We start from the raw sequence: 55,957 nt of genomic DNA on the forward strand, positions 1-55,957 counted from the left end.
TAAATAAATTTGTGGACACAATCAATTTGCATCCCAAATTCAATCATGGCGACGCGCTGCACTCAATGGAAGACGGCGCTGGCGAGACGCTTACCTTTCGCGGTGGTGCGCAGGCGTTTCGGATATGTTTAGCAACAAGCTTTGGCACTTCCTGCCAGGGATCGTCCAGGCTTTGGGCGAGTGCAAATTTGGCGCTGTCTTCGTCTCCAATACCGCGCAAGGCAAGCAGGGCAAGTGAGCGTTGATGGTCGTCCCGGGCGCCTGAATACAGGGAGCGGAGAAACGCTCGCAATTCCGCTGCTTGCGAGGCATCGGCGTCCGCGCTTGGCTTAAAACTGAGCATCAGATTGAGTGTCGCCGCAAGGCGCGCGGACATTTCGCAATCCCGGCATGGCTCGCTGATGTAACTCCCGAAGGCCGTCATCAGTGCGTCTAGCGCTTCCTTCGTTCTCAGCTCTTCGAACAAGGCGAGAACAAAGGTTGGCAGTTCGGGTTCCGCGCAGAGCCGAATTAGGCCGTCAAACCCTTCGCGGCAATAGGTGGAAACTACCTTGGCCCATGTTGCCAGGGGAACGTATAAAGGCTCATTTTTCTGAGCGTCGAACGTATGCCATTGTAGCTCCGTACTCAATTCCTCAAGCGCCGCTGCCAGTGTCTCATCGGGATAGTTTGCTTCTTTCAGCAGGTGTTCGACTTCCAGCGTCCCGGCCCTGGCCCGTTTTTTGATCGAAGTGATACTCATACTTGATAACAATGGGGTGATGAATTCGTGGCTGAATGCTGGAGCAGACGCCAGGAGGCGCCTGCTCCAGTCAAATCAACAACCGATCAATTGGCGAACACGTTGGCCGCTGGCGTGATCTTCACCGCCTCCGGCTTGATGTTCAGCTTCAGATTGCCGATGACCTGGTCTTCGTCCAGCAGTTCCTTCGGCTTGTTGCCGTCGTACTTGATGGGCGAGAAGGTGTCGCTGAGCAGCTTGTCCTTCAGGCCGGCCGCGTCCTTGGCGATCATCACCACCGACAGGTTTTTCGCCGACAGATGCTTGCGGATCGCGGCGTTCACATCATCCACGGTCAGCTTGCTCAGGCCGTCGCGCATCAGCTTGGTGAACTCGGGTGTGCCGTACCACTGCGAATCGAGGGCGTAGCCGAGCTGCTGGTCCTGGGTCGAGGTCATGACGAAGACGTTCTTCATCAGGTAGCCGCGCGTGATCTCGAACTGTTCCTTGGTCAGGCCTTTGGCCACCAGCTTGTCCAGCTCCGTCAGCGCGATGCGCAGCGCCATGTGGGCGTTTTCCGGCGCGACTGGGCGCACCCAGATTTCGAACAGCTGCGCCTTGCGACCCAGGTTCGCGCTCGGGAAGAACTGGAACATCCCGCGTGGGAAGGCTTCGATGTAGGCATAGTCGCCGTAGTTCATGCCGCGGATTTCACGGATGCGCTGATACAGCAGGGAGCTGGAGGCGCGGTGTTCGCCGAGCCAGGTCTTGGCCAGCCACAGGGCAGGGAAGTCGGCATGCGAGCGCGTCACCGTCAGCGGCAGACCGAAGGAGATGGCCGTGGCGCGGGTGTTCTTCTCGATGATTTCCACTTCCAGACCGTTCGGCATTTTGCCGACCGGGATCGGCGTGGCGGCGAGGCCGGCGCCGGCCGGCAGGCGCGAGAGAGATTTCAGCAGCGAGGCCGACATGGCGTCCGACACATCACCGGCCAGGCCGACGCGCAGCGCGCCTTGGGTGTAGGCCTTCTTGTAGAAGTCCTTCACATCGTCCAGCGTGATCGAGTCCAGGCCCGCCACCGTGCCCAGGACCGGATGGCCGTAGCCGCTGCCGGCGAAGACATTGGTCTGCAGGCGTTCCTTGCCCAGTTCTTCCTCGTTATTGTCCTTCAGGTCGAGCAGCAGGGCGTTCTTCTGCGCGTCCTTCAGGCGGCGGAAGTCGTCCTCGCGGAAGCCCGGTGCGAGCAGTTGCGGCATCACGATGTCCTGGAACTGGCTCCAGTTATCCTTGTGGATGGTGCCGGTGAAGGTGGACATTTCCTTGTCGGTCTGTTCGCTGAAGCTGCCGGCCAGCGGGAACAACGCCTTGCTGATCTCGTCGATCTTGCGCTCGCTGGAACCGGCCGATGCGACCATGGCGGCGGTCAGCGCGGCCAGGCCTTCCTTGCCTTGCGGGTCGTGCGCCGAACCGGCGCCGAATACCAGCTTGTAGCGGATTTGTGGCAGCGCCGATTTCTGCACCAGCAGGTCGATCTTGGCCGTGTTCAGCTTCGGTTCCAGCGCCGCCAGCTTGGGCAGTTCGCCGATATCGGCCGGCAGCGCGCCGTTCGACAGCGTGGTGACGATCAGGCCTTCGTCGGTCAGGTATTTGCGCGCGGCCGCTTGCAGGTCGGCCGGGGTCAGGCTGTCGAGCACGCGGTAGTAGTTATTTAGCGTACCGTAGGAGCGGTTGAAGTGGACGTAGGAGGCCAGCATGCCGGCGATCTGCTCGGTGTTGTCCAGCGAACGGATCACGCCATACTTCAACGCCGACTTGGCGTCGGCCAGGGATTTTTCGCCAACCGGCTCGGAACGCAGCTTGGCGACGGTTTCCATGATGGCGTTGCGCACATAGACCGTATCCTCGGCCTTCTTGACGCGGGCGCCGATCACGGCCAGCGTCGGGTCGACGCGGTTCGGCGTGCTGTCGAACAGCTGGTCGATCTTCTGCTCGTCCTGTACCAGGCGCTTGTACAGCGCGGAGGTGCGGCCGAAGGACAGGGACAGCAGCACGCTCAGCGCGGCCTGGTCCTTCTGCTTTTCGGAGAAGGCTGGCGCGCGGAAGGCGACCGAGACCCAAGGCAGGGTCGGCGTGGCCCAGGTGACGTGCTTGTACAGCGCCGCTTTCGGCGCCGGTTCGACCGGCACATCGACCTTGTAAGTGCCGCGCTGCCATTTGCTCCAGTATTTTTCGACCAGGGCGACGGCTTTCTGCGGCTCGACATCGCCGGCCACGATGATGGTGGTGCGTTCGGGGCGATACCAGCGGTCGAAGAAGACTTTGGAATAGGCGTACTGATTGGGCATGTCCTCGATGTCCTTCAGGAAGCCCATCGTGGTGTGCTTATAGGTGTGCTTTTCGTAGGCCGTGTCGCGCATGGCCTCGAACAGCTTGGAAACCGGGTTGGCGCTGTTCTTGTTGTACTCGCCCAGCACGGCGCGCGATTCGGTCTTGAACACGTCTTCGCCGTAGGACAGATGCTGGAAGCGGTCGGCTTCGACCTTCAGCACCGTTTCCAGGTCTTCCTTGGCGAAGGTGGTGTGGTAGTTGGTCAGGTCGTCGCTGGTGTAGGCGTTCTGGCGCGCGCCGGCGCGGGTGATGATGTCCTGGTATTTTTCGGGCGGATATTCCTTGGTCCCACGGAACATCATATGCTCGAAGAAGTGGGCGAAGCCGGATTTGCCCGGTTCCACTTCGTTGCGCGAACCGGTCTGTACCGGGATCTGCAGCGAAACGATATTCGGGAAGCCGGTCGGCACCACGATGATCTTCAAGCCATTCGGCAGCACTTTTTCGGTGGCCTTGAAGGGCAGCAGATCGGGCGCGGCCGGCGCGGCAAACACTGGCGCCGACAGGGCCAGGGTCAGCAGGGGAATCACTCTTGACACGTTCTCTCCTTGGGTTCTAGCTGGTCTTTTTCATAGTGTTGTTCATCTTTCTACGTAACAACGCCGCCAGAATAAAATATTTCACTAGGACATGTATAGCGAAATTCGCGTGTTACCATCTGCGCGTGTCCGATTCCTCATCTACTCACGCCCATGTTCTTCACCACCGGGATTAATTCGATTGACGCTCTGGTTTATGGCAGCTGGAACAGCTTGCCCAAGACCGCGATCAACCTGACCTACAGTTTCCTGAGCACCCCGCCGCGGGACGCTTCCAGCGAAGACTCGAACGGCTTTGCCGCGATGAACAGCCTGCAGCGCGATGCCGCGCGCGCGGCGCTGGCGAAGTGGGCGTCGGTGGCCAATATCGCTTTCAGCGAAGTGCTGGGCGGCGGCCAGATCCAGTTTGGCACGAATGACCAGGGATCGCGCAGCAGCGCGTATGCCTACCTGCCCGAACCCGGCCTGCCGACGACCTATCTTTATCTAAATAACAAGTCCAGTTCCAGCAGTAATTTCGCCGACGGCTCGTATGGCGCGACTGTGATGCTGCATGAGCTGGGCCATACCCTGGGCTTGAAACACCCCGGCAACTATGATTCCGGCGGCAGCACCATCGGCGGCCCTTACCTGCCGGCCAGCACCGATACGGTGGATTACACGCAGATGTCGTACAACCCTGGCGTGGCCTCGTCCAAAACCGGCAAGTACGCCACCACGCCTATGCTCTACGATATCCAGGCCATGCAGTATTTGTATGGCGCGAATATGAGCTACCACAGTGGCGACGATGTGTATTCCTTCAGCGCCGCTCAGCCCGCCATGTGCATATGGGATGCGGGCGGCGCCGATACGCTCGACTTCTCGGCCTGCACGGGACGGGTGGTCATCAATCTGAATGCCGGCCAGTTCAGCGAAACGGCGCCGGGCTTGAACAATGTCTCAATCGCCTATGGCGTGACGGTGGAGAGTGTCATTGCCGGCTCCGGCGGCTCCACCATCTACGGCAACGCCGCAGGGAACTACATCACCGGCGGCGGCGGCGCCGATGTGGTGTACCAGGGAGCGGGCAATGACCGTATCATCGGTGGCGAGGGCACCGATACGGTGGTGTACAACGGCGCTTTCTCGCAATACAAGATCGTTCGCCAACCAGGCAGCGTGACGGTGCAGGGCGAAGGTAACGATACGCTAAGTTCCGTGGAGTTGCTGCGCTTTAGTGACCGCACGATGGCCGTGGCCGACTTGCCCATCCTGGTGACTTCGCATTTGGGCACTGCCGGACCGGACCGCTTTGCGGCCAGCGGCGGCGGCGAGAGCTTCGACGGCGGCGCGGGTCTGGATACGGTGTCCTATGGCGGCGCGCGAGCCGCTTACACGGTAGTACGTGATGGCGCCACCTTCCAGGTGCGCGGCCAGGCCGGCACCGATGTCTTGACCGGGATTGAGCGCCTTCAGTTTGGCGATGGCGCCCTGGCGCTGGACAGCGACGCAACGGCCGGCCAGCTCTATCGTCTCTATCTGTCTACCTATGCCCGCACGCCTGATGAGGGAGGCATGGGCTTCTGGCTGGAGATGATAAATCGGGGCGTCAATATGGAAACCGTTGCCAATGCCTTTATCACCAGCGCGGAGTTTTACAGCATCTACGGCCGGAATCTGGATGATGACCGCTATGTCAACCAGCTTTACTTCAATATCCTGCATCGCGACCCCGATCCGGGCGGCAAAGCCTTCTACGTGAATGCACTGCATAACGGCATTTCGCGCGAGGTCGTTTTGTTGAGCATTTCCGATTCGCCGGAACTAAAAGCCTCCCTGGTCGGCATCATGCCGGACGCCATCGCCTACCAGGCCTTTGGCTAAAAGCCTTCCCGCCCGCCCTCATTGGGCGGTGGCATCCAGTTCGCGTCCTGCTGTTCCCCGCGCCGGCTCCTGAAGGGGCAGGCTGATGCGGTTGCGGCCCAGGCGCTTGGCGCGGTAGAGCGCGGCGTCGGCCGTGGCCACCAGCTGCTGCGGTTCTTCGCCCGCCGCCGCCAGCGCGGTCGCCGCGCCGATGCTGACGGTGACATAGGGCTGGGCCGAGCCGACGTTCGGCAATTGCAGGCGCTCGATGCGGCTGCGCACCCGTTCCGCCACGATGGCCGCGCCTTTCAGCGCCTGGTTCGGCAGGATCACGGCAAACTCTTCGCCGCCGTAGCGCGCCACCAGATCGTTGGCGCGCATTTCGCTCGCCAGGGCTGCGGCCACCTTCTGCAGGCATTGATCGCCGCCCAGATGGCCGTGGGTGTCGTTGTACTGCTTGAAATTGTCCACGTCGACCATGAGCAGCGACAGCGGCTGCTGCTGGCGCAGGGCGCGCTGCCATTCGGCGCGCAAGGTGTCGTCGAAGCAGCGGCGGTTGGCGAGACCGGTCAGGCCGTCGCGCGTGGCCAACTGCTCCAGGGCGATCTGGGCTTTCTTCTCGTTCGTCATATCGCGCATGGTTTCCACTACGGCGACGATGCGGCCTTCCTTATCGTAGATCGGGCTGGCGTCGGCCGCCAGGTAGCAGCGCCGGCCTACGCGCGGCATATCGCACCAGTTTTCGGCGCATAAGCCTTCACGCTGCTGGGGACGCGGGCGGGCGCTGTCGTAGAGTTGGCGGATTTCCTCGGTGCGGCCTTGCAGCACCAGGTCGGCCAGGGTGGCGCGCGGCCGGTTGTAAAAACAGCGCCAGTGATCGCTGGTGCCGATCACTTCGCTGGCGGCCACGCCGGTCAGCCGTTCGCAGGCGCGGTTCCAGATCAGCACGCGGCGTTGCTGGTCCAGCACGAAGACCGGAATGACCAGCAACTCCATGAGATCCAGGTCAAAGCCTGGCGGCGGAACGGGCTGGGGCGGTGCGGGCGGGGAAACATCCGTCGTCCGTGGAAGCGTTTGCGCAGTAGTCATTGGGCCGTCCTTTTATGGGCTGGCAGTGGTGGGGCGACGATTTCGCCTTCCGCTTCACTCATTCTGCTATTCCCAAGCGTGGCGCCTTTGATTAATCGCAAATCTCGCTCTGATCCGGCGCAATATCTTTTCTTTGAGAAACTATCGGAATAGCAGCCAGCAAGGTGGTGCCCTGGCCGGGTTTGCTCTCCAGCGTGAGCTGGCCGCCCGCCGCCTGCAGGCGTTCGGCCAGGCCTGGCAAGCCGTAGCCGCGCCGCCGGCTCTGGTGTGGCAAGCCGACGCCGTTATCGCGCACGCTCAGGCTGAGCAGAGTGGGGCTGCTGGCCAGCGCGATGCACACTTCGCTGGCGCAGGCGTGGCGTGCCACATTCGACAGCGCTTCCTGCAACATGCGGTACAGCGCCGCCTCGGCCTCGGCGCGGCCAGGATCGCCGCTGCCGGCTTCGGCGCGCGCATCTTCGAACGCTTCCAGCTTGCAGGGAATGCCGCAGGTACGGGTGAATTCGCGCGCCTGCTGTTGTATGGCGCGGCGCAGGCCATGTTGCAGTGCGGTAGGCCGTAAATTGTTCAAAATTGCCCGCAGGGAACGCAACGCCAGGCCCAAGTGCTCTTCCAGCATCAGTAAGCCTTGCGCCATCCAGTCGGGCAGCTGCGGATTTCGGCGCAACACGCAGATTTCCAGTTGCAAGGCCAGCATGTACTGGCCCAGGTCGTCGTGGATGTCGCGCGCGATGCGCAAGCGTTCACCATGGCAGACATGGTCCTGCTTGGCAGCCAGGGCGCACAACTGCTGGTGCGCTTCCAGCAGGCGCCGTTCGGATTCGTCCTGGTGCTTGTGGCTGGCCGTGAGCTGGGCCTGCAAGCCGTGCAGCGTGTGCTGCTGGCGGCGCAAGCGCCACAGCAGCGTCAGGACCAGCAGGGACAGCAGCATGGCGCAAAGGGCCAGTACTTCGATCTGCATGGCCGGCGGCCAGAACAGGGGCAGATTGATGGCGGCGTTGGGCGAAGGCGGGAGCAGGGCGGGCATGATGGGCTCCGGAATGGGCACGCCTCACAGTAGCGCGCCCATTCAGGTGCAATATTGCTGAATGTCAAAATTGCCCGCTGGATAGGCCAATTCGGCTGCCTTGGGCCGGCGTTTCGTCGGCGGACTGGGCGGAAAAGCCACATCCGGCATATAATAGAGGGTTGCCCCTCCGGACTTCGTGTCCGTTTCCAGGAAATATTGTGACTTACAGCATCAAAGAGATCTTCTACACCTTGCAGGGCGAAGGCGCCCACGCGGGCCGTCCTGCCGTGTTCTGCCGCTTCTCGGGCTGCAATCTGTGGACTGGGCGCGAAAGCGACCGCGCCAGCGCCGTCTGCCAGTTCTGCGACACCGATTTCGTCGGCACGGACGGCGAGGGCGGCGGCAAGTTTGCCACCGCCGAAGCGCTGGCCGCCAAGATCAATGGCCTGTGGCCGGACACCCATACCGCCAGCAAATACGTGGTCTTCACCGGCGGCGAGCCGCTGCTGCAGCTCGACGCGCCCTTGATTGCCGCCATGCACGCGGCCGGCTTCACCATCGCCATCGAAACCAATGGCACGATGGTGGTGCCGCCCGGCGTCGACTGGGTCTGCGTCAGCCCCAAGATGGGCTCCCAGCTGGTGGTCCATAAAGGCAATGAAATCAAGGTGGTGATTCCACAGGCCGGGCAAGACCTGGCCGCCTACGAGGGCCTGGATTTCGAGAATTTCTTCGTGCAGCCGATGGATGGCCCCCTGGCCGAATTCAACACCCGTCTGGCGATCGAAACCTGCAAGCGCAATCCGAAATGGAAGCTGAGCTTGCAAACCCATAAACTGTTGCAAATACCTTAAACACAATGCTGACCATTACCCGCAAGCTCGAATTCGATGCCGGCCACCGGATTCCCGACCACAAAAGCCAGTGCCGCAACCTGCACGGCCACCGCTACACCCTGGAAATCACCCTGACCGGCCAGGTGATCAGCGCCGAAGGCAATTCCGACAACGGCATGATCATGGATTTCTCCGATGTGAAAGCCATCGCCAAGGAACACTTGGTGGACGTCTGGGACCACGCCTTCCTGGTCTATGAGAAGGATGCCGCCGTCAAGGAGTTCCTGGCCTCGCTGCCGGGCCACAAGACCGTGGTGATCGACCGCATCCCGACCGTGGAGAACCTGGCGCAAGTCGCCTTCGAGATCCTGAAAGCGGCCTACAAGGACCGCTACGGCACCGGCCTGCACCTGCACAAGCTGGTGCTGCATGAAACCCCGAACTGCTGGGCCGAGATTACCGATGCCTGAAGCAGTGCCGCCGCTGCCGCCCGTACCGCTGGACGCGGCTGACGCCCCGTCTACCGCGCCTGTGCCGGCCTATGCCGCCACCGAAGCGGAACAGGGCTTCATGCGCGCCGCGCTGGTGGAGGCGCAAAAGGCCTGGGACTTGGGCGAAGTGCCGGTCGGCGCCGTGGTGGTCAAGGATGGCGCGATCATCGGCCGCGGCTATAACCAGCCCATCGGCCGCCACGATCCGACCGCCCATGCCGAGGTGATGGCCTTGCGCGCCGCCGCCGAGGTGCTGGGCAATTACCGTCTGCCCGGCTGCGAGCTGTACGTGACGCTGGAACCCTGTGTCATGTGCTCCGGCGCGATGATGCATGCGCGCCTGGCGCGCGTGGTGTTCGGCGCCAGCGATCCCAAGACCGGCGTCTGCGGTTCGGTGCTCAATCTGTTCGAGCAGGAACAGCTCAACCATCATACCCAGACTATCGGCGGCGTGCTGGCTGAAGATTGCGGCAATCTGCTGCGCAGCTTTTTCGCCGCCCGTCGCCGCGCTGCAGCAGAAGCCAGGCGCAATACTTAGCGCCATCGCGCCTGCCGTCGTGCTATCCTCGAAAGCTAGAGGAGGGTAAGGCGGTGGCGAACGTGCAGGCGAACGGCATTACGATTACATACGAGGCGAGCGGCCATCCCTCGCATCCCGTCATCCTGCTCAATATGGGCTTGGGTCTGCAGCTGATCTCCTGGCCGCGCGATTTTGTCGACGGCCTGGTCGATCTGGGCTACCGCGTGATCCGCTACGATAACCGCGACGCCGGCCTGTCCACCAAATTCGACCATGCGGGCTCGCCCAATCTGCTGGTGGCTTATCTCAAGAACCTGTTCGGCTTCCGCCTGCGCTCGGCCTATACGCTGGACGATATGGCCAGCGACGCGCGCGGGCTGCTCGACGTGCTGGGCATCGCCAAGGCGCATATCATCGGCGCCTCGATGGGCGGCATGATCGCGCAGATTTTCGCCGCGCGCTATCCGCAGCGTACGCTGAGCCTGACCTCCATCATGTCCAGCAGCGGCCGTCCCGGACTGCCGGGTCCAACAGCCGCCGCGCGCAAGGTGCTGCTGCAAAAACCGCCATCGCGCCGCACCCGTGAGGATCTGGTGGCCCATATGTACACCACCTTCCGCACCATCGGCAGTCCCGCCTATCCCATGCCCGAGCGCCAGCTGCGCGGCATGATCGAATGCGCGATCCGCCGCAATGTGAACCCGGACGGCATGGCGCGCCAGCTGGTGGCGATCGCCGCTTCGGGCGACCGCAGCGCGCTGCTGCAGACCATCGCCTGCCCGGCGCTGGTGATTCATGGCGCCGCCGACCCCCTGGTGCCCGCCGCCTGCGGCATCGACACGGCGCGCCAGATACCGGGCGCGGCGCTGCATGTGATCGAGGGCATGGGCCACGACCTGCCGCCGCAGCTGACCGAACGCCTGCTTGGCTTGATCGATATCCACCTCCAGAGTAAGATGGCTGCGCCTCAGCCAACCCGTAACGAACTATCTTGACTACCAACCGCATTGGCATCGCCATCGCCGCACCGAGCGGCGCCGCCCAGGATGAAGCGGCACTGCAGCGCGGCATCGCCCGCCTTGAAGCCCAAGGTCACACCGTTCACAACTACTACAGCGACGCGCGCCGCTTCCAGCGTTTTGCCGACAGCGACGCCGGCCGCCTGGCGCAGTTGAATGCCGCCGCCGCCGATCCCGATGTGCAGGTGGTGATCGCGTTGCGCGGACAGTACGGCATCAGCCGCATCCTGCCGCAGATCGATTTCCGCGCCATGGCCGATAGCGGCAAGCTGTTTGTCGGCTATAGCGATTTCACGGCTTTCCATATGGGCTTGTACGCTGCGACCGGACGCGCCAGCTTTGCCGGTCCGATGATGTGCGACGGTTTTTGCCGTGACGAGCCGGTGGAATACACGCAGAAGAATTTCTGGGACTGCCTGCGCGGACCGCAGCATTTCGTGCGCGGCACGGCGGAGGGCAATCCGCAGGTCGATGTCAGCGGCCGGCTGTGGGGCGGCAATCTGGCGCTGGTAAATCATTTGATCGGCACGCCGTATTGGCCGCGCATCGAAGGCGGCATTCTGTTCCTGGAAGACATCGCCGAACATCCTTACCGCGTCGAGCGCATGCTGCTGCAACTGCTGCATGCGGGCGCGTTGGATGGGCAGAAGGCTGTGGTCCTGGGCGATTTCTCCGGCTATCGCCTGGCGCCGCACGACAATGGCTATGACTTCGAGGCGATGTTGGCCTATATCCGCGGCGTGCTACCGCTGCCGGTGCTGACCGGTCTGCCCTTTGGCCACATCAAGGAACTCTGCACGCTGCCGTTCGGCGGCATGGCGCGGCTGCGCTCCGATGCCGGCGGTTTCGATCTCACGCTGATGGACTACCCGACGCTCTGACCTTGCTTCGCGCGGCGGCGCCACAGCCGCCGCAAAGGCCAGAGCAGGGCTTCCGCAAAATGGTTTGGCGTCTCGTCCGGTCCCAGGCCGGTTGGCGGATACTCGTCCGGCTGCGGAATGCGGTGGGTGCCGAAGATGCGGTCCCAGAATGGGAAGAGGGCGGCGTAATTGCAGTTGTAATGCTCCGGCCGCGCCGAATGGTGGATGCGGTGGTATTGCGGAGAATTCAGCAGAAACCAGCAGCGCCCAAAGCCCAGGCGCAGATTCATATGCGGCACGATATTGTAGAAGCCAAGCAGCGCGTACATGCCAAGTATCACGGGCGGCGTTTTGAACAGCAGTCCCGCCAGCAGATAGATCGTTACCAGCTTCAATCCCGGCTCCAGCCAGAAATGGCGCTCGGTGGTCGAGGCGTTCATGGCCGGATCGCTGTGATGCAGCGAGTGCATGGCCCACAGCCACGCATAGCGGTGCTGCGCGCGGTGGAATAGATACTCCAGCAAATCCAGCGTCAGCAGGTAGAGAAGGAAAGAGGGCGGCAGCAACCAGCCCCGCTCGGCCAGCGGTATCAGCCCGCCACCCGCCGCATTCACCGCGCTGACGGTTAGCGCCGCCGTCGCCAATTGCAAGGCCGCGAAGCCGATAGCATAAATGAAGGTGTACACCATATTGAACGCGGCCGAGGAGGGCCATTGCCGCTCGGCGGGCCGCAGACGTTCCAGCGCCAGAGCAAGCAGGATCACGCCCAGTACCGGCAGCGATTTATACGCTACGTCTTCCGCGAAATTCGATAAATCCATGCCAACTCCGCCGCACGTTGCATCTGCCTCGCTATTCTAGCGCGGGACAGAGAGGGTGCTGAGCTTGTCTTGCGTCAAAAACAACATGCAGCATAGGGTGCAGTGTGGAGCTTTGCGCTTGCAGGAGGACGATCATGCCCACACCTCAGGATCCGGTTCAGCTTGACATGCTGTTTCGTCACGCCGAATATCAAAGCATGCTAAATCGAATTGTCAAATTGGAGCAAGACGTGACTGAGCTGAAGAAGGATATGGAGGAGCTCAAGAGCGCCGTAAATGAGATTCGCTCGAACTACGCGACCAAGGCCGATCTCGAAGAATTACGCGCGGAACTGTACAAGACCTTGATGATGCTGACCTGGCGTTTTATCGGTTTCAACAGTTTGCTGGTCGCGGTGGTCTACTACGTCGCGCGCAATGTGCATTAGACTCCGGCGCGGGCATATCGTCGGCCCGCGCCGGAACGGCTATCAGGCCGCGTGGTTCTGGTTCAGCAGACGCGCGATGACGTCGTGGTTCAGCCAGATCACCGGCGCTGCCGGTTTCGACATTTCATTGAACATCAAGGGGCCGGTGCCTTCCAGCACCAGGGCGCTCAGCAGGTCGGTGATCAGTTCCTTGCGCTCCTTATGCAGCTTGGTGATGTCTTCCGAAGTACCGATCATGACTTCGGCCAGCGCCGGCGTGTTATCCATCGGCCAGGCTTCGAAGTTGCGGAAGCTCGCGCTGGTGGCGTCGCCGTTGTAGGCGGCGATGCGGGCCAGCAGGTCGTCCAGCTGGATGCCGTCTTCCAGCAAGGCCTGGCACGCGTCCCACTGCTGCTGCGCCCATGCCGTGCCGCCTTCTTTTTTCAGCGCTTCCAGCAGCGGGAACAGCGACAGTTCCACGCCGACGAAGATGTCGGACGAGTTGGTGCGGATTTCCGGGCAGTTGAACACGGTCGCCTGCACGCCTTTTTCCCAGGCCGCCGAAGCGACGGATTCCAGGCGCATCTTGGCGTAGCCCTGGGTGTAGTTGCTGTAGGTCTGCCACAGGTATTCGCCGCCGATCAGGATCTCGGTGCCATGGTAGCCGTAGGCGCTGTAGCGCGCCTGGCCGCCGGTTTTTTCCAGACGGGCGCGGATGCCGGCGCTGGCGTCGATCAGGTGCATGAAGGTGTTGGCCGTCACCTCGTCGAAATTCATCAGGATCAGCTTGCCCAGATCGCTGTCCAGCAGCTCGCGCGAGGACATGAAGCGCTCGCCGCGGCCCTTGTACACGCGGTTGGCGATGGCCAGGAAGACCTTCACTTTCGGGATGCCGCCCGCCATGGTGTGGGCGAAGTAGACATTCGTGCCGTCGGCGATCATGCCGTCCAGCTGGGCCATGGCTTGCGCGGCCGAGGCCTTGAAGCGCGCCACGCCGGTTTCACGGCAGCGCTCGATCTGCTGCCAGTCCAGTTTGAATTCCTGCCAGTTCTTCAGCGTCATATCGGCCAGCAGGGCGGTCGGGGTCGGCTCGCCGGCAGGCGCGTCGAGGTCGAAACCGGCCATCAGCGGCACATTGATGACGCGGCCGTCCAGATTGGCTTCGGCTTCGGCCAGTTCTTCCGCGGTCAGCGGGCGCAGCTGGTTGTTTTCGTCGCGGCGGCCGACCGTCATGCCGATGATGTTCATGCCCGCCTTGCGCGCCTCGTCCAGCAGGCCATTGACATAGCCGCGGCCGAACAGCTCGCCAAACAGAACAAAGGTGTCGCCTTGGCGGAACAGCGTATTGTGTGGAATGTCTCTCAGGGACGTTCTCTTGGTCATGGTTTCAACTCGCATAGAAGTATTTTCGGGCGTGGCGGCCGCCGGCAGCGGTCCCGCCATTCGAGGCCGCAATTATGCGCTATTTCCGCCGAAAACCATACCCGGCTGTCAACTTGGCGGTTTGATGTCAGGAATGCCGGGAGATGAAATAGGTGGCAGCTACCAGCGCTGTACCGAAGCTGCAAACGAAGGTAATCAGTCTCCAGGTCAGATTATTGATCTCTTTGTGCAAGTCTTCCTTGGTGGCGTAATTCGAACGAATGACCGCCACGTCGGTTTTCAAGGCCGCGACATCTGCTTCAAGCCTGGCTACACGAGTATCCATGCCTTTATCATATGGCGCTTCGCCAGCGCTTGCAAATGGCGGCTCTGATGGCGTGGGGAGGTTTCCGTTACTCATGATTGCCTCATCAAAAGTATGTTTATTCATCCAGTTCAGCAAAAAACATACCTCTGAAAAGCAGCGGCTTTCCCCAGTGTGCGGCGGTGGCTGCGGTATAATGTTCGATTACCGTATAACTTGCTGATTTCATTCAGCAAAGACTCCGAAAGAAACATGCTATCCACCGCTAACATCACCATGCAGTTCGGCGCCAAGCCGTTGTTCGAGAATATTTCCGTCAAGTTCGGCGACGGCAACCGTTATGGCCTGATCGGCGCCAACGGCTGCGGCAAGTCCACCTTCATGAAAATCCTGGGCGGCGACCTGGAACCGTCGGCCGGCAATGTCTCGCTCGACGTAAACGAGCGCCTGGGCAAGCTGCGCCAGGATCAGTTCGCCTACGAGGAAATGCGCGTGCTGGACGTGGTGATGATGGGCCACACCGAGATGTGGGCGGCGATGCAGAAGCGCGACGCGATCTACGCCAATCCGGAAGCGACCGACGAAGACTATATGGAAGCGGCCGAGCTGGAAGGCAAAGTGGCCGAATACGACGGTTACACCGCCGAAGCGCGCGCCGGCGAGCTGCTGCTGGGCGTGGGCGTGACCATCGATCTGCATCAAGGTCCGATGAGCGCCGTGGCCCCAGGCTGGAAGCTGCGCGTGCTGCTGGCCCAGGCCCTGTTCTCGAATCCGGACATCCTGCTGCTCGACGAACCGACCAATAACCTGGACATCAACACCATCCGCTGGCTGGAAGACGTGCTGAACGAGCGTAACTCGACGATGATCATCATCTCGCACGATCGCCACTTCCTGAACCAGGTCTGCACCCACGTCGCCGACATGGATTACGGCACGCTGAAGATCTACCCAGGCAATTACGACGACTACATGCTGGCCTCGACCCAGGCCCGCAACCAGCAGCTGGCCAACAACGCCAAGGCGAAAGAGAAAGTCGCCGAGCTGCAGGACTTCGTGCGCCGCTTCTCGGCCAACAAGTCCAAGGCCCGCCAGGCCACGTCGCGCGCCAAGATGATCGACAAGATCAAGGTCGAGGACATCAAGCCGTCCTCGCGCGCCTATCCCTTCGTGCGCTTCGAAGGCGAGAAGAAGTTGCATCGTCTGGCCGTGGAAGTGGAAGGCCTGTCCAAAGCTTACGATCGCCAGCTGTTCAAGAACTTCAGCATTATGGTCGAGGCGGGCGAACGCATCGCCATCATCGGCGCCAACGGCGCCGGCAAGACCACGCTGCTGCGCTGCATCGGCGGCGACGATATCGCCGGCCTGCACGCGGACACCGGCATGGTCAAGTGGGCCGAGAACGCCAACGTCGGCTATATGCCGCAAGATCCGACCGAGGAGTTCGCGTCCGACACCAATCTGACCGACTGGATGGGCCAATGGACCAAGGAAGGCGACGACGACCAGGCCGTGCGTTCCAGCCTGGGCCGCCTGCTGTTCGGCGGCGACGAGGTGAAGAAATCGGTGCGCGTCCTGTCGGGTGGCGAAAAAGGCCGTATGATGTATGGCAAGCTGATGCTGGGCCGTCACAACGTCCTGCTGCTGGACGAGCCGACGAACCACATGGATATGGAATCCATCGAATCGCTCAACATCGCGCTGGAGAAATACGCCGGCACGCTGATCTTCGTGTCGCACGACCGCGAGTTCGTTTCCTCGCTGGCCAACCGCATCATCGAGATCAAGGAAAACGAAGTCATCGACTTCCGTGGTAACTACGAAGACTATTTGACGAGCCAAGGCATCGCTTAAATGAACGCCCCAGCAATACCGATCAAGACAGTTGAATACGAAAAGCCCAGCGAGGGCGCCAGTTGTGTGGCCCACGCCTGGGCCAGAACCCCGGCCCCGGTCAGCCCGGCCGAGAAGGAAGAGCTGAAGGAACGCATCCGCCGCCTGCTGCGCGAACGCGAAGCGGTGCTGGTGGCCCACTACTACGTGGACTCGGACCTGCAGGACTTGGCCGAGGAAACCGGCGGTTGCGTCTCCGACTCGCTGGAAATGGCCCGCTTCGGCCGTGACCACGCCGCCAAGACCCTGGTCGTGGCCGGCGTGCGCTTCATGGGCGAGACGGCCAAGATCCTGAGTCCGGAAAAGACCATCCTGATGCCGGACCTGGACGCCACCTGTTCGCTCGACCTGGGTTGCCCGGCCGACGAATTCGCGGCTTTCTGCGACCAGCATCCGGACCGCACCGTGGTCGTGTATGCCAACACCAGCGCCGCCGTCAAAGCGCGCGCGGACTGGATGGTGACGTCTTCGATCGGGCTGGACATCGTCAAGCACCTGCACGAGCAGGGCAAGAAAATCCTGTGGGCGCCGGACAAGCACCTGGGTTCCTATATCCAGAAGCAGACCGGTGCCGACATGCTGCTATGGCAAGGTTCCTGTCTGGTGCATGACGAATTCAAGGGCATCGAACTCGATCTGTTGAAGGCTGAGTACCCGCACGCCAAAGTGCTGGTGCACCCGGAGTCGCCGGCGAATGTGGTGGAGCAGGCCGACGTGGTGGGTTCCACCTCGCAGCTGATCGCCGCCGCCGTGAATATGGATGCCGACACCTTCATCGTCGCCACCGACAACGGCATCCTGCACAAGATGCGCCAGGCCGCACCGGGCAAGAACTTCATCGAAGCGCCGACCGCCGGTAACAGCGCAACCTGCAAGAGCTGCGCCCACTGCCCGTGGATGGCGATGAATGGCTTGCGCAATCTGGCCGAGGTGCTGGAAAACATGAACAACGAAATCCACGTCGACCCTGCCATCGGCAAGGACGCCGTGCGCTCCATCAGCCGCATGCTGGACTTCGCAGCGGCCAAGAAAGCCAAGGTCGCGCCGAGTGCCGATCTGGCCCAGGAAGCGAAACTGTTCCAGGGAATTGGACCTGCATGAGTACTTTGCAAAACCGCTTTGCCCCATTCGACGCGCCGCTGAAAGCGGCATTTGAAGCCAATCTGCTGTCGGCCCTGCTGGAAGACGTCGGCACCGGCGACCTGACCGGCAAGCTGGTGCCGGAAGAAGGCCGCGTCACCGCCCGCGTGATCGTGCGCGAAGACGCGGTGCTGTGCGGCGCGCCTTGGTTCGAAGGCATCATGCACGCGGTTGACGCCACCATCGGCATCGAATGGCATTACGCCGAAGGCGACGAGATGGCGGCCGACACCGCGGTCTGCACCATCGCCGGTCCGGCCCGCGCCTTACTGACCGCCGAGCGCAGCGCGCTGAACTTCATGCAGCTGATGTCGGGCGTGGCCAGCGCGACGCGCCGTTATGTGGACGCGATTGCCGGCACCACGGCCGCCATCCTCGACACGCGCAAAACTCTGCCGGGCCTGCGCCAGGCGCAGAAGTACGCGGTACGCGTGGGCGGTGGCCAGAACCAGCGCATGGCGCTGTACGACGGCATCCTCATCAAGGAAAACCATATCGCTGCCGCTGGCGGCGTGACGGCGGCCCTGGTCGCGGCCAAGCGCCTGAATGCCGGCGTCTCGGTGCAGGTCGAGGTGGAAACCCTGGTCCAGCTGGAAGAAGCCTTGGCGGCTGGCGCCACCTCCATCCTGCTCGACAACTTCGAGCTCGACATGATGCGCCAGGCCGTGCAGATCAACGGCGGCCGCGCGCTGCTGGAAGCCTCCGGCGGCGTCAACTTCGACACCGTGCGCGCCATTGCCGAAACGGGCGTGCACCGCATCTCCATCGGCGCCCTGACCAAGGACATCCGCGCTACCGACTTCTCGCTGCGCATCGTCGCCTAAGTCCGCCCGCTTTACTCGAAAGGCCGCCTCACTGGCGGCCTTTTTCATTGACGAGCCTGTGGGGCAGTTTGTTGATCAGGTGGTTTTTGCCTGCCAAATTAACCTTATGGTTAAATACGAAGAGCATCTGGATGCCGTCTTCACCGCGCTGGCCCATCCTGCGCGAAGGGCCATGCTAAGCTGGAAACCTATCTCGGAAAAATGCAGTCCTGAGGGGCTGCGCCCATTGGAGGTGTCGAATATGTCGCTTGCGTTGTATGGTCATCCATTTTCCTCGTACACCCAGAAGGTGTTGATCGCCCTGTACGAAAACGAGCTGCCTTTTGAGTTCCGCTGCATCGGACCGGATACACCGCAGCACGTGGCGGAGTGGCTGCGGCGCTGGCCGCTGGCCAAATTCCCCTTGTTGCTGGACGGTGAGCGGCAGGTGCTCGAAACCAGCATCATCATCGAGCATCTGCAGCTCAACCATCCCGGACAGCTGCGCCTGCTGCCGGAGAATCCAGCCGCCCTCGATGTGCGTTTCCTCGACCGCTTTTTCGACCTGCACGTCATGAGTCCCGTGCAGCATGCGGTGAGCGGGGCGCTGACCGGCGTTCCGGAGAAGCGGAAAGAGGCGCTGGAATTCGCGCAAGCCAAGCTGGAACTGGCTTATGCCTGGCTGGAAAAGCAGTTGGCCGGACGAGACTGGGCAAACGGCAAGGATTTCACGTTGGCGGACTGCGCGGCGGCGCCATCGCTTTTTTATGCCGACTGGACGCACAGGATTGCCGAAACTTACCCGGTGCTGCGGGCCTACCGCGCGCGCCTGCTGGCCCGTCCTTCCTTTGCGCGGGCGGTGGAAGAGGCGCGCCCCTATCGCGCGCTGTTTCCCTTGGGCGCGCCAGATCGCGACTAGAGCGTTAGTAAGTTCGATCAGGCAATCAATCAATAAATCAATTGAATATTGTTTTGCGATTGAGCGATAATTTTCCACCATATGCACTACCCAACTTTCTCCTCTCGCACTGCGGAAACGCGCTACACTTTTTGAGCAGATTCGATTTTCTGATGCGCAGACCATCCTTCGCGGAGGTGCCTGATGAGAAAGTGGTGCGTTCATGTCAGCCGTGCCTGAATCGGCCCGGCCCCTGGGGAAACTGGACCGGCTTGGCTTACGCCAGCGTCTGAACCTCGCGTTGGCCGCGCTGGCGCTACCGCTGTTAGTGGCCGCGCTGGCGGCCCTGGGCGCGCATAGCTATGCCATCAGTGCGGAGTCCGCCTATCAAAACGGCGAGCAGGCGGTGTTGCTGCGCAGCCAGCAAGCGCTGCTTGTGGCGCGCGCCGGCGACATGGATGCCTTGCGCGCCTTGATGCGCGAGGTGGCGCAGCGCAGCAGCTTGTCAGTCCTGCGCGCGCAGGCGCAGGCAGTTGCGGTGGCGAGCAATGATACGGCGCCGCAGGGCGCCGTGCGCAGCGTGGCCTTACAACCCTTGTTGGAGGAATTGCAGCGCCTCGCCCGCGATGCCGATGCCGCCGCGCGCCAGCAGGCCAGCCACGTTGCCACGGTCGCTTTCGTGGTACTGCTGGCGGCGCCGCTGATCGCACTGCTGATTGGCAGCTGGCTGGCACACCGCATCACGGCTGGCGTCGACGTCACGCTGCGCGAATGCATACAGCTGGCCAGCGACATCATCGCCGGCGACTATATCAGCGTGCAAAGGGCACGCGCCGCGGCTGTGCTGGCAGCCGCCAGCGGACGGAAGAAGGGACGTGGCGCCACGCCGTCCAGCGAAGCCGACGCGACGGGCAAGAATGAATTTACCGTGCTGGCCAATACGCTGGCCGGCGTGGCGGCGGAAATGGAGGCGGTGGAGCGCCGCCGCGTTGAGGTGGAAGAGAGTAACGCCAGCCTGGAACGCGCGCGCCGCCTGCTGCAAAGCTGTACCGAGACGCTGGCGCAAGGCGCGGATGAAACCCTGTTGCTGCAAGCTGTCTGCCAGCATCTGGTGGAAGCCGGCTACCGCATTGCCTGGGCCGGCCTGGCGCGTAGCGACCGTGAGCGCAATGTGGAGCTGGCGGCGCATGCGGGCAGCGACCGCGATTACATCGCCCAGCTTGACCTGGGCTGGGGCCACGACCGCCAGCGCTGCGTGGGCGCCGGCGCCGCCATCGCGGAACGGCGCACGCTGATGACGTCGAACGTCGGCGCCAGCGGCAGGTTCGCAGCTTGGCGCACCGGCAGCCTGCCGCGCGGCCTGGGCGCCTGTATTGCCATTCCATTGCAGCACCAGGGCAGCATGATTGGCTGTCTCAGCCTGTATTCCGTGCAGTTGCAACCATTCAGCGCAGCGGAAATCGCCATGCTGCAGGCCATTGCCGCCGCGCTGAGCGCCGCGCTGCATAGCTTGCGCGCCGCCGCCGAGCGCCAGCGCATACAGGAGCAACTGAGCCGCCACGTCAATTACGACAGCCTGACCGGGCTGGCCAATCGCTTTACCCTGGAAAGCAGCTTGCAAAAGCTGGCGGCCGACAGTAAGGACAGCAGCCGCAAACTGGCCGTCTTCAGCGTCGACCTGGATCGCTTCCGCGATGTCAACGACACGCTCGGCCACGACCACGGTGACCGCATGCTGGCCGAAGTGGCGCGCCGTCTTGAGGGCGCGGCAGGAAATAATGGTGTCGCCGCCCGCCTGGGCGCGGACGAATTCGTGGTGGTCTTGTCGCAGCTGGAGTCGGCCACGGTGGCGGAAAGCGCCGCCGGGGCGCTGCTGGCCGCGCTGTCGCGGCCTTTGCAGAATGGGCCGGACGGCCTGGCGCCATCGGCTTCCATCGGCATCAGCTTGTACCCGGACGACAGCGTGGAAGTGGCCGCCGCCCTGCGCCACGCCAATCTCGCCATGCACGACGCCAAGGCGGCGGGTGGCAATACCTTCCGCTTCTACGGTCCGGAAATGAATGCGCGCGCCACGGCGCGATTCGCCATGGAAGCCGAGCTGCGCCGCGCGTTGGAGCTCAAGGAACTGATGATGCATTATCAACCCCAGGTCAGCCTGGTCAACGGCATGATCACCGGGGCCGAAGCGCTGATGCGCTGGTATCACCCCACGCGCGGCATCGTCGGCCCCAAGGAGTTCATCCGCCTGGCCGAGGAGAGCGGCTTGCTGCTGCCGTTCGGCGTCTGGGCCATCGACAACGTCTGCGCCCAGATCGCCGCCTGGCTACGCGAGGGCCTGCCCGTGCCGACCATCTCCGTCAATCTTTCGCCCGGCCAGTTCAATCAGCCGGATTTGCTCGATACCGTGCGCCACGCGTTGGAACGCTATCGGCTGGAGCCACGTCAGCTCGCGCTGGAGATCACGGAAAGCGCCGTCATGCGCGACGCGGAGGCTGCCGGAGAAAGGCTGCGCGAGCTGCATGCGCTGGGTGTGCGCCTGATCCTCGACCAGTTCGGTACGGGCCAATCCTCGTTCAGCTATCTGAAACGCTTCCCGATCAGCCACCTGAAGATCGACCGCTCCTTCGTGCGCGACATCACGACGGTGCCGGACGATGCAGCCATCTGCAACGCGGTGATCGCACTGGCCCATAATCTGCATGCGACGGTGGTGGCGCAGGGCGTGGAGACGGAGGAGCAGGTGAGCTATCTGCGGCGCCGCAACTGCGATGAGATCCAGGGCCAGTTCTTCAGCCGCGCCTTGCCGCCCCAGGGCTTCGCCCAACTGCTGTCCAGCAACCGCAAGCTGTCCCTGGGCGAGGTGGACGAAACACCGCACACCATCTTGCTGCTGGATGACGAGGCGAATATCGTGCGCGCCCTGGGCCGTGCCCTGCGCACCGATGGCTACAAAATCCTGGCCGCAGTCAATGCCGAAGAAGCTTTCCGGCTGTTGGCCGTCAACGAGGTGCAGGTGGTGGTGTCGGACCAGCGCATGCCCGAGATGAGCGGCACCGAATTCCTCAGCCGCGTCAAGGATCTGTATCCGGACACGATACGCATCGTCCTTTCTGGCTATGCCGACCTGGAATCGGTCATCGACGCCGTCAATCGGGGCGCCATCTACCGCTTCTTCACCAAGCCCTGGGACGACGAGCAATTGCGCGCCTGCATCCGCGAAGCCTTCCGCCAGCACCGCATCGGCCTGGCCGTCGCTTGAATAGAAAAAAGCCGCCCCGAAGGGCGGCTGCAAGAACGACAGGCGGTCATGCCGCCCACCGGGACCTTAGTCTGCCGCGTAGATATTGTTGTCCTTGGTTTCGCGGATGAAGAGGGCGCCGATCACTACCGTTGCGAGCGCGATCACGATCGGATACCACAGGCCGTAGTAGATGTCGCCCTTGAAGGCCACCAGGGCGAAGGCGGTGGTCGGCAGCAGGCCGCCGAACCAGCCATTGCCGATGTGGTAAGGCAGGGACATGGAGGTGTAGCGGATGCGGGTCGGGAACATCTCCACCAGCATGGCGGCGATCGGGCCGTAGACCATGGTCACGTACAGCACCAGCACGAACAGCAGCAGCACCATCATCGGCTTGTTGATCTGCTCGGGATCGGCCTTGGCGGGATAGCCGGCGGCCTTGATGGCATCGCCCATCGATTTCTTTAGATCGGCTTCCTTCTTCTTGCTATCGGCGTCGAAGTTGTGGCCATCGGCCGTCATCACGGCATTGAAGGATTGGATTTCCTTGTCGCCGACTTTCACCACCGCCACCGCACCGGCCGGCGCGTCCTGGCGGGTGTAGGCCACCGAGGAGCGCGACAGCATGGCGGTTGCGATATCGCAGGAGGACGGGAATTTCTTCTCGCCCGTGGCGTTGAACTGGAAGTGGCAGGATGCCGGATCGGCCACCACCACCACCGGCGAGTTCTTCAGCGCCGCTTCCAGCTGCGGATTGCCGTAGTGGGTCAGGCCGTTAAACAGCGGGAAGTACGTGGCGGCGGCGATGATGCAGCCACCCAGGATGATCCATTTGCGGCCGATCCTGTCCGACAGGCTGCCGAAGAAGATGAAGAATGGCGTCGCCAGCAGCAGGGCGATGGCGATCAGGATATTCGCGGTGGCGATATCGATCTTCAGCGTCTGCAGCATGAAGAACAGGGCGTAGAACTGGCCGGTGTACCACACCACGGCCTGGCCCATGGTCAGGCCGATCAGGGCGAACACCACGATTTTCAGGTTTTTCCACTGGCCGAAAGCTTCCGACAGCGGCGCCTTGGAAGTTTTGCCTTCCGCCTTCATTTTGGCGAAAGCCGGCGATTCATTCATCGACAGGCGAATCCACACCGAGATGCCCAGCAGGACCACGGACACCAGGAAGGGAATGCGCCAGCCCCAGGCGGCAAAGCCTTCTTCGCCGATGGCCAGGCGGGTCGCCAGGATCACCAGCAGGGAGAGGAAGAAGCCCAAGGTTGCCGTGGTCTGGATCCAGGCGGTGAACAGGCCGCGCTTGCCGTGCGGCGCGTGCTCGGCCACATAGGTGGCCGCGCCGCCGTATTCGCCGCCCAGCGCCAGGCCTTGCAGCAGGCGCAGGCCGACCAGGATGATCGGGGCCGCGATGCCGATGGTGGCGTGGCCCGGCAGCAGGCCGACGATGAAGGTCGACAAGCCCATGATCAGGATCGTCACCAGGAAGGTGTATTTGCGGCCGATCATATCGCCCAAGCGGCCAAAGACCAGGGCGCCGAATGGACGTACGATAAAGCCTGCGGCGAAGGCCAGCAGGGCGAAGATGAAGGTGGTGGTCGGATCGCCGATGAAGAACTGCTTGGCGATGATCGAGGCCAGCGAACCGTAGAGGTAGAAGTCGTACCACTCGAACACGGTGCCGAGGGAAGAAGCGAAAATCACCTTCTTCTCTTCGGCGGTCATCGGGGCGTCCTTGCCCCCGCCCGCTTTGCGCATGTCGGCGGTACCTGAGGTAATTGCCATGGTTTGTGTCTCCAAATAATAATAACTTATATGCTGTTACTACTTCAGCATCATGGAGTGTGTGCGCTGAACCTTACGTCATGCTTGCTTGAAACTTACGCCAAGCTTACAAAATGACCATCTCTCCATCCTGCGAACGACCGTACTAATCTATGCTATTCTCGTTCGCTGCCACCTGACACCCACAAATCCATCGAGGAGACTTTCATGACTGACGCCGTCATCGTATCGACCGCCCGCACCGGGCTGGCCAAATCCTGGAAAGGCGCGTTCAATATGACGCACGGCGCCACTCTGGGTGCCCATGTACTGCAAGCGGCGGTGGCCCGCGCCGGGATCGAGGGCGGGGAAGTCGAGGATGTGCTGGTGGGCTGCGCCAATCCGGAAGGCGCGACCGGCGGCAATATCGCGCGCCAGGTCGTGATCCGCGCCGGCCTGCCGGTGTCGACGGCGGGCATGACCATCAACCGTTTCTGCTCCTCCGGCTTGCAGACCATCGCCACCGCGGCCCAGCGCATCATCGCCGGCGAAGGCGATATCTACGCGGCGGGCGGCGTGGAGTCGATCTCCTGCGTGCAGCAGGAGATGAATATGCACATGTATGCGGAAGTCTGGCTCAAACAGAACAAGCCGGAAATCTACCTGCCCATGCTGCAGACGGCGGAAATCGTCGCCAAGCGCTACGGCATCGCCAAGGAGCGCCAGGACGAATACGGCGTGCAAAGCCAGCAGCGCGCCGCCGCAGCCCAGGCGGCGGGCCTGTTCAACGCCGAAATCGTACCCATGACCACGGTGATGGGCGTGGCCGACAAGGCCAGCGGCATGCTGGCCTCGCGCGAAGTGACCATCTCCGCCGATGAAGGCATCCGCGCCGATACGACGCTGGAAGGCGTCGCCAAGATCCGCACCGCGCTGCCGGGCGGCGTGATCAGCGCGGGCAACGCCAGCCAATTCTCGGACGGCGCTTCGATGGCGATTGTGATGAATGCCAAAACGGCGGAGCAGAAAGGCCTGCAGCCGCTGGGGATCTTCCGCGGCTTCGCGGTGGCGGGTTGCGAACCGGATGAAATGGGCATCGGCCCGGTCTATGCGATTCCCAAGCTGCTGAAAAAAGCCGGCCTGAAGGTCGAGGACATCGGCCTGTGGGAGCTGAACGAAGCTTTCGCCGTGCAGGTGCTGTACTGCGCCGACAAGCTGGGCATCCCGATGGCGCGCCTGAACGTGAACGGCGGCGCGATCGCGGTAGGCCATCCCTACGGCGTATCGGGCGCGCGCCTGACGGGTCATGCCCTGATCGAAGGCAAGCGCCGTGGCGTCAAATACGTGGTCGTCACCATGTGCATTGGCGGCGGCCAGGGCGCTGCCGGCTTGTTCGAGGTGGTTTAAGATGATCAAGCATATCGTGATGTGGAAGCTGAAAGACCATGCCGAAGGCGCCGACCGTGCCGCCAACGCGCGCAAGATGAAGGAAATGCTGGACGCCTGCGCCAATCTGGTGCCCGGCATTCTGGCTTTTGAAGTCGCCATCGCCCAGCCTGACCTGGAAGCGACCTACGACGTGGTGCTGTATTCCGCCTTCGCCAGCAAGGAAGCGCTGGACGCCTACCAATCCCACCCTGAACACCAGGCCTTGAAACCCTTCTTCGGCGCGGTGCGCGATGCGCGCCAGTGCATGGATTACGCCCTATGAGCACTACCCAGGAATTATTCAGCCTGAAAGGCAAGACAGCCCTCGTCACCGGCGGTTCGCGTGGATTGGGTTTGCAAATGGCGCTGGCGCTCGGCGAGCAGGGGGCATCGGTCGTGGTTTCGGCGCGCAAGCAGGGCGAACTCGATGAAGCCGTGGCCTTTCTCGCCAGCCAGGGCGTGACCGCTTATGCCGTCGCTGCCGATCTGTCGCGGGAAGACGCGGTGAATCCGCTGGTCGATGCGACCTTGGGCCATCTGGGCCATATCGATATCCTGGTGAACAACGCCGGGGCCACCTGGGGCGCGCCGGCCGAGGACTATCCGCTGGAAGCGTGGGACAAGGTGATGAACCTGAACGTGCGCAGCATCTTCCTGCTGTCGCAAGCGGTGGCCAAGCGCTCAATGATTCCGCGCCAAGCGGGCCGCATCATCAATATCGCATCGATTGCCGGACTGGCGGGCAATCCGCCGGGGACCATGAAAACCATCGCCTACAACACCTCGAAAGCGGCGGTGGTCAACTTCACGCGCACGCTGGCGGGCGAGTGGGGCGCTTACGGAATTAATGTGAACGCTATCGCTCCCGGCTTTTTCCCCTCTAAAATGACGGCCGGCGTGCTGCAGGCGATCGGCGAAGAAAAGCTGGCGATGGGTGCGCCGCTGGGCCGCCTGGGCGGCGATGAGGATCTAAAAGGCGCCGTGGTGCTGTTCGCATCGGCGGCAGGGCGCCATATCACCGGACAAACGCTGGCCATCGATGGAGGCGTGTCCGCAGTCTAATAAGTAGGAGTTTGAATGGCAACATACCAACGCATCGTTCTGGCATCCCGTCCCCGTGGTGAAATCAAGCCGGAGAACTTCCGGCTGGAGAGCCTGCCCTTGCCGCAGCTGGCCGAGGGGGAGCTGATGGTGCGCGTGCATTACCTGTCGCTGGACCCATATATGCGCGGCCGCATGAGCGAGGCGAAAAGCTACGCCGCGCCGCAGCCGCTGGACGCCACCATGATCGGCGGCACGGTGGGCGAAGTGATCGAATCGCGCAACACGCAGTTCTCCGTGGGCGAGTTCGTGGCTGGCATGTTCGGCTGGTCGGAAATCGGCGTGTCGGACGGCAGCCTGCTGCGCAAGCTCGATGTATCAAGCGTGCCGCTTTCGGCCTATCTGGGGGCGGTCGGCATGCCCGGCATGACCGCCTGGTACGGCATGAACCAGATCATGCAGCCCAAAGCCGGCGAAACGGTAGTCGTATCGGCGGCCAGCGGCGCGGTGGGCAGCGCGGTAGGCCAGCTGGCCAAGCTGCGCGGCTGCCGCGCGGTCGGCATCGCGGGTGGCAAGGAAAAATGCGACTATGTGGTGAATGAGCTGGGCTTCGATGCTTGCGTCGATTACAAGGCGGGCAATCTGAAAGCTGATCTGAAAGCGGCCGCGCCGGACGGCATCGACGCTATTTTCGAGAACGTGGGTGGTGAGGTGTTCGATACAGCCCTGGGCCTGACCAATGCCTTCGCACGCGTGGCCTTGTGTGGCATGATCGCTGGCTACAACGGCGAGGATGTGCCGATCCGCAATTCGCGCGCCTTGCTGAAAAACCGTGTCAACCTGCGCGGCTTCATCGTCACCGAGCATCCGGAGCTGTGGCCGCAAGGCCTGGCTGATATGGGCGCTCTCGTTGCGCAGGGTAAGTTAAAGTATCGTGAGTCGGTGGCGCAAGGCCTCGCGGCCGCGCCAGAAGCGTTGATTGGACTGCTCAAGGGCAGAAACTTCGGCAAACAACTGGTGAAACTCATCTGATAATGAAAAACTTCAAGGACAGGGTCGCCGTCATTACCGGCGGGGCCAGTGGACTGGGCCGCGAATTCGCCTACGAGGCGCATAAGCGGGGCATGAAGCTGGTGCTGGGCGATGTGCAGCGCGACGCGCTGGAACGTACCATGGAAGACTTGCGCAGCAAGGGCGCCAAAGTGGTCGGCCTGTCCTGCGATGTGCGTAATGGCAGCGAAGTGCAAGCCTTGGCCGATGCGGCGATGGACGCTTACGGCGCCGTGCATCTGGTGTTCAATAATGCCGGCGTCGGCTCCGGTGGCCTGATCTGGGAGAATACCGAATCCGATTGGGAGTGGGTGCTGGGCGTGAACGTCTGGGGCGTGATCCATGGCGTGCGCATCTTCACCCGGCTGATGCTGGAATGCGCCAGGCGCGATCCGGATTACGAGGGGCATATCGTCAACACCTCGTCCATGGCCGGGCTGCTTTGCCCGCCGGTGATGGGCGTCTACAATGTGTCCAAGCATGCGGTGGTGGCGCTGAGCGAATCCCTATACCACGACCTGGCGCTGGTCGACGCGCCGATCGGCGCCTCGGTGCTCTGTCCATATTTCGTGCCGACCGGGATCAACCAATCGCACCGCAACCGTCCCGAGGACGTGAAAATGACGGACGCGCCGACCGCCAGCCAGCTCGCCGCGCAGGCGATGACGGACAAGGCAGTCATGTCGGGTAAGGTGATGGCGCAGGATGTGGCGGAAATTGTCTTCAAGGGTGTCGCCGAAGGCCAGTTCTACATCTTCTCGCATCCGCAGGCCTTGGGCGGCGTGGCGCAGCGCATGAACGACATCGTCAATCAGAACAATCCGGCCGATCCGTATCTGGCCACGCCCCAGGTGCGCGACGCCCTGCGCGGCATGATGAAATTGGGAGCAACGAAGCAATGAGCATGGTTCAGGAAGTGCGTTACGGCGCCTGGGATCAGTTGCGCGAGTACGCAACGCCGATCCGCATGGAAGTGTTTGTGCAGGAGCAGAACGTGCCCGCCGAGCTGGAAATGGACGAGATGGATGCAGTCTGCCTGCATGCCGTCGCGTTTGACGCGGCCGGCGTGGCCATCGGCACCGGCCGTCTGCTGCCGGACGGTCATATCGGCCGCATGGCGGTGCGCAAATCGGCGCGTGGCGGCGGTGTCGGCGGCGCCTTGCTGCAAGGCCTGATGGCGCAAGCCAAGACGCGCGGCGACCAGACCGTGGTACTGAACGCCCAGACCCGCGCCGCGCCTTTCTACCAGAACCATGGCTTCGTCCAGCGCGGTGAGGAATTCGATGAGGCGGGTATTCCCCACATCGAAATGACGTACAGCTTCAAGTAAAGGGCAGGGCGCAACGCCCCAGTGTATGCTGCCATCATGGATTCACTGATTGCAGCATCCGCCCGTTTTCTTGCCGCCGGTGACGCGCTCGGCGCGCTCAAACGCATCGCACTGCGCGATGATCCGCCCGCGCTGGCCCTGCGCGGCATTGCCATGGCCCAGCTGGGCGAATATCCCCGTTCCCGTGAATTGCTGCGCCTTGCCGCCCGCGGCTTCGGCGCGCATGAGGCGCTGGCGCGCGCCCGCTGCCTTGTTGCGGAAGCCGAAGTGGCGCTGGTCATGCGCGATTTCAGCGCTTCGCCGCGCGCGCTGAACGCGGCCATCGATGCCCTCGAAACGCATGCCGACCGGCGCAACGCGCTGCAGGCACGGCTCATCGCCCTGCGCCGATTCCTGCTGCTTGGACGCCTGGCCGAAGCCGAAAGCCTGCTGGCCGATGTCGATATTGGCGCTTTGCCGCCGGCTCTGGCGGCAGTGGCCGAGCTAAGCGCGGCGGAACTGGCGCTGCGTTCGCTGCGCATGGACACGGCCTTGCCTGCGCTGGCCCGCGCGCGGGAGGCCGCGCGGCAATCCGGCGTACCGTCGCTGCTGGCCGAAGTGGCTGAAGCGCAGGCCGTGCTGGAACGTCCCGCCGCCCGCCGTTTGCGGGCTGATGGCGAGCAGGCCTTGCGTCTGGGCGAGGTGGCTGCACTGCTGGCTTCCGATACGCTGGTGGTCGACGCCTGCCGCCGTGGCCTCGGCGTAGGCGGCGCTTGGCGTCCGCTGACGCGGCGGCCGGTGTTGTTTGCCCTGGCTTATGCATTGGCGGCGGCATGGCCTGCCGATATCGAACGCGAAACGCTGATCGCCCAGGTCTTCCGGCAGCGCCATGCTGACGAGTCGCACCGCGCTCGCCTGCGGGTCGAAATCGGCCGGCTGCGCAGCCTTCTTGCGGGATTGGCCGATATCGAGGCCACCACGCGCGGCTTCGCCCTCAAGCCGGGTGAAGACCGCAGCGTGGCCGTTCTGGCGCCACCGATCGCGGGCGAGCAGGCGGCGCTGCTGGCGCTGATGTCCGATGGCGCAGCCTGGTCCACCTCGGCGCTGGCGCTGGCGCTCGACAGCAGCCAGCGTACCGTCCAGCGTGCGCTGGCCGAGCTGGAGGCAGAGGGTCGCGTGCGCTCCATCGGGCAGACCCGCAGCAAACGCTGGCTGACGCCGCCTCTGACCGGATTCACGACAATCTTGTTACTCCCTTCATCGTTGTCAGTCGAATAAAGTGGCAATGCGGCGCCGCTTTCGGCGCCTCCGACAAGGAGAATGAAATGAGTCAGAGCAGCAAAACGCAAACCACGGTGCGCGCAGCCGAAATCGTGCGCGAGTATGGCCCCTTGGCAGAACAGGTCCATGGCGTGACGCACGACGGCCAACGCGTCTGGGCCGCCACTGGCGCCAAGCTGATCGCCTTCGACCCGGAAAGCGGCGAACAGACCCGCGCGCTGGACCGGCCCTGCGACGCCGGCACCGCCTTCGACGGCACCTACCTTTACCAGATCGCCGAAGAACGCATCGACAAGATCGACCCCGCCAGCGGCAAGGTCGTGGCGTCGATCCCTGCGCCGGGCCATGGCTACGATTCAGGTCTGACCTGGGCCGAAGGCAGCCTGTGGGTGGGCCAGTACCGCGACCGCAAAATCCATCGCATCGATCCGGCCAATGGCGCCATCCTGCGCACCATCGAATCGAACCGCTTCGTCACCGGCGTGACCTGGGTCGACGGCGAACTGTGGCACGGCACATGGGAAGCCGAGAAAAGCGACATCCGCCGTATCGACCCGGACAGTGGCGCCGTATTGGAACGCTTGGAGATGCCGGAGGGGACGGGCGTCAGCGGCCTCGAATCGGATGGCGCCGACCTGTTTTACTGCGGTGGCGGCAATAGCGGCAAGGTGCGGTCGGTGCGCCGTCCGCGCGAGTGACGAATCAAGCTAATACTGTAAGCGGCGCGCTGATAACCGGACAAAGCTAGCAATTTACCCCGTTTCTTTTTGAGAATGTTCAAGCCATAGCAAAGGTATTCCTGTTCCATTGCGGTCTTTATTGACGACCGGCAAGGCCTGATTTGTATCCGAAGGGCAAGATCGCTATTCCTGTCTGATATTTGGAGGGGATATGGCCATCGATATTTATCCGGGCATATGGAGGCGTTATGGCTGAAGACGATCCGCTGCGCCCAACCCAAGATTCGCGCCGATTCTTTATGCTGCCGCAAGCCCCCATGGATTCGGGCTACTACGTTTACGGGAAGCGTTACGGAAGGCCTGCAAAGGGGGCATATCAATAGGCGGCTTGAAACCGCCCGACCACGACACCCATAGAAGTGGATTAGAGGTGGATGTTCGTCCTTTGCGTAAGGACGGTCATGAGGAGCCTGTCAGGTGGTGGGAGGCGCAGTATGACCAGAAAGCTACCGCGAAACTGATTGAGCTATTCCAGATGTTTGCTCCAGTTGCGAAAATTTTGTTTAACGGGCCTGATATCCCGTTCGTGGCGAAGTACGCTGATCACGATGACCATTTCCATATCAAACTGCGAGGCTGACCATGCGCTTATCAACATTCTGCTGGCTGACGTCGAGTGCCGGCCTGGTGCTGTCGCTCGCAAACGCGGCTGCGCCGGAGAATGGATGGAAGGCTTTAAAGGGTGGAATCTACTTGATCCACGGTGGCTCACTCGCGGATCGGCGAGCACCGACTGCAGCCGACAGCAAACTGTCAGTGCATATCGATGGTCAAGCTGCGAAGGAGGTGTTCAACGCCATAGGCCCAGACTTATCTGCCACCTGCTCGGACGAAAAAGGCGATAGAGCGCGAAGCAAAAAAGGGGTCACTTGCTCATATACGGCAAAGGACAAGGGTACAGCGAGCGGCCCCTATCGGTGCTGGATCGGTATCGATCTCAGGACAGGCAACAGTGTCGCCACGGTAAGCTGCTGAAGTTGTGGGCTATCTCGACCCGCCGCCGCGCAGAGGACAGCGCGGCGAGTGGCCGCCCCTTGCTTTGACCAAGTCAGCGCACGGCGACTTCGTGCAGCACGCCCGGCGCGTTGGCGTAGAGCTTGACCACGGTGGAGCTGCGCGTGCCGTAACCGGGCGATTCGATCTTGACCGCCGACAGCACGCGCTCCAGTTCCAGCGGCACGCCGGTTTCCGGCAGGCGCAGGTCGGGGGCGCGGGTGGTATCGGACAGCATCTCGAAGTAGGCTTCCTCGGGCGCGCCGAGGCAGAGCAGGCTGGCGAATTGCGCCTTGGTCCTCAGCACCTTGGGCCAGGGCGAATCCAGCAGGGCGTTGGAGAGGCCGTAAATACCGGGCGGCAGAGGCTTGCCGCAACGCTCATCGTGCATGCCTTTGTTCGAGAACCAGACCAGGTCCGCGCCATCGCACAGCACCAGATTGAAGCCGTTGTAAGCGGCGCTGGATTCGCGGATCTGCTCCACGTATTCCAGCGCGCTCATGGACCCGGCCAGGAAATCGGCCACCAATTGGCCGCGCGAAGGCGCGTCGTCCTTATGCTCCTGCGGCGCGCGGATATTGGTAATGGCTGCAAAGCGCGAAGGCGAGCAGTTGCCGGCTGGCGCCACCGGCTGCGGCGTGGCGGCATTCGGGCAATCAGCCCGCAGCGGCGGCTCTTCCTGCTCGGGCGCGTCCTCGCAGCGCGTGATGCCCATCCAGCTGCCGCCGGCCTTCAGGTCGCGGCCGGCGAAAATATGCGGGTGCTCCGGCCAGCTGGCGGCGGGAGCGGCTGCGCGCTCGTAATACTCGTCGCGGTTGGCGGCGGCGATGAGCGGCACGCCCGGCACGACCTGCCAGGCGAAAACAATCAAACACATGAGATCAGATCCGTAAATACTTCGGTGTGGCGCGGCCCGGCCAGCAAGGGCAGGATGCCCGAGCGCTCCACGGCCTGCGCCAGCGCGGTGTCGAAACCGGCCGGCGCGGCGGGGTAAACTTCCATCCATGTCTGCAGGCCATTCTTGGCCTGAGGGCGGCGCTTCAATTGCGGCACCAGGGTGTAGCGCGCGGCCAGCTCGGATTGCAGGGCCGCGACCAGGGGCTGCAGGGCGGACGCGCCATCCTCCCGCACCTGGTAATAAATATACAGATCGTGCATATCAGACGTCGAGCTTGTCCAGCACGTAAGGCATGGGCAGGAATTGCAGGGCGGGACCGCCCGCCGCGCCCAGGCGCACGTCGGCGCTTTCCAGCGCATCGAGCTTCATTTCCACCAGCGCGTCCGAGCCGCCGGCGCCGTTCGGCGCGGCGTTCACGACCATACCGCAAGGCTGTTCCGGATCGGCCGGCGAAAATACTTCCACGCCGGGCAGCACGTCGGCGGCGGCCACCGAGACCAGGGCCGTGCGGCGTTTCAGCTTGCCCAGGTACTGGCTGCGCGCCACGATTTCCTGGCCCGGGTAGCAGCCCTTCTTGAAGTTCACGCCGCCCAGCAGCTCCAGATTGATCATCTGCGGCACGAACTGCTCCTGGGTCGCCGCCGCGATCTGCGGCACGCCGGCATGAATTTCCGACAAGCGCCAGGCCGCATTGCCGCCCACGTGCAGGCGTTCGGCCAGTACCGGCACGGCGGTGGCGGCCGTTTCCGGCGTCGCCAGCCACAGATAGCGCGGCGCGCCGAAAGCGTCGGCCACGCGCAGCAGGGTGCCGAGCGGGTGGTCGATTTTCGAATACGGCTTGGCCGGCAGCACGTCGAACCAGGTTTGCAGCACGGCTTCCGCCTGGCCGCCGCCCAGGCCCAGCACGACCTGGCCTTCGCCGGCGTCGCTGGCCTTGGTTTTGGCGCGCAGCACGAACATCTGCAAACGCTTTTGCAGGGCCGGCTGGATCTCGCGCGCCAGTTGCAGGAAGACCGATTCCGCGTTGCGCCACATCAGGAAGGATGCCAGCAGGCGGCCCTTGGGCGAGCAGTAGCCGGCCAGGCGCACCTCGTCCTGGCCCAGATGTTCCACATCGTTGGTCAGCTGGCTATGCAGGAAAGTGGCCGATTCCGCACCCGTGAAGGCGATCAGACCCTGGTCGGTGACGGGCGCCACAAAGCCCACGGCCAGCTCGGTCGGGTTCAAGGTGCGTTCTCGCGGCACTAAAAGTTCGTTCCAGTTATTCATAAAATCCAAAAAATTGACGATGAAAGCATTATCATTACGGGCTAATTATAGTGATGTCCCGAAATTCCCGCCCGCAGCCTTAAATTTGCTTACATCGGCGGCGAATCTGGTTCAATATGCGCTTAACACATTGAGTTATTGAAGTATGGCATTTATAACAAAAACCATAGCTTGCGGCATGATCGCCGCCATCGCGGCAGCGGGAGGATTTGCCTGGTGGGTGCAGGAACCGATCACTACCGAAGGAGACCCGATTGAATTCACCATCAGCAAGGGCAGCGGCGCCCATGCGGCCGGCCAGCAGATGGCCGAAGCCGGCGTGCCGATCCAGCCGCTGCTGTTCAATCTGCTGGCGCGCGTCACCTCGCGCAGCAATAAGCTGAAAGCCGGCACCTACGAGCTGAAGCCCGGCACCACGCCGATGAAACTGGTCGAGCAGCTGGTGCGCGGCGAGTTCGCGCAAGAGTCGCTGACCATCATCGAAGGCTGGACTTTCAAGCAGATGCGCGCCGCCATCGCCGCCCATCGTGGCTTGAAACACGATACCGTGGAACTCAGCGACCGCGAGCTGATGAGCCGCATCAGCACCGAATACAAGAATCCGGAAGGCTTGTTCTTCCCCGATACGTACCTGTTTGCCAAGGGTTCCAGCGAGCTGGATATCTACCGCAAGGCGCATAGCAGCCTGATCCAGCATCTGGTCACGGTATGGGAGAAGCGCGACCAGAACCTGCCGTATGCGAATCCCTACCAGGCGTTGACCATGGCCTCCATCGTGGAAAAGGAAACCGGCCAGAAGTCCGAACGCAATATGATTGCCGCCGTCTTCGTCAACCGCCTGCGCCTGGGCATGCTGCTGCAGACCGACCCCACCGTGATCTACGGCATGGGCGCCCGCTTCGACGGCAATATCCGCAAAAAGGATCTGGAAACGGACACCCCTTACAATACCTACACGCGCACCGGCCTGCCGCCGACGCCGATTTCGCTGCCCGGCCTGCAATCGCTGACGGCGGCGATGTCGCCGGCTAAATCCGGCGCCCTCTATTTTGTGGCGCGCGGCAACGGCACCAGCCAGTTTTCAGACAACCTGACCGACCATAACCGGGCGGTCAACCAGTATCAAAGACAATGACTCAAACACGCGGCAAATTCATCACCTTCGAAGGCATCGACGGTGCCGGCAAGTCCACCCACATCCGCTTCGTCGCCGACCTGATCGCGACGCGCGGCGTGGAGCTGGTCAGCTCGCGCGAACCGGGCGGCACGCCGCTGGGCGAAAAGCTGCGCGAACTCGTGCTGCACGAAAAAATGCACCTCGAAACGGAAGCCCTGCTGGTCTTCGCCAGCCGCCGCGAACACATCGCCCAGGTCATCGCCCCGGCGCTGGAACGCGGCGCCTGGGTCATTTCCGACCGCTTCACCGACGCCAGCTTCGCCTACCAGGGTGGTGGCCGCGGCCTGGACCTGGCCAAGATCGAAGCGCTGGAACAGTGGGTGCATCCGCAGCTGCAGCCCGACCTGACCTTCCTCTTCGACGTGCCGCTGGAAGTGGCGCGCGCCCGTCTGGACGCCACGCGCGAGCTGGATAAGTTCGAGCGCGAACAGTCCGATTTCTTCTCCGCCGCCCGCGCCCAGTATCTGCGCCGCGCCGAACAGTATCCCCATCGCTTCCGCATCATCGATTCCTCGCAGACCATCCCGCAGATTCAGGTGCAGTTGGCCGAAATCATGGGTAAGCTGGCATGAGCGGCACCGTCTATCCCTGGCAGCAGGGCGCCTGGCAGCAGTTGCAGCAACTGCGACAGCGCATGCCGCACGCCATCCTGTTCCACGGCGCGGCCGGCATAGGCAAATCGGATTTCATCGAACAGTTCGCGCAGGCCTTGCTGTGCGAGAGCGCGCGTCCCGACGGCCATGCCTGCGGCGAGTGCGCCTCCTGCGGCTGGTTCCTGCAGCAGAACCACCCGGATTACCGCCGCATCCGTCCCGAATCCATGGAAGACGAGGTGGCGGGCGAGGGCGAGGAGGGCGAAGAGAGCAAGAAAGCCGCCAAGTCCAAGACACCGTCGAAAGAGATCAAGATCGAGCAAATCCGCTCGCTGGCCGATTTCATGAACATCTCCACCCACCGCCAGGGCTTGCGCGTGGTGGTGCTGTATCCGGCTGAAGCGCTGAATATGCCGGCCTCGAACGCCCTGCTGAAAACCCTGGAAGAACCGCCGCCCGGCACCGTCTTCCTGCTGGCCTCGAACAGCCTGGACCGGTTGCTGCCGACCATCCTGTCGCGCTGCCGCAAGTTCGCCATGCCCATGCCGAGCCATGAAGAGGCGCTGGCCTGGCTGAAAGAGCAGGGCGTGCCGGACGCCGACAGCTGGCTGCGAGAGCAGGGCGGGGCGCCGCTGGCCGCCATGGCCCAGGCGGAAACGGGCAGCCGCGAAGAGCTGGAAGCCTTCCTGCAATATCTGGCCCGGCCCAGCGTGGAAGGCGCGCTGCGCACGGCCGACAAGCTGCAGAAGGTGCCCCTGTCGTCCCTGGTCTCGTGGCAGCAGCGCTGGCTCTACGACCTGTTTTCCTGCAAACTGGCGGGCAAGATCCGGTATTATCCCCGTTACCAGCGCGAGCTGGCCGGGCTGGCCGAGAAGATCCACATCAGCCGCCTGATGGCCGCCATCAAAGGGGCCAACGACAGGCGGGCCACATCCGACCACCCGCTGTCGTCCAAGCTGTTCATCGAGGATATGCTGCTGGATTACTCCGCCAGCTGCGTCTGAAAGGGAAGAATGAGCGCTAGTACGAACGACCCCAATACTGTGCCTGCGGTACGGCCCACGGTTCTCTCACTGGCGATCAAGGAAAAAGCCGCCCTGTACGCGGCTTATATGCCCTTTCTGAAAAACGGCGGCATGTTCGTGCCGACGCAAAAACCTTACAAGATCGGCGACGAGATCTACCTGATCCTGTCGCTGATGGATGATCCGAACAAATACCCGATTGCCGGCAAGGTGGCGTGGATCACGCCGCCGGGCGCCAATAACAATAAGGCGCAAGGCATCGGCGTGCATTTCCCCGACGACGAATCGGGCAAGCGCACCAAACTGCGCATCGAGGAAATCCTGGGCGCGGCCCTGCGCTCCTCGCGCGCCACTCACACACTCTAGATTTCACATGCCAGCTTACCGCCACCGCCTCGCCATCCTGGACGACCTGCCAGCCATCGTCGCCATCTACAACAGCACCGTCGCCTCGCGCGAAGTTACCGCCGATACCGAACCAGTGTCGGTGGAATCGCGCCTGGCCTGGTTCCATGAGCATGCGCCGGAACGCCGGCCGCTGTGGGTGGTGGAGCAGGAAGGGGAAGAGGGCATTCTTGGCTGGATTTCGTACTCGAACTTCTACGGCCGTCCGGCTTATTCGGGCACAGTGGAAGTGTCGATCTATATCGCCGAAGCGGCGCGCGGAAAAGGCCTGGGACGCTACTGCCTGGAAGAGGCGCTGGCCTTCGCGCCCTCGCTCAAGGTGCATACGGTGCTGGGCTTCATCTTCGGCCATAACCAGCCCAGCCTGGCCCTGTTCCGCCGCTTCGGTTTCGACACCTGGGCCACGCTGCCGCGCGTCGCCAATCTGGACGGGGTCGAGCGCGACCTGCTCATTCTGGGCAAGCGCGTGGCCTAGACGGTAAAATGCGGGAATGTTTATCGATTCCCACTGCCATATCGACTTCCCGGAGCTGGCAGCCCGGCTGCCGGAAATTCTTGCCAAGATGGAAGAGAACAAGGTCACGCACGCGCTTTGCGTGTCGGTGGACCTGCCGGATTTCCCACGCGTGCTGGCCCTGGCCGAGCAGTATCCGCATATCTACGCCTCGGTCGGCGTCCACCCCGATTACGAGGACACGCCCGAACCCACGGTGGAACAACTGGTGGAGCTGGCCCAGCATTCCAAGATCGTCGCTATCGGCGAAACGGGGCTGGACTACTATCGCCTCACGGGCGACCTGGAATGGCAGCGCGAACGCTTCCGCACCCATATCCGCGCCTCGCGCGCCACACGCAAGCCGCTCATCATCCATACCCGGTCGGCCAGCGAAGACACCATTCGCATCATGCGCGAAGAGGGCGCCGGACTGGAAGCGGGCGGCGTGGCTGGCGTCATGCACTGCTTTACCGAATCGCTGGAAGTGGCGCGCGCCGCCATCGAAATGGGCTTTTACATCTCGTTTTCCGGCATCGTGACCTTCAAAAGCGCCAAGGAATTGCAGGCCGTCGCGCTGGAACTGCCGCTGGAACGCATCCTGATCGAGACCGATTCGCCCTACCTGGCCCCGATGCCTTACCGCGGCAAGATGAACGAACCCGGCTATGTGGCCCACGTCGGCGAGTTCCTTGCCAAGCTGAAAGGTGTTTCCGTTGAGCAGGTTGCGGAGCAAACTACAAGTAATTTCTTAAGTTTGTTTGGAATCGACCGTTAATCCTGGCATGAAAGCCAACGATTCCGCCACCCTGATGCGCCGCCGCGAACTACTGCGCGCGGCCGCCTCCGCCGCCCTGGCCCTAGCTGCCGCTGTGGCCGGCACCCAGGCCATCGCCGCCGAGCTGCCCAGCAAGGAGGAGGACGCCGTCACCTTCTTCCGCGCCGCCCAGCTCGACGATGTCGGCCGTGTCAAAACCGTGCTCGCGCGCGGCCTCGACCCGAACGTGCACGAACCCGAGCGCGGTGAAACCGGCCTGATCGTCGCCATGCGCTATGACGCCATGAAAGTGTTTGGCGTCCTGATGGCCCATCCCAAGATCCAGCTCGAAGCCCAGGCCGCCAATGGCAGCACGGCCCTGATGATGGCCGCCTTCAAGCGCAACCAGGCCGCCGTCAAGAAAATGATCGCCAGCGGCGCCCAGGTCAACCGCCCCGGCTGGGCGCCCCTGCATTTCGCCGCCGCCGCCGGCGACACCGACATGATCGCTTTGCTGCTCGAACACCACGCCTACATCGACGCCGCCTCCCCCAGCGGCATGACCCCGCTGATGATCGCCGCCCGCGAAGGTCATGAAGACGCTGCCAAGCTCCTGCTGGCCGAAGGCGCCGACGCCAGCCTCAAGGACGCCGCCTTCAAAATCGACGCCGCCGAATTCGCCCTGCGCGCCGACAAACCCTGGATCGCCGAAGCCATCCGCCACCATCTCGCCAGCAAACGCTAAACCGTTTGATCCAGATCAACGAATGTCCCACCCTGGTGTCAGGCACCAAGGTCGGACATTCCTTGATCTGGCGCAAAGAATGTCCTAGTCCAGTGCCTGACACCAGGGTTGGACATTTGTTGAGGAAGATCAAACGGGTTAAGTGAGGGGTGTTTCGCGGGGAGATCGGGGCTTTGTTCTGGGAAAACGTGGGGATAATGGGATGTCGCCATTTGCGCCTTTTCAAGGATATTCCCATGCTGAACGAACGCGAAATCGAGAGCTGCTATCTGGGCCAGTTCATCCCCCTGCATTACCATCACAATATGCTGATGGATCAGAACCGCATGCATAGCTTTAAGTCGGCGATCGACTATGCGGTGCGGCCGGGAGCGAAGGTGCTGGAGCTGGGCGGCGGCACGGGCGTGTTGTCCTGTTTTGCGGCGGCCAAGGCGGACAAGGTGTATTGCGTCGAGTTCAATCCGGATATGGTGCGCGAGGCGCGCAAATTCCTCGCCATGAATCCGAATGGAGCGAAGGTCGAGGTCATCCACGCCGATGCCTTCGAATATCTGCCGCCGGAGCCGGTCGACGTCGTGATCTGCGAAATGATCCACGTCGCCATGCTGCGCGAAAAGCAGGTCGAGGTGATCGAGGCCTTCAAGAAGCGCTATACGGAACGTTTCGGCGGCCCGCTGCCGGTCTTCCTGCCCGAGGCGGTGCTGATGGCGGTGCAGCCGCTGCAGCAGGAATACGATTTCGAGGGCTTTTACGCGCCCATCATCCAGTTCCAGGAAACCGGCGTCGTGCATTCGGGCACGGTGGAGCTGGCCCAGCCGGCCGTCTACAGCTTGATCGACTTCACCCAGACCAATGAATTGAGCTATAACTGGGAGGGCAAGTTCGTCGCCAGCCGCGACGGCAAGCTGAACGCCATGCGCTTTATCACGAAGAATGTGCTGGCCGTGGTGCAGGAACGTTCCGCCACCATCGATTGGCTCAACCATTACATGACCTTGCCGCTGGCCGAGCCGGTAGCGGTGCGCGAGGGTGATGTGTTGAAGGTGAGTTTCGCTTACCGTGCCGGTGGTCCAATTTCTTCGCTGCAAAACTCCTTGAAGGCCGAAGTGGCGTACGAGGCTGTCCTGCAGGCTTCGTCCATTCCGGCCTACGCCTAACCGGCATCCGCCCGCCGGAGGGCGGCGTCCGCCGTCCTCCCTCCGTTTATCCCCCGTTTTTGACCTTTGGTCGCGTTTTTCTGCCAATCATCGCAGCGCGATTGTTCCCAGCTGCAACACCAACTACAGTAAACTTGTCGAAACAAAAACTCTTCGGAGACTTGTGATGCTGAGTTTTATGCTGTGGTTGCTGCTGCTCCTGCTGTGCTGGCCCCTGGCCTTGCTGGCTTTACTCCTGTATCCGCTGGTATGGCTTATCCTGCTGCCTTTCCGCCTGATCGGCATCGGCGTGGATGCCGTGTTCGAGCTGCTGCGCGCGATCGTGCTGCTGCCTGCCCGCGTGCTGGGCGGCGGTCCACGCCGTTAAACCTATTTAGATTGATTGCAATGCATTTTCCGATCCGCCTGCTGACTCCCTTCATTCTCGGCCTGCCTTTACTGTTAAGCGGCTGCCAGTCCACCATGCAGCGCATCGCCGACTGCAAGGCCGGCGACTGGCGCGTGATCGGCGAGAAGGATGGCGCGGCCGGCGAAAAGGCCGAGTACGCCGAGCGTAAGCAGTTCTGCGAAAGCTATGACAGCAAGGCGGCGGGCGCCGATCCGGCGGCGGCGTACACCGCCGGCTGGGCGCAGGGCAACTGGGACTTCTGGTTTGCCCGCGGCGCTACTGACGGCCGCGCCGCCAAGACCATTTCCAGCTACGACCAGCACCTCGTCAGCGAAGAGGTGCGCAAGAAGGAAACGCCGCCCGGCAAGCCGGCTTACGAGGTGGGCTGGATGCAGGGGAATACCGATTATTGGAACGGCATCGGCAAGCGCAAGGGCGCCGAAGGCTTGCCGCTCAGCGTCAAGGAGGAAAGCCGGGGCCAGGCCGAGGCCATGCACATCCGCTTCGACGAGGCCGGCTTCACGACCGGCTGGCAGGCCGGCAACCACACCTTCTGGTCGGACGCCGGCTTCTCCGACGCCCGCAGCGGCGTGCCGGATCGCGAACTGGCCGTGCGTGCCGCCAAGGCCAAGGCGGCTGGCGTGCTGGTCAGGGAAGATGCCTACCGCTCGGCCTGGAACGCCGAAATCGTCAACTACTGGAAGAATCTAGGCACACAGGACGCCACCTCAGGCAAGGACTTCGCCATGCGCAGGACCGAGGCCAATCAGCGCGGCCTGAAAGTGCTGGAAAGCGAATACCGCCAGGCGTGGGAAAAGCGCCTCGCCGAATACTGGACCCAGGCTGGCCATGACGATGGCTACGGCAAGCCCTTCATGCTGGACCAGCGCATGGCCAACGCCCCGCGCGACGGCGTGTTCGTGATCGCCCGCACGCGCGAGCTGTACATCCAGGCCTGGCAGGCGCGCAATGCCCAGTACTGCAACCCGGACAACGCCTTCGACTTCGGCCGCCGTGGCGAGCCGATGGCCATCGACGTCTGCGCCGCGCCGATCCAGAACCAATTGAAGCGCGCCCTGGTCAGCGGCCGCGATTACGAAGTGGCGGCAGCGCGCTACAACGAAGCCGTCTCGCGCGCCGACGACCTGGCCCACCGCCTGCATGACGGACGCAAGCGTCTGGACCGGCTGGGACGCGAAATCCGCTCCGAGCAAGAGCGCAAAGACCGTCCGAACAACGAAGAAACCGCCAAGCAGGACCGCCGTCGCGAACGCGAACGGCGCGACCTGCTCGACTACCTCTCCGATACCGACCAGCACCTGCACGAGGCCAACCGCCGTGCCGACCGTCACCGCCGCGAAATGGAAGGCCTGCGCCGCGACATCTACCTCAACTGAGTTTGCGCCAGATCAAAAAATGTCCCACCCTGGTGTCAGGCACCAGAGGTGGACATTCTTTGATTTTTCTCAAAAAATGTCCTACTCCAGTGCCTGACACCAGGGTGGACATTTTTTGAGGCAGATCAAAGGCGGGGGCGGTTAGGCGCTGAGGGCGAGGCGGGAGGGTCCGGGGAGGGCGCGGCCGGCGGCGCTGGCATCCAAACGGAAGACGCCAACCAGCTCGGATAGGCTGCGTGCCTGCTCTTGCATGCTTTGCGCGGCGGCGGCGGCTTGTTCGACCAGGGCGGCGTTCTGCTGGGTGACGTCGTCCATTTCGACGATGGCTTGGTTGATCTGCTCCAGGCCGGCACTTTGTTCTTTGCTGGCGTGGGTGATCTCGCCGATGATGGAGGTCACGCGTTCGACGCTGTTGACCACTTCGTCCATCGTGTGGCCGGCTTGGCTGACCAGTTGGGCACCGGCATCGACCTGTTCCACCGAGTTGCCGATCAGGGTCTTGATTTCCTTGGCGGCGGCGGCCGAGCGCTGCGCCAGGTTGCGCACTTCGGAGGCCACGACGGCAAAGCCGCGCCCTTGTTCGCCGGCACGCGCCGCTTCGACGGCGGCGTTCAGGGCCAGGATATTGGTCTGGAAGGCGATGCCGTCGATGACGGCGATGATGTCCACGATCTTGCGCGAGGATTCGTTGATCGCGCCCATGGTGTCGACCACCTGCGCCACCACGCTCTTGCCGCGCTGCGCCACTTCGGAGGCCGATTGCGCCAGCTCGTTGCTCTGCGTGGCGTTGGCCGCGTTCAGTTTCACAGTGCCGGTCAGCTCTTCCATCGAGGAGGCGGTTTCTTCCAGCGCCGAGGCCTGGCGCTCGGTGCGCGAGGACAGGTCGTGGTTGCCGGTGGCGATTTCCTGCGAGGCCGTGACCATGGTGTCGGTGCCGCTGCGCACCTGGCGCACGATGCGTCCCAGGCTGTCGTTCATATCGCGCAGGGCGGCCAGCAACTGGCCGGTTTCATTGCTGGAGTTGACCTCGATCCGCGCCGAGAGGTCGCCGTCGGCCACGCGCCGTGCCAGGCCGACCGCGTCGTTGAGCGGGCGGGTGATGCTGCCGCTGGCCAGCCAGCCGATCAGGATGGTGACGCCGACGGCCACGGCGGCAATGGTCAGCATCTGGACGCGCGCGGCGGCAAAGGCTTCCTTGGTGGTCTTGGATTCCTCGACCATCTTGCCTTCCTGCAGATCGCCCATCTCGTCGAGGTACTGGTTGTATTTTTTCTCCGATTCGGTGATCGGCCCGTTCAAGAGCTTGCGCGCGTCGTCGAGTTTGAGTTCGCCGATCAGGCGCAGCAGGTTTTGCTGGTTCGCCACGTCCACCGAGCGCGCCGCCGTGATGTTGTTGAAGATCTCGCGCGCCTTGGGCACGTTGATCGCCTTGTCGAACTTGTCGAGCATGTCCTTGTTCTTGGCGCGCAGGGCATTCATGGCGTCCGTGGCCTGCTTGACGCCGTTTTCATCCGCGGCCAGCAGGGCGTTGCGCATATGCTTGTGGATCATGATCACGTTTTGCTGGATCTGATTGGCAAGATTGATCTTGTAATAGCGGTCGTCCAGCATATTGTTCATGCGATCGGCTGCCTGCGACATTTGCAGCAGCGCGATGATGACGATGGCAGCCAGCAGTGCGACAACCAGGCCGAAGGACAAGCCCAAACGCGCACCAATATTCATGTTTGCTAACTTCATTCCAGCTCTCCCTTGATGTGCCGGCCTTGTTGTGCGAACAAGTCCCCGCACTGGACAGGCTGTTGTGAACGACGAAGCTTCTGTGCCTCGAATCAATATACGCCGAGGCCAAAAACGCTTGCAAGCAAAAAGGCGGATGCACGCTGTTTACGTGACGGCGATGCGACGCCGGCGTGGCAAGAAAGTCCTTGCTGCCGGGCTTGAAATCTTGCATGGCCTCCCATACTTCAGTTCTCCATTACTGTTAGAATCAACGCTGCTTCCCTCTATGTGAAGCATCGTTCAAGGAGATTTGTGATGACCCGCAAGACACCTATTGAGCGTTACCGCAACATCGGCATCAGCGCCCACATCGATGCTGGCAAAACCACGACCACCGAGCGCATCCTGTTCTACACTGGCGTAAATCACAAGATTGGCGAAGTGCATAACGGTGCGGCCACGATGGACTGGATGGAGCAGGAACAGGAACGGGGCATCACCATCACCTCCGCCGCCACCACCGCCTTCTGGAAAGGCATGGCGGGCAATTATCCCGAGCACCGCATCAACATCATCGATACGCCCGGCCACGTCGATTTCACCATCGAGGTCGAGCGCTCCATGCGCGTGCTGGACGGCGCCGTGATGGTGTACGACTCGGTGGGCGGCGTGCAACCGCAATCGGAAACCGTCTGGCGCCAGGCCAATAAGTACAAGGTGCCGCGCATCGCCTTCGTCAACAAGATGGACCGCGTCGGCGCGGACTTCTTCCGTGTGCAGCAGCAGCTGCGCGACCGTCTGAAAGGCGTGGCGGTGCCGATCCAGATTCCCCTCGGCGCGGAAGACAACTTCCATGGCGTGATCGATCTGGTGAAGATGCGCGCCATCAGCTGGGACGATGCCAGCCAGGGCGTGAAGTTCAGCTACGAGGACATTCCTGCCAACCTGAAAGAGCTGGCGCAGAAGTGGCACGACCATATGGTGGAGGCGGCCGCCGAAGCCACGCCCGAGCTGACCGAGAAGTATCTGAATGGCGAGGCGCTGACGGAAGAGGAAATCAAGTCGGCGCTGCGCCTGCGCACGATCCGCAATGAGATTGTGCCGATGCTGGCGGGCAGCGCCTTCAAGAACCGCGGCGTGCAAGCCATGCTGGACGCGGTGATCGACTATCTGCCGTCGCCGGTGGATGTGCCGGCCATTGCCGGCCACGATGAGGACGACAATGAGATCGAACGCCATCCGGCCGACGACGAGCCGTTCTCCGCGCTCGCCTTCAAGATCATGAGCGATCCTTTCGTGGGCCAGTTGACCTTCTTCCGCGTGTATTCCGGCGTGGTGAATTCGGGTGACACCGTGTACAACCCGACCAAGCAGCAGCGCGAACGCCTGGGCCGCATCTTGCAGATGCACGCCAACGAGCGCAAGGAGATCAAGGAGGTGTATGCGGGCGATATCGCCGCCGCCGTGGGCCTGAAGTCGATGACCACCGGCGACACGCTGAGCTCTCCCGAGCATGTGATCGTGCTGGAAAAGATGATCTTCCCCGAGCCCGTGATTTCGCAGGCGGTGGAGCCGAAGACCAAGGCCGACCAGGAAAAGATGGGCATGGCCCTGAATCGCCTGGCGCAGGAAGATCCTTCCTTCCGCGTGCATACGGACGAGGAATCGGGCCAGACCATCATGTCGGGTATGGGCGAGCTGCATCTGGAGATCCTGGTGGACCGCATGCGCCGCGAGTTCGGCGTGGAAGCGACCGTGGGCAAGCCGCAGGTGGCTTACCGCGAGACCGTGCACAAGGCCGTGTCGGACGTTGAGGGCAAGTTCATCAAGCAGTCCGGCGGCAAGGGCCAGTACGGCCATGTGGTGCTCAAGCTGGAGCCGGCGGAAGCGGGCAAGGGCTATGAGTTCGTGGATGCGATCAAGGGCGGCGTGGTGCCGCGCGAGTTCATTCCGGCGGTGGACAAGGGCATCCAGGAGACCTTGCAGGCGGGCGTGCTGGCCGGCTATCCGGTGGTCGACGTGCGCGTCACGCTGACGTTCGGCTCCTACCACGACGTGGACTCGAACGAGAACGCCTTCCGCATGGCCGGCTCGATCGCGTTCAAGGAGGCGATGCGCAAGGCCGATCCGCAGCTGCTGGAGCCGATGATGCACGTCGAGGTGGAAACGCCCGAGGAATTCATGGGCAATGTGATGGGCGACCTGACATCGCGGCGCGGCATGGTGCAGGGCATGGACGAGATTCCGGGCGGTGGCGGCAAGCAGATCAAGGCGCTGGTGCCGCTGGCCGAGATGTTCGGCTACTCAACCACCTTGCGCTCGCTGACCCAGGGCCGGGCCACCTACACCATGGAGTTCCAGCACTATGGCGTGGTACCGCGCCATATCCTGGACCAGGTGGCGACGGCGCGCAGCAGCAAGCATTAAGCTGGCGTCACGCCGGCAAGCCCCATGCGCCAGCTTTAACGCTTGAGCATGGCGGCAAATTCCTCGGCGGGGACAGGGCGTCCGTATAGATAGCCCTGTCCCTGTTCGCAGCGCAGCAGTTTCAGCAGCTTGGCTTCCTCTTCCGATTCGATGCCTTCGGCCACCACCTTAAGGTCGAGCGTGTGGGCCAGCGAAACGATGGTGTTGACCAGGCCCATATAGCCGGCGTCCTGCGTCATCTTCATGACGAAGGAGCGGTCCACCTTCAGCACATCGACCGGCAGCGAAACCAGGTAGGCCAGGGAGGAATAGCCGGTGCCGAAATCGTCGATGGCAATCGGAACGTCCAGGCGGCGGATGCGGTGCAAAATCTCAGCCACGCGGCGGTGGTCCGACACCAGGCTGCTTTCGGTGATCTCGATCGACAAGGGATGGTGGCGCGCGCCCGCCGTCTCCAGCGCATGCTGGATATCGGCCAGCAAGGAGTCGCAGCGGAACTGGGCCGGCGCCACATTGACGGCGATCTGCGGCGGCTTCAGCCCGGCATCATGCCAGCCGCGCCAGTCTTCCATGGCGCGCTGCATGACTTGGCGGCCGGCGGCGATCACCAGGCCGCTGCGCTCCAGCAGCGGCACGAATTCGGCCGGCGGCACCAGGCCGCGCTGCGGGTGGCGCCAGCGTATCAGCGCCTCGGCGCCGGCCAGGCGTCCCGTCTTCAAATCGATCTTGGGCTGGTAGTAGTTGATGAATTCCTTGCGTTCGATGGCGTCGCGCAATTCCGATTCAAGGCTGATCTGGCGCGTGGTCTGGCCCAATTCCTCGCGGTTGTAGACGCCGAAGCGCAGTTCGCGGTCGCGCGCGCTGGCCAACGCGTCCCAGGCCTTCACCAGCAGGGTGTCGGCATTCACGCCGTCTGCCGGCAGCGAGGCCGCGCCGACATTGATGGTGCACCAGATTTTGTGCTGCTCGACCTGGTAGGCGCCCTGCAGTAGCGGCACGATGGTTTCGTGCACGAAATTTTCCGGCGAATCTTCCAGCGTGGCCGGCAGAAACAGCGCGAAGCGGCCGATGCCCACATGGGACAGCAGCATGCGTTCGTTGACGGCGGCGCGCAGGCGCTGCGCGATCACGCGCATCAGGCCGATCGCGGCGGCATTGCCGTAGGCCGAGCTGAGATCGTCGAAGCGGTTGATATTCACCAGCAGCACCGTGCCGGACATATTCGATGCGGCCAGCGCGGCGATCTGCTCTTCGAACTGCAGGCGGCTGGGCAGGCCGGAAAGGGCGTTGGTGCGCGCCAGCTTGTGCAGCTCCTGGGCGTTGATCAGGCGTTCCAGGCCGAAGCTCAGTTCCGTGCCCAGTTCGCCCGCCCGTTCGCGGTAAAAACTGTCGAAGAAATCGGCGCGCTGGGAGTAGATCGAGATCACGCCCCAGCAGCGCTCGTTGACGAAGAGCGGAATCGCCATGCAGGAAGCGATATTGCGGCGGCGGCAGGCCTGGTTCATCTCATGCGAAATCTGCATCTTGCCGTTGGTCACGGCCTGCGTGGCCGCATCGACGGCAAACCAGTCCGCCGGTGGACCGGCCTGGTTGCAGTGCGCCGGCCAGACCTGTTCGCTGCCGTCGCTGGCGGCCGAGGTGAACATGGACAAGGCGCCGCTGATGGGATCGGCGCAGGCGATATCGACCAGATCGATGCCTTGCTGGGTTGAGGCCACGCGGCATGCGTCCAGGCACAGGGTTTCCAGGTGGCGGGCGCGGGAAATGATGGCCGTCAGGCGCGACAACAGGACATAGAAGTTGTCATGGCGGATCAGGGTGCGTTCCTTCTCCACCTCATTGGTCATCTCGATGGCGGAACCGCCGAGGAAAGGCTCGCCGTCGACGTCGATGGGGAATTTATGCACCAGCCAATGGCGCGCGCCATCTTCCGAAGTTTCCATGGTCTTGATGACTTCGCCGTGATCGAGTACGGCGCGGTCTTGCTCGGCCAGGCTGCGGCTGATGTCTTCCGGCCAGAAATGGCTGTCGTCCTTGCCCAGTAGACCGGGCTGCTCCACGCCCAGCAAGCCGTGCAGGGCGGCATTGCCCATCACGTAGCTGCCGCGCCTATCCTTGATCCACAGCGGGGAAGGGGAGTGCTCGGCAAAACCCTGCAGAAAACCCTCGGCGCGCGCCAGGCGGCGGCGCAGCACATTGTGGCCGGCCGCCACCCGCGCCAGATCGAACAGCGCCTGGCGCTGGGCCGGCTCCAGCCCGTCCGGCATGGCGGCGTGCAAGGCCTCCTCATCGGCCAGCACGGCGAAGGCAATGGGCTTGCCGCAAATGAATGCGGCGAGCCGTGACAGCTCGTCAGCCGTACCGGCCTTGCGCGGCAGATGGTCTTCGCGGTCAAACAGGACAGCTGTTGGCGGATGGCTCATATGCTGTATATGGCCGCAGCGGCGCGTTATTCAAACAGTTTTAGTTTCAGCTGTATCGAAAAAGCCCCGTGCAGTCTTTCTTTATAGGTGGGAATGATCGCAAAGTTGACGCCGACGCGCTGGTACTCCAGGCTGACGACGGGGATGGCGGCCAGGAACCAGCCGCCGTCGCGCATCTTGGGATAGCCGTTGAAGCCGCCGATGACGCCGCCGATGCGCAGCGGTCCCCATTTGATGGGCTGGTAGTAGATGCCGGCATAGTTCGACATCTGGCGGTCGCTGTTGTGGAAGCGGCCAGCCGTTACCGCCGCCACAGTGGAAAAACGGTATTCGGCGCCGAGGCCGGGATTGGTGTTGTCCAGATTCTTGTCGCTCTGGAAGTGCCAGGAGTAAAAGCCGGGATTGATCCACAGCTCGTTCAAAGGCTTGGATTCGACCATCTCGAACGGGTCGGCCAGGGCAGACAACGGCAACTGCGCCAGCACGGCCGCGCAGAGCAGGGGGACAGCACGTTTCATCCAGCAATTCCTTATTTTTTATCGGTTTGGCAGCTTTGCAATTATAGCCAATACCACCGCGCAAATACTTAGCAAATGCATAAAATGCAGACTACAATTCGTCTTCGCGGTTTTTCTGGAGTGCTGGCAGTGCGCAGTTTGATGGTTGGAGCGATGTTTGTCGCATGCAATTTGCAAGTTATTGGGGCGACGGCAGCGCCGGCGCAGGTCGATGCAGCCCTGTTCGGCAGCGGCCAGGTCGAGGCCATGGTCTCCGAAGCCCACGGTTTAACGGCCCAGGGCCGCTTTCAGGAAGCGGCCAGCCGGCTGGAGCAGGCGCGCCAACTGGCGCCCCAGGCTTCCGGCCCGCTCTCGGCGCTGGCCCACACCATCTACACCGCCTCGCTCGACGCCGATAGCGCCGACGTGCCCAGGCTGCGCGCCCAGGCCGAGAGCTTTGCGCGCGCCGCGCTGGCACGCTTCGGCGGCGACCCGCTGGCCCAGGAAATCCTGCGCCGCCTTGCTGGCGAGCGCGACAAGACAGCCTACCGGCCAAAACCCGAGGCAGCCCAGGCCTTTATGCAAGGCGAGGTGCTGTTCCACGCCCGCAAAATGGACGAGGCGCGCGCCAAGTACCGCGAAGCCCAGCGCGCCGATCCGGGCTTCGCCGACGCTTGGTTGATGGAAGGCGACGCTTACTTTATCGAGAAAAACTGGGCGGCTTCCGAACTGCTGTTCCGCAAAGCCGCCGAAACCGATCCCCTGCATCCGCAAGCCTGGCGCTTCCTGGCCGACGCCTTGGTCCACCTCGGCGACCGCCAAGGCGTGGAAGCAGCGTTGTACATGGCGCTGGAAGCGACGCCCAACCAGCGCCAGAGCTGGGACAGGCTGGCCATGCTGTTTTCGCGCAGCGACCGTCCGCTGGTCCCGCTGCGCATGGCGCGCGGCGCCAGCGTGGACTTCGACGACAAGACCGGAAAAAGCGAAGTCACCATGGCCAGCGAGTTTTCGCGCACCACGCCCGGCAGCGATATCGACCACGCCACCTGGCTGGCCTATGCCTTCAAGCGCGTGAATATGCTGGCCGCAGCCCACAAGGCAGGCGGCAAGCCGCGTCCCTTCGCGCTGGAACTGGCCAGCTGGAAGGCTGCGCTGGCGACTGCCGAAAACGGCGATGGCGGGGACGAGGCCAAACGCCTGACGCGTCCCGATCTGCGTCGGTTGCAAGCCATCCATGAAGCAGGCCAGCTGGAAGCGGCCATCTTCGTGCTGATGTTCAGCGAAGCCTACCGCCCCGAATTCGAAGCCTGGAAAACCGCCAACCCCGGCGCCATGCGCCGTTTCATCGAGCAATTCCGGCTCATGCCAATGCCGCCTTGAAGTCGCGCCGCTACCCCAGCCTCCAGACCCAGCTCCATGTGCTGGCGGGCCAGGACCATGCCACGGTCTTCCCCGATATGATTACCAAGGCTCTAGAGTGGGCCGTGGCTGGCCGCGGTAGCCGCTGACACGCAACGTTCAGAGTGGTGGCAGCACCAGGCGCGCCACCTCCATGATTTCCGGCAGGGGCTGGACGGACGGCAGCGTGCCGCCGTGCACCAGCATATTGTCCGCATAACCATTGAGCAGGGCGACCAGCTGGCGCGCGGCCCGCGCGGGGTGGGCGCAAGTCCATTCGCCTTCCTCCACGCCTTGCCGGATGATTTTTTCGAGCACCGTTTCCCAATGGCGGGCGCCCTGATGGAAGGTGGCCGCCAATTCCGGCTCGCGCAGGGCTTCAACCCAGGCGCCCATCCACATCGACCAATCCCGGTCGTTTTCCTTCGGTAGATAGTGTCGCAGGAAGCTTTTCAGGGCTTTGGGGGCGCGCTGGCCCGCGTACAGCGCTTCGGTTTCCGCGACCTGTTCAGCCACGAAGCGCTCGAAGGCTTCGCGCCGCAGGCTTTTCCAGTCAGGGAAGTAATGGTAGACGTGGCTGCGCGACAGGCCCGCATGGTCGGCCAGGTCGCGCGTGGAAACGCTGGCGAAGCCATTGGCCTTGAACAGCTCCATGGCGGCGGCGAGGATTTGTTCGCGCCGTTCGGCGCCGTTGGCAGGGGGCATGCGCTAAATCCTTGATTTCAAAAGGCATCAGTTTGTAACAGCGCTTGTTGTTGAGCACTCGCTCAAACATAATACTTGAGCGACTGCTCAAATACAAGGAAGCAGGCAAATCAAGGAAGAGAAATATGAAGTTGTCTAACGATGCATCGTCCGGCCTGGGCCAGCAATCAGCCGGAGAAACCCTGAAAGCCATCGCGCGCGCGCATGCGGGCAAGCTGCTCGGCACGTTTTCCCTCGTCGGCGCGGAGAACGCGCTGCTGCTGGCCTATCCGGTATTCGCCGGCTACGCGGTGGATGCGATTATTGCCGGCAATGCGCCCAGCGCCTTGCTGTATGCTCTGGTGGTGCTGGCTTTCTGGGTGGTGGGGGCGATGCGGCGCGCGGTCGACACCCGCACTTTCACCCATATCTATACCCGGCTGGCCGTGCCGGTCATTATCAATCAGCGCGAACAGCAGCACAGCACGTCCACCGTCGCCGCCCGCGTGGTATTGGCGCGCCAGTTCGTCGATTTCTTCGAGCAGCAGTTGCCGGTGCTGGCGACGGCCGTGGCTTCGATTTTTGGCGCGGCCGTGATGCTGATGATGATCCAGCCATGGGTAGGGGCGGCCTGCCTGGCGTCGCTGCTGCTGTGCGTTCTACTGCTGCCGGGCTTCGCCAAGCGCAACCAGCAGCTGCATGAACGCATCAATAACCGGCTCGAACACGAAATCCGGCTGGTGGACAGGGCGGGGCCGCCGATGCTGATGCGCCACTACGGCTTGCTGGCCAAGCTGCGCATCCACCTGTCCGACCGCGAGGCCGGGGCGTATCTGATCATCGGCAGCGTGGCAGCCCTGCTGTTCGTGCTGGCCATCTGGCAGTTGGTGAGCACGCCGGACGTAAGCGCTGGCCATGTGTACGCGGTGATGACCTATCTGTGGACCTTCGTCGGCAGCCTCGATGACGCCCCGAGTCTGACCGACCAGCTGGCCCGCCTGCGCGACATCGGCCAGCGCGTCGATCCCGGCCTGGACAAGCAAGACAGGGAAGCGTAACGGGGATTCCGCGCAGCCCGGGGACTCAGGGCGCCTTTAGCTGCGCCAGATAGCCAAGCATGGCCAGTTTCGCCTGGCGCGCCACGGTCCGCACGTCGGGAGCCGGGGCGGCGCCCGCGTAAGCGCGGATATGGGCATGGGCGAACAGGCCGTAGGCAATGGTATGGCAGGTGCGCGCCGCCTCGTCGAGTTCCGCGCCAGGCGGCAGGGCGTCGCTGGAGCGGGCGAGGGCGCTGGCCCATTCGCTTACAAAACGTTCATACATCCTGGCATAAGCATCAGGATCGCTGACCTGGCGCTCCAGCGCGTAGTGGGCGCCCCATTCCAGCGGGTGGCACGCATGGGCATCAGCCAATGCGTGCAGGATCGTGTGGACGATCTGGACCATGGTCTGGCCAGCTTGCGCGGCCACCGCGCCGTGCATGGCCGCCAACAGCGTCTTGGAGCGCAGATGCACGGAGACGCGCGCCAGATCGTCCTTGTTGGCGAAGTATTCGTAGAAGCTGCCCAGACCCGTACCCGCGACATCCACTATTTCCCTGATAGTCAAGGCCTCGAAGCCGCGTTCGGGCAAAAGCCGAACAAAGGCGTGCTGCAGAGCGAGGGAAGTCTGACGCGCGCGCGATTGCTGCGGCCTTCTGCGCACAGTGGCTGGCGTTGCGGGAAGCTGCTGTTTCATGCGAGGAAATCCGAACAAGGTTGACGAACAAGCTTCTTAAAATAATAACCGTAAAACCCGCGTCCTCAAACGGAAACCACCATGGAAAACTTACTGGCTTTTGCTCATCAAGTCTTCGAATCCCAGCCATTCAGCCGGTTTATCGGCGCCAAGCTCACTGAGGCCGGCGCCGACCACGCCGAGCTGAGCTTGCCGGTCGCCAGCCACCACAAGCAGCAACACGGCTTCGTGCACGGCGGCGCGGTGAGCTACCTGGCCGATAACGCCATCACCTTTGCCGGCGGCCTTGCGCTGGGCGGCAACGCGCTGACGTCGGAATTCAAGATCAACTACCTCAAGCCGGCCAAGGGCCAGCAGCTCGTGGCGCGCGCCAAGGCGCGCAGCGCGGGCAAGCGCCAAGCCGTGTGCCAGTGCGAGATTTACGCGCTGGACGAGGGCGAGGAAACCCTTTGCGCCCTGGCCCAAGGCACGGTGGTGTCGGCGGCTTGAGAGCCGCGTCTTTTCTAGTCTGGAGAAGTAATGAAACACGAAACGCAAGTGCAAACCTTGCAGACCTTGCTCGCCTTGCGCGAAGTGGGACGCGACCAGGAAATGCTGGGCAAGGTGGTGAAGCTGCCGGTGACTATCTATACCGATCCCGCCGTCCTGGAGCAGGAAATGGCGACGGTGTTCCGCAACTATCCCATGGTGGCGGGCCATGCCTCCCATGTGCGCGAGCCGGGCGACTATCTGCTCAGCGACTGGGACAAGCGGCCCTTCGTGGTGGTGCGCGACAAGGAGGGCGTGCTGCGCGCTTTCCTCAACACTTGCCGCCACCGCGGCGCGCGTCTGGTGTCGGGCAAGGAAGAGCAGCTCAAGAATTTCGTTTGCCCCTTCCACGGCTGGGTTTATGGCCTGGACGGCGCGCTGCGTTCGATTTCACGCGCCCACAACTTCCCCGGCGTCGATTGCGAGACCATGGGTTTGGTGGAGCTGCCGGTGCGCGAGCATGGCGGCTTGGTCTGGGTGCATCCCACGCCGGGCGCAAAGATCGATATCGCCGAGTGCCTGGGACCGTTGGCCGAAGACTTCGAATGCTTCAAGGTCGATGAGCTGGTGCCCTACCGGAAAAACAAGGTGGTGCGCAAGGCAAACTGGAAGATGCTGATCAAGACCTATCTGGAAGGCTACCATGTGCCGTATCTGCACAAGGACACGCTGGTCCGCAATTTCAAGAAAGGCGTGATCGCCCACATGGAACACGGCCAGCATATCCGCCTGTCCGCCGCGCGCAGCAATGTGCTCGACGCCCGGCAGGCCGACAGCAAAGACTGGAAGATTCTCGATTACGCCTCGGTGTATTACTCGCTCTTCCCGCAAGCCTTCTTCATCATGCATCCGGACTATGTGTCGATTAACAGCTTCTACCCCGAAGCGCCCGACCGCACCATCTGGACCCATGAAATGCTCTACCGTCGCGAGGCATTTGTAGGCGAAGAGGGCCAGGCGGCACTGGCCAAGCGCTTTGATTACACCAACGACGCCGTCTTCGACGCCGAGGACTTCGCCGTCGCTGAAGATGTGCAGATTGGCTTGCTCAATGGCGCCAACGAGTACCACACACTGGGCCTGGAGGAGGGCTTGCTCGCGATTTTCCAGCAGAATGTGGAGCGCGCCATGGCTAAGCCGGGGCGGTCAACTGGCGGGCATATTCGCCCGGTGGCTTGCCCACCAGGGCGGTAAAATCATTGATGAAATGGGCCTGATCGAAGTAGCCCAGGTCGAGCGCCAGCTGCGCCAGCCGCGGTGGCGCGTCCGATTGCAGCTGAGCCACCGCCTCGTGCATGCGGTAGCGCTTGATGACCCATTTCGGTCCCACGCCCACATAGTGCTGGAACAGGCGCTGCAAGGCGCGTTTGTTCAGGCCCGATGCCGCAACCAGGGCATCGACCGTGGTCATGCTGGCGTCGGCGGCGATGGTCGCCACCAGCCGGTTGGCCAGGTCCGTGTTGGCGTCCGGCGGCGGCAGGCGCTCCAATAGGAAAGCTGCGGCGGCCGGCATCATGGCATCGGCGCTGGCGCAAGCGCGTATCCGGGCAACGTAGGCCGTTCCAGCCTCGCCAAACACGCTATCCGGCGTCACGCGCCGGTCGGCGATGGTGGCCAGCGGCGCGCGCAGGAAGGGCTGGAATCCGCCTGGCCGGAACTTGATGCCGAAGGCGAAGCCTTGCCCCTCCAGCATGCGGCTGTAGCGCGCCGTATGCACGCCAAAGACGCCATCGCCGTCCTTTTCCACCACCAGATGCACGCTGGGATGCGGCAGTGTTTCCTGCGCCTGCGGCGGATGGCCCTGCATATCCCAGGCCACATGCCAGTAATGCTCCACCAGCCCGGCCAGCGCCGCGCAGGGCGCCTGCCGCTGGTGGCTGAACTGGCCCACTTCGAAGCGCGGCACCAGGATGCCGCGCGGCTGGTCCGGCTCTTGTCGCGTTTTTCCAATCATGGGGGGCTGCTCATCCTGTCTACTATGGACCGAGGCAGCGATCTTACAGGAGCTTGAACGTGAAACCCATCTTTTCGATTTTTCTTATCTTGGCCGCGCAAGCGGCATACGCGGGAGGCGGCACTATGCAGATTCAGGGCGATTTCGATGTGAAACTGACGCCGCAAACGTCGGCCGATTCCCCGCCGTGGGGGCGGCAGCGCATTGAAAAAACCTTCCATGGTCCGTTGGCCGGCAGCAGCATTGGGGAAATGCTGGCCGTGCGCACGGAAGTGAAAGGTTCGGCGGGCTATGTGGCGCTGGAGCAGGTGAGCGCCACGCTGGCAGGGCGCAAGGGGACTTTTTTCCTCCAGCATTCTGGCCTGATGGATCACGGCGCGCCGACGCTGACCGTCAGCGTCGTGCCGGATTCGGCGACCGGCGAGCTGAAAGGCCTGAAGGGAACGATGATCATCCAGATCGAGGGC

Annotated in this window: 54 protein-coding genes (1 of these 54 cut by a window edge); 37 read left to right on the forward strand and 17 right to left on the reverse strand. The window is 62.7% G+C overall.

Annotation, left to right across the window (positions count from 1 at the left end; all coding sequences use genetic code 11):
• Window positions 1-43: 43 nt before the first annotated feature.
• Together FHS03_RS25700 and FHS03_RS25705 are read right to left on the reverse strand one after the other, a co-directional pair.
• Window positions 44-742 carry a hypothetical protein gene (locus FHS03_RS25700; RefSeq protein WP_183443753.1) on the reverse strand — a complete coding sequence of 233 codons (699 nt, stop codon included), beginning with the start codon at window positions 740-742 and terminating at the stop codon, window positions 44-46.
• 86 nt (window positions 743-828) lie between these two features.
• Window positions 829-3,648, reverse strand: a complete 2,820-nt coding sequence (locus FHS03_RS25705; RefSeq protein WP_183443754.1) for a M16 family metallopeptidase — start codon at window positions 3,646-3,648, stop codon at window positions 829-831.
• Between the two features lie 213 nt (window positions 3,649-3,861).
• On the opposite strand from FHS03_RS25705, the gene FHS03_RS25710 reads away from it, so the two are divergent.
• Window positions 3,862-5,514, forward strand: coding sequence for a DUF4214 domain-containing protein (locus FHS03_RS25710; protein ID WP_229426444.1), 1,653 nt, complete (start codon window positions 3,862-3,864; stop codon window positions 5,512-5,514).
• An 18-nt stretch (window positions 5,515-5,532) separates the two neighbouring features.
• Here FHS03_RS25710 and FHS03_RS25715 read toward each other — a convergent pair whose 3' ends face one another.
• The gene (locus FHS03_RS25715; protein ID WP_183443756.1) at window positions 5,533-6,489 is read right to left on the reverse strand and encodes a diguanylate cyclase; all 957 of its coding nucleotides are present in this window, start codon (window positions 6,487-6,489) and stop codon (window positions 5,533-5,535) included.
• Between the two features lie 184 nt (window positions 6,490-6,673).
• Window positions 6,674-7,609, reverse strand: a complete 936-nt coding sequence (locus FHS03_RS25720; RefSeq protein ID WP_183443757.1) for a sensor histidine kinase — start codon at window positions 7,607-7,609, stop codon at window positions 6,674-6,676.
• A 200-nt stretch (window positions 7,610-7,809) separates the two neighbouring features.
• Between FHS03_RS25720 and queE the strand changes: the two genes are divergently transcribed.
• Genes queE through ldcA form a run of 5 tightly spaced genes read left to right on the forward strand, consistent with a single transcriptional unit; the run spans window position 7,810 to window position 11,338 of the window.
• A complete protein-coding gene (queE, locus tag FHS03_RS25725; RefSeq protein WP_183443758.1) occupies window positions 7,810-8,445 on the forward strand; it encodes a 7-carboxy-7-deazaguanine synthase in 636 nt (211 codons plus the stop codon).
• A 5-nt stretch (window positions 8,446-8,450) separates the two neighbouring features.
• Window positions 8,451-8,897 carry a 6-carboxytetrahydropterin synthase QueD gene (gene queD / locus FHS03_RS25730; RefSeq protein ID WP_183443759.1) on the forward strand — a complete coding sequence of 149 codons (447 nt, stop codon included), beginning with the start codon at window positions 8,451-8,453 and terminating at the stop codon, window positions 8,895-8,897.
• Window positions 8,890-9,456 (forward strand): tRNA adenosine(34) deaminase TadA, encoded by a 567-nt coding sequence (tadA, locus tag FHS03_RS25735; RefSeq protein ID WP_183443760.1) that lies wholly within the window; start codon window positions 8,890-8,892, stop codon window positions 9,454-9,456. Before queD ends, tadA begins: the two co-directional genes overlap by 8 nt.
• A gap of 53 nt (window positions 9,457-9,509) precedes the next feature.
• Window positions 9,510-10,433 carry an alpha/beta fold hydrolase gene (locus tag FHS03_RS25740; protein ID WP_183443761.1) on the forward strand — a complete coding sequence of 308 codons (924 nt, stop codon included), beginning with the start codon at window positions 9,510-9,512 and terminating at the stop codon, window positions 10,431-10,433.
• On the forward strand, window positions 10,430-11,338 hold the full coding sequence (gene ldcA, locus FHS03_RS25745) for a muramoyltetrapeptide carboxypeptidase (protein WP_183443762.1): 909 nt from the start codon (window positions 10,430-10,432) through the stop codon (window positions 11,336-11,338). The genes FHS03_RS25740 and ldcA overlap by 4 nt, the downstream gene beginning before the upstream one ends.
• Here ldcA and FHS03_RS25750 read toward each other — a convergent pair.
• The gene (locus FHS03_RS25750) at window positions 11,323-12,138 is read right to left on the reverse strand and encodes a sterol desaturase family protein (RefSeq protein WP_183443763.1); all 816 of its coding nucleotides are present in this window, start codon (window positions 12,136-12,138) and stop codon (window positions 11,323-11,325) included. The two genes, ldcA and FHS03_RS25750, sit on opposite strands and share 16 nt — an antisense overlap.
• Window positions 12,139-12,272: 134 nt before the next feature.
• On the opposite strand from FHS03_RS25750, the gene FHS03_RS25755 reads away from it, so the two are divergent.
• Complete coding sequence (locus tag FHS03_RS25755; protein WP_183443764.1) at window positions 12,273-12,566, forward strand: hypothetical protein; 294 nt, start codon at window positions 12,273-12,275, stop codon at window positions 12,564-12,566.
• A gap of 42 nt (window positions 12,567-12,608) precedes the next feature.
• Here the strand turns inward: FHS03_RS25755 and FHS03_RS25760 are convergent, their stop codons facing one another.
• Window positions 12,609-13,928 carry an enoyl ACP reductase FabMG family protein gene (locus FHS03_RS25760; protein WP_183443765.1) on the reverse strand — a complete coding sequence of 440 codons (1,320 nt, stop codon included), beginning with the start codon at window positions 13,926-13,928 and terminating at the stop codon, window positions 12,609-12,611.
• Window positions 13,929-14,055: 127 nt separating this feature from the next.
• Entirely contained in the window at window positions 14,056-14,358 is a 303-nt protein-coding gene (locus FHS03_RS25765; protein ID WP_221208263.1) for a hypothetical protein, read from the reverse strand.
• Window positions 14,359-14,484: 126 nt separating this feature from the next.
• On the opposite strand from FHS03_RS25765, the gene FHS03_RS25770 reads away from it, so the two are divergent.
• From FHS03_RS25770 to FHS03_RS25790, 5 genes are all read left to right on the forward strand, one after another.
• Entirely contained in the window at window positions 14,485-16,086 is a 1,602-nt protein-coding gene (locus tag FHS03_RS25770; protein WP_183443766.1) for an ABC-F family ATPase, read from the forward strand.
• A complete protein-coding gene (gene nadA, locus FHS03_RS25775; protein WP_183443767.1) occupies window positions 16,087-17,226 on the forward strand; it encodes a quinolinate synthase NadA in 1,140 nt (379 codons plus the stop codon).
• Entirely contained in the window at window positions 17,223-18,089 is an 867-nt protein-coding gene (gene nadC / locus FHS03_RS25780; RefSeq protein ID WP_183443768.1) for a carboxylating nicotinate-nucleotide diphosphorylase, read from the forward strand. The genes nadA and nadC overlap by 4 nt, the downstream gene beginning before the upstream one ends.
• A gap of 241 nt (window positions 18,090-18,330) precedes the next feature.
• Complete coding sequence (locus FHS03_RS25785; RefSeq protein WP_183443825.1) at window positions 18,331-18,987, forward strand: glutathione S-transferase family protein; 657 nt, start codon at window positions 18,331-18,333, stop codon at window positions 18,985-18,987.
• A gap of 202 nt (window positions 18,988-19,189) precedes the next feature.
• Window positions 19,190-22,225 (forward strand): EAL domain-containing protein, encoded by a 3,036-nt coding sequence (locus tag FHS03_RS25790; RefSeq protein ID WP_183443769.1) that lies wholly within the window; start codon window positions 19,190-19,192, stop codon window positions 22,223-22,225.
• Between the two features lie 66 nt (window positions 22,226-22,291).
• Here FHS03_RS25790 and FHS03_RS25795 read toward each other — a convergent pair whose 3' ends face one another.
• Window positions 22,292-23,995, reverse strand: a complete 1,704-nt coding sequence (locus tag FHS03_RS25795; protein WP_183443770.1) for an MFS transporter — start codon at window positions 23,993-23,995, stop codon at window positions 22,292-22,294.
• A 207-nt stretch (window positions 23,996-24,202) separates the two neighbouring features.
• Here FHS03_RS25795 and FHS03_RS25800 point away from each other — a divergent pair, with 207 nt between their 5' ends.
• From FHS03_RS25800 to FHS03_RS25835, 8 genes are read left to right on the forward strand one after another with little or no spacing between them, the layout of a single operon-like run.
• Window positions 24,203-25,381: an acetyl-CoA C-acyltransferase gene (locus FHS03_RS25800; protein ID WP_183443771.1), complete on the forward strand. Its 1,179-nt coding sequence runs from the start codon at window positions 24,203-24,205 to the stop codon at window positions 25,379-25,381.
• A 1-nt stretch (window position 25,382) separates the two neighbouring features.
• Window positions 25,383-25,685, forward strand: a complete 303-nt coding sequence (locus FHS03_RS25805) for a Dabb family protein (protein WP_183443772.1) — start codon at window positions 25,383-25,385, stop codon at window positions 25,683-25,685.
• Complete coding sequence (locus FHS03_RS25810; protein WP_183443773.1) at window positions 25,682-26,464, forward strand: SDR family oxidoreductase; 783 nt, start codon at window positions 25,682-25,684, stop codon at window positions 26,462-26,464. Before FHS03_RS25805 ends, FHS03_RS25810 begins: the two co-directional genes overlap by 4 nt.
• Window positions 26,465-26,479: 15 nt before the next feature.
• Window positions 26,480-27,475 carry an NADP-dependent oxidoreductase gene (locus tag FHS03_RS25815; protein WP_183443774.1) on the forward strand — a complete coding sequence of 332 codons (996 nt, stop codon included), beginning with the start codon at window positions 26,480-26,482 and terminating at the stop codon, window positions 27,473-27,475.
• Between the two features lie 2 nt (window positions 27,476-27,477).
• Window positions 27,478-28,395 (forward strand): SDR family oxidoreductase, encoded by a 918-nt coding sequence (locus FHS03_RS25820; RefSeq protein WP_183443775.1) that lies wholly within the window; start codon window positions 27,478-27,480, stop codon window positions 28,393-28,395.
• Complete coding sequence (locus tag FHS03_RS25825) at window positions 28,392-28,823, forward strand: GNAT family N-acetyltransferase (RefSeq protein WP_371871776.1); 432 nt, start codon at window positions 28,392-28,394, stop codon at window positions 28,821-28,823. Before FHS03_RS25820 ends, FHS03_RS25825 begins: the two co-directional genes overlap by 4 nt.
• A 36-nt stretch (window positions 28,824-28,859) precedes the next feature.
• Window positions 28,860-30,080: a helix-turn-helix domain-containing protein gene (locus FHS03_RS25830; RefSeq protein WP_183443776.1), complete on the forward strand. Its 1,221-nt coding sequence runs from the start codon at window positions 28,860-28,862 to the stop codon at window positions 30,078-30,080.
• Between the two features lie 47 nt (window positions 30,081-30,127).
• The gene (locus FHS03_RS25835) at window positions 30,128-30,781 is read left to right on the forward strand and encodes a Vgb family protein (RefSeq protein WP_183443777.1); all 654 of its coding nucleotides are present in this window, start codon (window positions 30,128-30,130) and stop codon (window positions 30,779-30,781) included.
• 1,090 nt (window positions 30,782-31,871) lie between these two features.
• On the opposite strand, the gene FHS03_RS25840 is transcribed toward FHS03_RS25835, so the two are convergent.
• Genes FHS03_RS25840 through ygfZ form a run of 3 tightly spaced genes read right to left on the reverse strand, consistent with a single transcriptional unit; the run spans window position 31,872 to window position 33,983 of the window.
• Entirely contained in the window at window positions 31,872-32,693 is an 822-nt protein-coding gene (locus FHS03_RS25840; RefSeq protein ID WP_183443778.1) for an NRDE family protein, read from the reverse strand.
• Window positions 32,684-32,974 (reverse strand): DUF4936 family protein, encoded by a 291-nt coding sequence (locus tag FHS03_RS25845; RefSeq protein WP_183443779.1) that lies wholly within the window; start codon window positions 32,972-32,974, stop codon window positions 32,684-32,686. The genes FHS03_RS25840 and FHS03_RS25845 overlap by 10 nt, the downstream gene beginning before the upstream one ends.
• Window position 32,975: 1 nt before the next feature.
• Entirely contained in the window at window positions 32,976-33,983 is a 1,008-nt protein-coding gene (gene ygfZ / locus FHS03_RS25850) for a CAF17-like 4Fe-4S cluster assembly/insertion protein YgfZ (RefSeq protein WP_183443780.1), read from the reverse strand.
• Between the two features lie 145 nt (window positions 33,984-34,128).
• Here ygfZ and mltG point away from each other — a divergent pair, with 145 nt between their 5' ends.
• The 10 genes from mltG (at window position 34,129) to FHS03_RS25900 (ending at window position 42,120) form a co-directional block, all read left to right on the forward strand.
• Complete coding sequence (gene mltG / locus FHS03_RS25855; RefSeq protein WP_183443781.1) at window positions 34,129-35,118, forward strand: endolytic transglycosylase MltG; 990 nt, start codon at window positions 34,129-34,131, stop codon at window positions 35,116-35,118.
• Complete coding sequence (gene tmk, locus FHS03_RS25860) at window positions 35,115-35,732, forward strand: dTMP kinase (RefSeq protein ID WP_183443782.1); 618 nt, start codon at window positions 35,115-35,117, stop codon at window positions 35,730-35,732. Before mltG ends, tmk begins: the two co-directional genes overlap by 4 nt.
• Complete coding sequence (locus tag FHS03_RS25865; RefSeq protein WP_183443783.1) at window positions 35,729-36,757, forward strand: DNA polymerase III subunit delta'; 1,029 nt, start codon at window positions 35,729-35,731, stop codon at window positions 36,755-36,757. Before tmk ends, FHS03_RS25865 begins: the two co-directional genes overlap by 4 nt.
• Window positions 36,758-36,766: 9 nt before the next feature.
• Window positions 36,767-37,144 carry a PilZ domain-containing protein gene (locus FHS03_RS25870; RefSeq protein WP_183443784.1) on the forward strand — a complete coding sequence of 126 codons (378 nt, stop codon included), beginning with the start codon at window positions 36,767-36,769 and terminating at the stop codon, window positions 37,142-37,144.
• Between the two features lie 7 nt (window positions 37,145-37,151).
• Window positions 37,152-37,658: a GNAT family N-acetyltransferase gene (locus FHS03_RS25875; RefSeq protein ID WP_183443785.1), complete on the forward strand. Its 507-nt coding sequence runs from the start codon at window positions 37,152-37,154 to the stop codon at window positions 37,656-37,658.
• Between the two features lie 16 nt (window positions 37,659-37,674).
• Window positions 37,675-38,454 carry a TatD family hydrolase gene (locus FHS03_RS25880; RefSeq protein WP_183443786.1) on the forward strand — a complete coding sequence of 260 codons (780 nt, stop codon included), beginning with the start codon at window positions 37,675-37,677 and terminating at the stop codon, window positions 38,452-38,454.
• A 7-nt stretch (window positions 38,455-38,461) separates the two neighbouring features.
• Window positions 38,462-39,178: an ankyrin repeat domain-containing protein gene (locus FHS03_RS25885; protein ID WP_229426445.1), complete on the forward strand. Its 717-nt coding sequence runs from the start codon at window positions 38,462-38,464 to the stop codon at window positions 39,176-39,178.
• Between the two features lie 236 nt (window positions 39,179-39,414).
• Entirely contained in the window at window positions 39,415-40,335 is a 921-nt protein-coding gene (locus tag FHS03_RS25890) for a class I SAM-dependent methyltransferase (protein ID WP_183443787.1), read from the forward strand.
• 166 nt (window positions 40,336-40,501) lie between these two features.
• A complete protein-coding gene (locus tag FHS03_RS25895) occupies window positions 40,502-40,702 on the forward strand; it encodes a hypothetical protein (protein ID WP_183443788.1) in 201 nt (66 codons plus the stop codon).
• A gap of 20 nt (window positions 40,703-40,722) precedes the next feature.
• Window positions 40,723-42,120: a DUF2799 domain-containing protein gene (locus FHS03_RS25900; protein ID WP_183443789.1), complete on the forward strand. Its 1,398-nt coding sequence runs from the start codon at window positions 40,723-40,725 to the stop codon at window positions 42,118-42,120.
• 141 nt (window positions 42,121-42,261) lie between these two features.
• On the opposite strand, the gene FHS03_RS25905 is transcribed toward FHS03_RS25900, so the two are convergent.
• On the reverse strand, window positions 42,262-43,860 hold the full coding sequence (locus FHS03_RS25905; RefSeq protein WP_221208264.1) for a methyl-accepting chemotaxis protein: 1,599 nt from the start codon (window positions 43,858-43,860) through the stop codon (window positions 42,262-42,264).
• 297 nt (window positions 43,861-44,157) lie between these two features.
• On the opposite strand from FHS03_RS25905, the gene fusA reads away from it, so the two are divergent.
• Window positions 44,158-46,269 (forward strand): elongation factor G, encoded by a 2,112-nt coding sequence (fusA, locus tag FHS03_RS25910; protein WP_183443790.1) that lies wholly within the window; start codon window positions 44,158-44,160, stop codon window positions 46,267-46,269.
• Between the two features lie 35 nt (window positions 46,270-46,304).
• Here fusA and FHS03_RS25915 read toward each other — a convergent pair whose 3' ends face one another.
• Window positions 46,305-48,692: an EAL domain-containing protein gene (locus tag FHS03_RS25915; RefSeq protein ID WP_183443791.1), complete on the reverse strand. Its 2,388-nt coding sequence runs from the start codon at window positions 48,690-48,692 to the stop codon at window positions 46,305-46,307.
• A 26-nt stretch (window positions 48,693-48,718) separates the two neighbouring features.
• Complete coding sequence (locus FHS03_RS25920; protein ID WP_183443792.1) at window positions 48,719-49,210, reverse strand: hypothetical protein; 492 nt, start codon at window positions 49,208-49,210, stop codon at window positions 48,719-48,721.
• A 171-nt stretch (window positions 49,211-49,381) separates the two neighbouring features.
• On the opposite strand from FHS03_RS25920, the gene FHS03_RS25925 reads away from it, so the two are divergent.
• Window positions 49,382-50,569, forward strand: coding sequence for a tetratricopeptide repeat protein (locus FHS03_RS25925; protein ID WP_183443793.1), 1,188 nt, complete (start codon window positions 49,382-49,384; stop codon window positions 50,567-50,569).
• Window positions 50,566-50,697 carry a hypothetical protein gene (locus FHS03_RS28480; protein WP_260110743.1) on the forward strand — a complete coding sequence of 44 codons (132 nt, stop codon included), beginning with the start codon at window positions 50,566-50,568 and terminating at the stop codon, window positions 50,695-50,697. Before FHS03_RS25925 ends, FHS03_RS28480 begins: the two co-directional genes overlap by 4 nt.
• A gap of 10 nt (window positions 50,698-50,707) precedes the next feature.
• On the opposite strand, the gene FHS03_RS25930 is transcribed toward FHS03_RS28480, so the two are convergent.
• The gene (locus FHS03_RS25930) at window positions 50,708-51,292 is read right to left on the reverse strand and encodes a TetR/AcrR family transcriptional regulator (protein ID WP_183443794.1); all 585 of its coding nucleotides are present in this window, start codon (window positions 51,290-51,292) and stop codon (window positions 50,708-50,710) included.
• 125 nt (window positions 51,293-51,417) lie between these two features.
• Between FHS03_RS25930 and FHS03_RS25935 the strand changes: the two genes are divergently transcribed.
• Window positions 51,418-52,329, forward strand: coding sequence for an ABC transporter six-transmembrane domain-containing protein (locus tag FHS03_RS25935; RefSeq protein WP_183443795.1), 912 nt, complete (start codon window positions 51,418-51,420; stop codon window positions 52,327-52,329).
• A gap of 25 nt (window positions 52,330-52,354) precedes the next feature.
• Here FHS03_RS25935 and FHS03_RS25940 read toward each other — a convergent pair whose 3' ends face one another.
• Window positions 52,355-53,008 carry a TetR/AcrR family transcriptional regulator gene (locus FHS03_RS25940; protein WP_183443796.1) on the reverse strand — a complete coding sequence of 218 codons (654 nt, stop codon included), beginning with the start codon at window positions 53,006-53,008 and terminating at the stop codon, window positions 52,355-52,357.
• 81 nt (window positions 53,009-53,089) lie between these two features.
• Here FHS03_RS25940 and FHS03_RS25945 point away from each other — a divergent pair, with 81 nt between their 5' ends.
• Window positions 53,090-53,497 carry a PaaI family thioesterase gene (locus tag FHS03_RS25945; RefSeq protein ID WP_183443797.1) on the forward strand — a complete coding sequence of 136 codons (408 nt, stop codon included), beginning with the start codon at window positions 53,090-53,092 and terminating at the stop codon, window positions 53,495-53,497.
• A gap of 30 nt (window positions 53,498-53,527) precedes the next feature.
• A complete protein-coding gene (locus tag FHS03_RS25950; RefSeq protein WP_183443798.1) occupies window positions 53,528-54,730 on the forward strand; it encodes an aromatic ring-hydroxylating oxygenase subunit alpha in 1,203 nt (400 codons plus the stop codon).
• Here FHS03_RS25950 and FHS03_RS25955 read toward each other — a convergent pair.
• Window positions 54,669-55,490: a helix-turn-helix domain-containing protein gene (locus FHS03_RS25955; RefSeq protein ID WP_183443799.1), complete on the reverse strand. Its 822-nt coding sequence runs from the start codon at window positions 55,488-55,490 to the stop codon at window positions 54,669-54,671. The genes FHS03_RS25950 and FHS03_RS25955 overlap by 62 nt on opposite strands.
• Before the next feature lie 59 nt (window positions 55,491-55,549).
• On the opposite strand from FHS03_RS25955, the gene FHS03_RS25960 reads away from it, so the two are divergent.
• Window positions 55,550-55,957 carry the 5' portion of a DUF3224 domain-containing protein gene (locus FHS03_RS25960; protein ID WP_371871777.1) on the forward strand. It continues 39 nt past the right edge of the window, so 408 of the gene's 447 nt are visible here — the first part of the coding sequence; its start codon is at window positions 55,550-55,552; its stop codon lies beyond the right edge, outside the window.

This window comes from Pseudoduganella violacea (assembly GCF_014191875.1).
Classification (GTDB): domain Bacteria; phylum Pseudomonadota; class Gammaproteobacteria; order Burkholderiales; family Burkholderiaceae_D; genus Rugamonas; species Rugamonas violacea_A.

What these genes read in the sequence shown, in the direction of transcription:
- FHS03_RS25920 (WP_183443792.1), bottom strand. Translation starts at nt 49,210, where the DNA reads ATGAAACGTGCTGTCCCCCTGCTCTGCGCGGCCGTGCTGGCGCAGTTG.
- FHS03_RS25900 (WP_183443789.1), top strand. Translation starts at nt 40,723, where the DNA reads ATGCATTTTCCGATCCGCCTGCTGACTCCCTTCATTCTCGGCCTGCCT.
- FHS03_RS25930 (WP_183443794.1), bottom strand. Translation starts at nt 51,292, where the DNA reads ATGCCCCCTGCCAACGGCGCCGAACGGCGCGAACAAATCCTCGCCGCC.
- nadA (WP_183443767.1), top strand. Translation starts at nt 16,087, where the DNA reads ATGAACGCCCCAGCAATACCGATCAAGACAGTTGAATACGAAAAGCCC.
- FHS03_RS25770 (WP_183443766.1), top strand. Translation starts at nt 14,485, where the DNA reads ATGCTATCCACCGCTAACATCACCATGCAGTTCGGCGCCAAGCCGTTG.
- FHS03_RS25805 (WP_183443772.1), top strand. Translation starts at nt 25,383, where the DNA reads ATGATCAAGCATATCGTGATGTGGAAGCTGAAAGACCATGCCGAAGGC.
- tadA (WP_183443760.1), top strand. Translation starts at nt 8,890, where the DNA reads ATGCCTGAAGCAGTGCCGCCGCTGCCGCCCGTACCGCTGGACGCGGCT.
- FHS03_RS25825 (WP_371871776.1), top strand. Translation starts at nt 28,392, where the DNA reads ATGAGCATGGTTCAGGAAGTGCGTTACGGCGCCTGGGATCAGTTGCGC.
- FHS03_RS25700 (WP_183443753.1), bottom strand. Translation starts at nt 742, where the DNA reads ATGAGTATCACTTCGATCAAAAAACGGGCCAGGGCCGGGACGCTGGAA.
- FHS03_RS25880 (WP_183443786.1), top strand. Translation starts at nt 37,675, where the DNA reads ATGTTTATCGATTCCCACTGCCATATCGACTTCCCGGAGCTGGCAGCC.
- FHS03_RS25760 (WP_183443765.1), bottom strand. Translation starts at nt 13,928, where the DNA reads ATGACCAAGAGAACGTCCCTGAGAGACATTCCACACAATACGCTGTTC.
- FHS03_RS25885 (WP_229426445.1), top strand. Translation starts at nt 38,462, where the DNA reads ATGAAAGCCAACGATTCCGCCACCCTGATGCGCCGCCGCGAACTACTG.
- FHS03_RS25810 (WP_183443773.1), top strand. Translation starts at nt 25,682, where the DNA reads ATGAGCACTACCCAGGAATTATTCAGCCTGAAAGGCAAGACAGCCCTC.
- FHS03_RS25915 (WP_183443791.1), bottom strand. Translation starts at nt 48,692, where the DNA reads ATGAGCCATCCGCCAACAGCTGTCCTGTTTGACCGCGAAGACCATCTG.
- FHS03_RS25750 (WP_183443763.1), bottom strand. Translation starts at nt 12,138, where the DNA reads ATGGATTTATCGAATTTCGCGGAAGACGTAGCGTATAAATCGCTGCCG.
- fusA (WP_183443790.1), top strand. Translation starts at nt 44,158, where the DNA reads ATGACCCGCAAGACACCTATTGAGCGTTACCGCAACATCGGCATCAGC.
- FHS03_RS25715 (WP_183443756.1), bottom strand. Translation starts at nt 6,489, where the DNA reads ATGGAGTTGCTGGTCATTCCGGTCTTCGTGCTGGACCAGCAACGCCGC.
- FHS03_RS25755 (WP_183443764.1), top strand. Translation starts at nt 12,273, where the DNA reads ATGCCCACACCTCAGGATCCGGTTCAGCTTGACATGCTGTTTCGTCAC.
- FHS03_RS25955 (WP_183443799.1), bottom strand. Translation starts at nt 55,490, where the DNA reads ATGATTGGAAAAACGCGACAAGAGCCGGACCAGCCGCGCGGCATCCTG.
- ygfZ (WP_183443780.1), bottom strand. Translation starts at nt 33,983, where the DNA reads ATGAATAACTGGAACGAACTTTTAGTGCCGCGAGAACGCACCTTGAAC.
- tmk (WP_183443782.1), top strand. Translation starts at nt 35,115, where the DNA reads ATGACTCAAACACGCGGCAAATTCATCACCTTCGAAGGCATCGACGGT.
- FHS03_RS25905 (WP_221208264.1), bottom strand. Translation starts at nt 43,860, where the DNA reads ATGAAGTTAGCAAACATGAATATTGGTGCGCGTTTGGGCTTGTCCTTC.
- FHS03_RS25895 (WP_183443788.1), top strand. Translation starts at nt 40,502, where the DNA reads ATGCTGAGTTTTATGCTGTGGTTGCTGCTGCTCCTGCTGTGCTGGCCC.
- FHS03_RS25790 (WP_183443769.1), top strand. Translation starts at nt 19,190, where the DNA reads ATGTCAGCCGTGCCTGAATCGGCCCGGCCCCTGGGGAAACTGGACCGG.
- FHS03_RS25820 (WP_183443775.1), top strand. Translation starts at nt 27,478, where the DNA reads ATGAAAAACTTCAAGGACAGGGTCGCCGTCATTACCGGCGGGGCCAGT.
- nadC (WP_183443768.1), top strand. Translation starts at nt 17,223, where the DNA reads ATGAGTACTTTGCAAAACCGCTTTGCCCCATTCGACGCGCCGCTGAAA.
- FHS03_RS25890 (WP_183443787.1), top strand. Translation starts at nt 39,415, where the DNA reads ATGCTGAACGAACGCGAAATCGAGAGCTGCTATCTGGGCCAGTTCATC.
- FHS03_RS25940 (WP_183443796.1), bottom strand. Translation starts at nt 53,008, where the DNA reads ATGAAACAGCAGCTTCCCGCAACGCCAGCCACTGTGCGCAGAAGGCCG.
- FHS03_RS25800 (WP_183443771.1), top strand. Translation starts at nt 24,203, where the DNA reads ATGACTGACGCCGTCATCGTATCGACCGCCCGCACCGGGCTGGCCAAA.
- FHS03_RS25720 (WP_183443757.1), bottom strand. Translation starts at nt 7,609, where the DNA reads ATGCCCGCCCTGCTCCCGCCTTCGCCCAACGCCGCCATCAATCTGCCC.
- FHS03_RS25870 (WP_183443784.1), top strand. Translation starts at nt 36,767, where the DNA reads ATGAGCGCTAGTACGAACGACCCCAATACTGTGCCTGCGGTACGGCCC.
- FHS03_RS25830 (WP_183443776.1), top strand. Translation starts at nt 28,860, where the DNA reads ATGGATTCACTGATTGCAGCATCCGCCCGTTTTCTTGCCGCCGGTGAC.
- FHS03_RS25845 (WP_183443779.1), bottom strand. Translation starts at nt 32,974, where the DNA reads ATGCACGATCTGTATATTTATTACCAGGTGCGGGAGGATGGCGCGTCC.
- FHS03_RS25785 (WP_183443825.1), top strand. Translation starts at nt 18,331, where the DNA reads ATGTCGCTTGCGTTGTATGGTCATCCATTTTCCTCGTACACCCAGAAG.
- FHS03_RS25840 (WP_183443778.1), bottom strand. Translation starts at nt 32,693, where the DNA reads ATGTGTTTGATTGTTTTCGCCTGGCAGGTCGTGCCGGGCGTGCCGCTC.
- FHS03_RS25935 (WP_183443795.1), top strand. Translation starts at nt 51,418, where the DNA reads ATGAAGTTGTCTAACGATGCATCGTCCGGCCTGGGCCAGCAATCAGCC.
- FHS03_RS25945 (WP_183443797.1), top strand. Translation starts at nt 53,090, where the DNA reads ATGGAAAACTTACTGGCTTTTGCTCATCAAGTCTTCGAATCCCAGCCA.
- FHS03_RS25875 (WP_183443785.1), top strand. Translation starts at nt 37,152, where the DNA reads ATGCCAGCTTACCGCCACCGCCTCGCCATCCTGGACGACCTGCCAGCC.
- queD (WP_183443759.1), top strand. Translation starts at nt 8,451, where the DNA reads ATGCTGACCATTACCCGCAAGCTCGAATTCGATGCCGGCCACCGGATT.
- FHS03_RS25865 (WP_183443783.1), top strand. Translation starts at nt 35,729, where the DNA reads ATGAGCGGCACCGTCTATCCCTGGCAGCAGGGCGCCTGGCAGCAGTTG.
- FHS03_RS25835 (WP_183443777.1), top strand. Translation starts at nt 30,128, where the DNA reads ATGAGTCAGAGCAGCAAAACGCAAACCACGGTGCGCGCAGCCGAAATC.
- FHS03_RS25765 (WP_221208263.1), bottom strand. Translation starts at nt 14,358, where the DNA reads ATGAATAAACATACTTTTGATGAGGCAATCATGAGTAACGGAAACCTC.
- FHS03_RS25815 (WP_183443774.1), top strand. Translation starts at nt 26,480, where the DNA reads ATGGCAACATACCAACGCATCGTTCTGGCATCCCGTCCCCGTGGTGAA.
- FHS03_RS25795 (WP_183443770.1), bottom strand. Translation starts at nt 23,995, where the DNA reads ATGGCAATTACCTCAGGTACCGCCGACATGCGCAAAGCGGGCGGGGGC.
- mltG (WP_183443781.1), top strand. Translation starts at nt 34,129, where the DNA reads ATGGCATTTATAACAAAAACCATAGCTTGCGGCATGATCGCCGCCATC.
- FHS03_RS25950 (WP_183443798.1), top strand. Translation starts at nt 53,528, where the DNA reads ATGAAACACGAAACGCAAGTGCAAACCTTGCAGACCTTGCTCGCCTTG.